Genomic DNA, 55,856 nt, shown 5'->3' with positions numbered 1-55,856 from the left:
CTTCGCTTCGGCGGCGGTGGTGCCTACCAGCTCGATGCCGACGAAGGCGAACACGGCGATCTGGAAGCCGGCGAAGAAGCCCATCAGGCCATTGGGGAACATGCCACCGTCATTCCACAGGTTGGCCAGTTGCGCGGTGCGCCCGCTGGGCGAGGTGAAGCCGGTGATGACCATGTACAGGCCGGTGACGACCAGGCCGATGATGGCGACGATCTTGATCAGGGCGAACCAGAACTCCATTTCACCGAACATCTTCACCGTCACCAGGTTCAGCGACAGCAGCAGCCCTACGCAGGTCAGCGCCGGTATCCACTGCGGCAGTTCGGGGAACCAGAACTGCGTATAGGCCGCGATCGCGACCACGTCGGCGATGCCGGTGACTACCCAGCAGAACCAGTAGGTCCAGCCGGTGAAGTAGCCCGCCCAGGGGCCGAGCAGGTCGGCGGAGAAATCGATGAACGACTTGTAGTTGAGGTTCGACAGCAGCAGTTCGCCCATGGCGCGCATGACGAAGAACAGCATGAAGCCGATGATCATGTAGACGAAGATGATCGACGGCCCGGCCAGGCTGATGGTCTTGCCCGAGCCCATGAACAGGCCGGTACCGATCGCGCCACCGATGGCGATCAGCTGGATGTGGCGGTTGGTCAGGTTGCGCTGCAGATGCTGTTCATCTGGCGCTGTGGGTGAGGTTTGCGTCATAGGCTGCATTCCGTTGGACAGTCGGTCGTCTTGTCAGAGGTAGCCGGCTAGGCTAACACGCGCGTTCCAGTTCGGGGCGCGACAGATCGACTCGACTTTTGGGGAGCAGTGTTGTGCCTGTGCCGGCCTCTTCGCGGGTGAACCCGCTCCCACAGGGACCGCGCTGCCCTCAGGCTTGGCGCAGAAACTGTGGGAGCGGGTTTACCCGCGAAAGGGCCGGCACAGACGAAGCAAGGCTCAGGCGCTGGCCAGCACCCGGCCGCGCCTGACTACCAGACTATCCACCAGCCACATCACCACCATCGACACCCCCACCAGCGGGAACATCAACCCCAGCACCAGCATCACCCCCACCGCTACTTTCCAGCGCGGCAGGTCATGGCGCAGCGGCGGCACACCCAACCCGCCGGCCGGCCTGCGCTTCCACCACATCACCAGCCCGCTCACCGAGCCCAGCAAGATCATCAGGCACACCAGCAGGATGATGATCTGGTTGAATGCCCCGAACATCTTGCCTTCATGCAGCATCACACCCAGCTCGGTGGCACGGGCGACCGGGCTGTAGTCCTGCCAGCGCACATCGGCCAGCACCTTGCCGGTGTACTGGTCGACATGCAGGGTGGCGTCGTTGCGCGGGTCGTCGGCGAATACGGCGATGGTGAACACGCCATCGGCCGTGGTCGGCGCGGTGATGCTGTAACCCGGTTCGACCTGGCGCGCGGTAGCGATATCTTCGACCTGCTGCAGGCTTATCTGTGGCGCTGCCGGCGCGCTCGACATCATGTGATGCCCGGCATGTTCGGCGTGTGCACCGGACTGCGGCATCGGCGTGTTTTCCATCGCCCAAGGCACGGTCTGGCGGTGCGCGCTGTTGAGTTCACCCGCCTGCTGGTCCGACTTGGGCACGTCGTTCCACATGGCCGCCGGAAAGCGGTTCCACAAGTCGGCGTACTGCTTGCCCCACAGGCCGGTCCAGGTCATGCCGCTGACCAGCATCAGCAGCAACAAGGCCGAGCCCCAGAAGCCGGTCACCGCATGCAGGTCGCGCCAGAACAGTCGGCCGCGTGCCGACAGCCGTGGCCACAGCACCCCAGCGCCATTGCGCCCGCGTGGCCACCACAAGTACAGGCCCGATACCACCAGCACGATGCCCCAGCCCGCGGCCAGCTCTACCAGGCGGTCACCGACCGTGCCGACCATCAGTTCGCCATGCAGGGCGCGGGCGATGGCCTGCAGGTTCTGCTTGCCATCCTGTTCGCCGAGGACTTTGCCGCTATAGGGGTCGACGAACACGTTCAGTTCGCGCCCGGCGTCATGTACCACGAATTGTGCGCTGCGTTCGGCGTCCAGCGGCGGCAGGTACTGGCCAACGTGGCCCTCGGGGTAGGCCTTGCGCACCTCGGCCAGCATCGTGTCCGCGCCCTGTCGGTGGTGGCCGGCTTCGACCACCATCAGCTCGCGGTACAGCAGCGGGTCGAGCTGCGGCTTGAACAGGTAGATTATCCCGGTGATTGCCAGCAGGATCATGAACGGGGCCACGAACAGCCCCGCATAGAAGTGCCAACGCCAGGCCAGGTTGTAGAAGTTGATGCGTGTTCCTCTCATGGGAACCTCCTGTTTGACCAGCAGATGGGCGCGACCTGCGCCGCGCCCGTTGTTGTTGTCAGAAGCTGAAGTCGACCTTGGTCCAGAAGGTCCTGCCTGGCTCGTTGACCGGCTGTGGATCGGTAGCCGGGTAGCCGAACCCGGCGTTCCCGGCCAGGTTCAAGTGCTCGGCGTAGGTCTTGTCGAATAGGTTGTCGACCCCCGCGCTGAGCTTGAGGTGGTTGCTTACCTTGTAGGCGCCATTGAGCGAGAACACGCCGAAGCCGGCGCTCTTGTCGTAGTCCTTGCCGACCACGTTGCTCTGGTTCTCAGCGATGCGGTTCTGCGCCGCCACCAGCCGCCACAGTGCGCCGACGCTCCAGGCATCGCGGCTGTAGGTCAGGCCCAGGCGGCTTTCCAGGGGCGGCATTTGCGGTAGTGCCGTGCCGTCACTGCTGTTCTTGCCCCAGGCGTAGGCCAGCGTGGCATCGGCCTTCCAGTTTTCCGTCAGCTGGTAGGCCGCGCCCAGTTCGCCGCCCATGATGCGGGCGTCGATGTTGCGAGCCTGGGAGCTCATTCCCTGGTAGTCGAACAGGATGTAATCGCGGATCTGCCCGATGTAGCCAGACGCCCAGGCTTCCATGCGCTCGTCACGGTACTGGACACCGAAGTCGAGCTGGGTGGTCTTCTCTGGTTTGATACCGTCGAAAGCATTGGCCGCACCGGGTGGTGCCAGCTTGGGCGAGAACAGCTCCCAGTAGTCGGGGAAACGCTGGGCATGACCAAGGCCGATGTACGTGGTGGCCGGGATGGCTGCCAGGTCGTGCTCGTAGCGGACAAAGCCGCTGGGCAGGGTATCGGCGCGGGTGTCGCCGTTGGTGGCGCTGGTTGCGCGGAAGTCGCGGGCCGAGGCGCGGTCCAGGCGGGCACCGGTAATCATGCGGTCCTCACCGCTGACGTACCAGGTCAGCTCGCCGAATGCACCGTAGTTGTGGAAGTCGGCGTCCTTGGTCCAGGCCTGGCCCTTGTGCGCGTCCACACCCATGCCGCCGCGTTTGCGATGTTCGTTGGTCTGCGCGTCGATGCCGCCGATCAGTTGCACATCGGCCCAGCGCCAGGTGGCCTTCATGCGTGCGCCCATGGTGCGGCGGTCGACGTTGCTGACCATCGGCATGCCCATCATGCCGCTGCCCGAAGGCGTGCGCAGGCTGTAGTTGTCCATCACGTGGTCGGCGTAGTTGTAGTAGACCTGCGCCTCGACCTTGTCGAGCACCTCGCCGAGGTTGGACTTTTCGAAACGCAGGCCCAGGCTTTCGCGTTTGAACTGCGAACCGTCCATGCCACGCCCGGCATAGCGGGCCTCACCATCGCCCTTGCCGGCGGTGAGTTCCAGCAGGGTGTCCTGGTCGGGGGTCCAGCCGAGAGCGACATCGCCGTTCCACTTGTCCCAGCGTGACGGCACGGTGTTGTCATCGCCGTCGTGGTAGTCGTCCGAGCGCGACTGGTTGCCGACGAAGCGGGCGTAGGCCTGGTCGTTGCCGGCGGCAGTGTCCAGTACCTTGTCGAAGCGGCCGTTGGAGCCGGCCAGCAGGCTGGCATTGACCCGGCTGCCGAGGGTGCCGAACTTTTCCGGCTCGCGCTCGAAGAGGATGGTGCCCGCCGAGCCGCCCGGACCCCAGATCACGCTTTGCGGGCCTTTGATCACGGTCAGGCGGTCGTAGGTTTCCGGCGAAATGTACGACGTGGGGGCGTCCATGCGGTTGGGGCAGGCGCCCAGCATCAGGCCGCCATTGGTGAGGATGTTCAGGCGCGAGCCGAACATGCCGCGCAGTACCGGGTCACCGTTGGTGCCGCCGGCGCGGATGGCCGAGAAGCCGGGGATGGTCTTCAGGTAGTCGGCGCCATCGCTGGCCGGCACCGGCTGGCGCGGGTCTTTCGGGTTGGTGACCACGGTCAGCGGCGAGCTCGGGGCCACCGCGGTGATCACCGTCGGGCTCAGCTCGGGGGCGTCGTGTGCATGGCCTTCATGGCCTGGGTCGGCGGCCAGGGCCACGGGTGCGAGCAGCGAGCCGCACACGGCGGCGATGGTCCCACGCAGGGACAAGGCAAAAACAGGGGTGCAGCCGGACATAATGATTCCAGTCGATCAGTCATGAGTCAGCGCGAAGCCTCCTGGCTCCGTGCGCAAAAAATGTGGGTTCAGACGTTGATCGAGGAAGGTGGGGCGCGGCTGCGCGCGCCGGGGAATACAGCCTGCCGGGCATGGCCCTGGCGCGTAGGTGCGAACAGGTGGGTGGTGGGTACGACGCTGCCGGCACTGAGCGGGCTGAGGGCCTGGGGCAGGGCCGGGCAGTTGAACAACAGGCTGCAGTAACCGCACTTTTCCCACATCACATGCAGCTGGCCATCTCCAGCCTGGCCGTGATGGGTGTCGCCGCCATGCTGATGGGCGGTGGCCATCGGCATGTCCATCGGCATGCTCATGCCGGCGTGGTGGTCCATCGGCATCGACTGGGAAATCAGCGGGCCGATGAAGATCATCCACATGGCGAACAGGCTCAGCCATCCGCCACCGGCGCGCCTGCGGTCAGGGCGGGTGGTACGGCTGATGCTGTTGCGCGGCAGGCTCATGGCGAGTGCCTTTCAGCGGGTGATCAGTGCGCGTGTTCGTGGGCTTGCGGCTGGTCCGTCGGCGCCTGCTTCTGCACGGCCACATCGACGGTGATATCGCCGGCCTTTTCGAAGTGCAGGGTCAACGGGAAGCGCTTGCCGTCGCTGAGCAGGCTGCGGTCCTTGGGCTGCATCAGCATCACATGGTAGGCGCTGGGGGCGAAGGTCAGGTCCTTGCCTGCGGGCACCACCACGCTGGGCACCTGCTGCATCTTCATGGCACCGCTGGCGCTCATGGCATGCTCGTGCAGTTGTGCGTCATCGCTGATGGGGCTGTCGACACCGAGCAGGCGGTCGTCGGCCTGGCCATTGTTGTGCACCACGAAATACGCCGCGACGTTGGGGGCGTTGGGGGGTAGCTGCAGTGACCAGGGGTGGGCGATGTGCAGGTCACCCACGCTGTATTCGTGGGCATTGGCAAAGGCGCCGGGCAGCAGCAGGGCGGCCATGACGAGGGCGTGCTTGAGCATGGTGAATCTCCGTTTCTGTTCAGGTTCAGGCAGACAGCGTGAAGAACTCAGGCCAGCGGAGAGGCACGGGGGTTGAGCGCCGGCCAGAGTTGGCGCGGCGTGGCGTGGTAGTCGGCGGGTGATGGCAGCAGGCCGGCGAGCAGTATCGGCGGGTTGTGCAGCTGCGGCGGGTAGCCGGGCAGGGCCAGCAGTGGCGCGGCACCGGAGCAGCACCAGCAATTCATCATGCTGGCGCTGTCGTCGCTTTGCGGGCCGAGGTCGATCTTGGCCAGGGCCTGGACGTCGACCTTGGCCTTGTTGGCCATGCTGGAACAGAAGGCCCCCCACAGCAGCTGCTCGGCCGGGCCCTTGGGCGCGGCGGAAGACAGCGGCATGGCCAGCAGGTTGAACAGCACTGCAAGGCAGGCTATCCAGGCGATGTGCCGACGTGGGGGCATGGAGAGATCCGGTCAGGAATCGTGGTGGGTATTGTAAGGCGGAGTATAGGTAAAAATGGCGGGGTGCGGTGAAGTGACGCAGGCATGCTGTTGAAGCGGTGTCGCCTGCTTCGCGGGCACGCCCGCTCCCACAGGATTATCACCGGCCCAGGGGCAGCGGGTAACCTGTAGGAGCGGCCTTGTGTCGCGATGGGGCGCAAAGCGCCCCCAGCATTATCAAGCCTTGTTGCGGCCCATCAGCCCACGCACGGTCTCCTGCAGGTCCGCCGGCAGCACCACCACCTTGGCATTGCTGCTGCCCGCCAGGTTCTCCATCGCCCCCACATAGCGCTCGCCCAGCAGGTACATCGCCGGCACGGTCTCGTTGCCGACCGCGTCCTTGACCAGCGTAATCGCCCGCGCCGAGGCCTCGGCCAGGCTGATCTGCGCTTCGGCATCCAGCCTGGCAGCCTGCAAGCGTGCTTCTGCTTCCAGGATCGCCGCCTGCTTGGCCCCTTCGGCACGGGTCACGTCGGCCTTGCGCTCACGCTCTGCTGCCGCCTGGCGCTCCATGGCCAGTTGCATGTTCTCCGAGGGCTTGATGTCCTGGATTTCCACCGAGCGTACGGTCACGCCCCAGTCTTCGGTCTGCTCGGACATCGCCTCGCGCAGGCGTGCCTTGATCTGCTCGCGGCTGGACAGCGCTTCGTCCAGGTCCATGGCGCCGACGATGGCGCGCAGCGAGGTCATGGTCAGGCTGGTGACGGCGAACGAGAAGTCCTGCACGCCATAGGAGGCCTTCTGCGGGTCGACCACCTTGGCGAAGCACAGGGCGTTGGCGACGATCACCGCGTTGTCCCGGGTGATGATTTCCTGCTGCTGCACATCGAGGATGATGTCCTTGGTCGGCAGGCGGTAGGCGACCACATCCATGTACGGGATGACGATGTTCAGGCCGGGCTTGAGCGTGCTTTGGTAGCGGCCCAGGCGCTCGACGACCCATTCCTCGCCCTGGGGCACGATGCGCACCCCCTTGAACACGGTGATCAGGACGAACAGGGCAATGGCGACGACGACGATGAGGCTGGTCATGATGCGAAATTCCTTTTAGTGCGGATTCAGGCCCGGATGACCCGGGCGGTGTTCCCTTCGATGGCGGTCAGTCGTACCCGCTCGCCGGCCGCGATCTCGCTGTTGGCGACGCAGGTCCATTCCTCGTTGCCGAGGATAGGCTTCTGGAAGCGCACACGGCCTTTCTGGAACTCCGATACACCAGCAGTCAGCAGCCCCACTTCACCGATCACGCTTTCGGCGGTCCAGCGCACGTCTGGTTGCTTGCGCCGGAACAGCTTGAACCACAGTGCCGTGGTGACTGACGACATCAGCACCCACAGCAGCACCTGCATGTCCAGTTGCAGGCTGGGGGCGGCCAGCGAAATGAGCGACACCAGCACGGCGCCGATGCCGAACCAGAGGATGAAGAACGTCGGCAGGACCAGTTCGAGCAGGATCAGCGCGATGCCGAAGACCAGCCAGATCCACCATTGCATTTCCATATGGGTAGCGCCTTCCGGGAGGGAGTGCCGAGTTTAAGGTAGCAGTGCGGCACATGGCCACTTCATGGTTTGCAAGAAAAGTCCGAAATGGCTGTAGGAGCAACTGTCTTGTGCAAATACATGAAAGTTGCCGCGTCCCCTGTGGGAGCGGGTTCACCCGCGAACACCGGCGAAGCCGGTGCCATGCACCGCGTTGATTTCTTCGCGGGTAAACCCGCTCCCGTAGGGATCTGCGGTGCGCTTACGGTATTTGTTATCCGCGCAGGTCGAGTGCCGCAGCCAGGTCGGCTGGCGAGTCGAATGCCCGGTCCACATCCGGCAAAGCCGGTCGCTTCAGGATCAGCACAGGTATCCCCAGCTCCCGCGCCACTTCCAGCTTCGGTTCGGTCGCCACGCTGCCGCTGTTCTTGCTGATCAGTACATCGATCTTGCGGCGCTGGAACAACGCCCGCTCATCCTCGATATGGAACGGCCCGCGCGCGCCAATCACTTCACAGCGATCGTTGCCAGGGCACGCCTCCAGCGCACGCAAGGTCCAGAACTGCTCCAGCGGTATCTCGTCCAGATGTTGCAGCGGCTCACGCCCCAGCGTGAACAATGGCCTGCGAAACGGCTTGAGTGCCTCGATCAACCCCGCCCAGTCCTCGACCTCGCGCCAGTCGTCCCCCGTTTGCGCCTGCCAGGCCGGGCGGCGCAAGGCCCAGCACGGGATACCGGCCATGCGTGCGGCGTTGGCCGCATTGCGGCTGATCTGTGCGGCATAGGGATGGGTAGCATCGATCAGCAACGTGATGCCTGCCTCGTGCAGGTAGTTGGCCAGCCCTTCGGCACCGCCAAAGCCGCCGACCCGAACCTGGCATTGCAGGTCCTGCGGCACCCGGCCGATGCCTGCCAGGCTGTAGACGTGCTGCGGGCCCAGGCGGCGAGCGATGGCCAGGGCTTCAGTGACGCCGCCCAGCAGCAGGATGCGCCCGTTCATTGCACACCCGCCCGGCCGACGATGCCACCCTGGCGGTCGATGGCGAACACCTCCACCTGCACCTGCGCTGGCACCACGCTGCGGGCGAAGGCCAGGGCGTGGGCGCAAACCGCGTCACCCAAGGGGATGCCGGCTGCATGGGCCAGTGCCAGGGCTTGCTGGCTGGTGTTGGCAGTAATGATCGATGCCTGCAGCGCCTCGTCGGCGCCGATGTCCGCTGCCCAGCCGGCCAGTTGCGGCAGGTCGATGCTGGAGTGGCGGCTGTGCAGGTCCATATGCCCGGCAGCCAGTTTGCTGATCTTGCCGAAACCGCCGCACAGAGTCAGGCGTGGCACCGGCACCTTGCGCAGGTGCTTGAGCACCGCACCGACGAAGTCGCCCATTTCGATCAGGGCTATTTCCGGCAGGCCATAGACGCGGCGCATGGTGTCTTCGCTGGCGTTGCCGGTGCATGCGGCGATATGCGTGTAGCCGTTGGTGTGGGCGACGTCGATGCCCTGGTGGATCGAGGCGATGTAGGCCGCGCAGGAAAACGGCCGCACGATGCCGCTGGTGCCGAGGATCGACAGCCCGCCGAGAATGCCCAGGCGCGGATTCATGGTCTTCAGGGCCAGTTGCTCGCCGCCCTGCACATTGACCGTGACCTCGAAGCCACCTGAGTAGCTGCATTCGTCCGCCAGGCGTTGCAGGTGTTCGCTGATCATGCGCCGTGGCACCGGGTTGATGGCCGGCTCACCCACCGCCAGCACCAGCCCCGGGCGGGTCACGGTGCCGACGCCGGTGCCGGCGACAAAACGGATGCCCGGTTCGGCCAGCAGGCGCACCTGGCTATAGAGCAGGGCGCCGTGGGTCACGTCCGGGTCGTCACCGGCGTCCTTGAGCGTGCCGGCTTCGGCACCTTGGCCGGTGAGGCGGCAGAACTCCAGGCGCATCTGCACCACCTTGCCCTTGGGCAGGGTGATGCTGACGGCGTCGCTGCTCTCGCCACCAAGCAGCAAGCGTGCTGCCGCCAGGCTGGTGGCGGTGGCGCAGCTGCCGGTGGTCAGGCCGCTGCGCAGGGGAGCGGGCTGTTCGCGGGTTTCTTCACGCATCGGCGGGTTTCACCACGTCCAGCAAGGTGATCGGCAGCGCCTGGCGCCAAGTGTCGAACGCGCCCAATGGCTGGGCATGGGCGACATGGATGCGGGTCAGCTCGCCGCCATGGCGTTCACGGAAATGCGCCAGGGCCAGTTCGCTTTGCAGGGTCACCGCATTGGCTACCAGCCGGCCGCCGGGGCGCAGGCTTGCCCAGCACAGGTCGAGCACACCTTCGCGGGTGACGCCGCCACCGATGAAGATCGCATCCGGTTGCTCCAGGCCTTCAAGCGCCGCCGGTGCCTTGCCGCGGACCAGTTGCAGGCCGGGTACACCCAGCGCATCACGGTTGTGTTCGATGAAGCCCTGGCGGCCTTCGTCGGCCTCGATGGCCAAGGCGCGGCAGGCCGGGTGGGCGCGCATCCATTCGATGCCGATCGAGCCGCAGCCGGCACCCACGTCCCACAGCAACTCGCCGGGCTGTGGTGCCAGGCGGGCCAGGGTGATGGCGCGGACATCGCGTTTGGTCAGCTGGCCGTCATGCCGGAAGGCGCTGTCCGGCAACCCGGCCAGCCGGTGCAGGCGCGGCGCCTCGGGCGTGGCCAGGCACTCGATGGCTACCAGGTTGAGCGCGGCGACGTCGCTGTGCGGCCAGCCCTGGGCGGTGCCGGCCAACTCACGTTCGTCCACGCCACCCAAGTGTTCGAAGACCCGCAGGCGGCTTGGCCCGAAGCCCCGCTCGCGCAGCTGCGTGGCAATTGTTGCCGGGCTGTCGCCGTCGTTGCTCAGCACCAGCAGGCGCACGCCGCTGTGCAGGTGGGCATTGAGCGCTGCCAGGGGCCGAGCGACCAGCGATACCACTTGTACGTCCTGCAGTGGCCAGCCCAGGCGGGCGGCGGCCAGGGCGCAGGAGGAGGGCATCGACAGCACGCGAATTTCAGCGGCGGGCAGTTGGCGCGCCAGGCTGGCGCCGACGCCGTAGAACATCGGGTCGCCGCTGGCCAGCACGCATACCGGCTCGCCGCGCAGGGCCAGTACCGGGGCCAGCGAGAACGGGCTTGGCCAGCCCAGCCGTTCGCCGACCACGCAGCGTGGCAGCAAAGCCAGCTGGCGCGGGCTGCCGAAGATCCGCGCAGCGCCCAGCAGCGCGCGCCGGGCCTGCTTGCCCAGGCCGCTGAAGCCGTCTTCGCCGATACCTACCACTGTCAGCCAGGGTGCCATGGATACCTCTTCAAGATCCTGGGGCTGCTGTGCAGCCCATCGCGACACAAGGCCGCTCCCACAGGGAGTGGTGATCCCTGTAGGAGCGGCCTTGTGTCGCGATGGGGTGCGTAGCGCCCCCAAAATTTCTGCTCAAACTCGAATGATGCTCGACCACCGGCTTTTCATGCCGCCGGACAAAGCAGGCATAATACCGCGCCTTCTACACTCAAGCGCATTTTCACAGATTGCCGGACGCCCCTTTGACACAGGCCCATGCCTCCCATGTATCGCCCCGTCCCTCGGCCTGCCCGGGGTTGTGGCGCATCGTCAGTGCCCGTGATGGCGGCATCTGCCGCATCAAGCTGCCGGGCGGCCTGCTGCTGGCCGACCAGGCCGATGCAGTGGCGGCGGCTGCCGAGCGTTTCGCCGGTGGCGTGATCGAGGCCACCAACCGCGGCAACCTGCAGATTCGCGGCATCGGCAGCGAGCATCGCGGCCTGGTCGAGACACTGCTCGCTGCCGGCCTGGGCCCACGTGATGCCGCCGGTGACGATGTGCGCAACCTGATGCTCAGCCCGCTGGCCGGGCATGACCCGGCGATGCTGCTGGACGCTCGGCCGCTGGCCGGGCAGATCCTCGATCTGCTGGAAGGCACCCCGCGTTTTCACCAGTTGTCGGCCAAGTTCGCCGTGCAGCTGGATGCCGGCGAAAACCTGGCCATGCTCGAACACCCCCATGACCTGTGGCTGTCGGCCCTGCGCCTGGGGCAGCAGACCTGGCTGGCGTTTGGCCTGGCGGGTTGCCCGGCAGACGGCCAGGTGCTCGGCGCGGTGCCGGCGGAACAAGGCCTGGCACTGGTGCGTGCGGTGCTGGAGCGCTTCCTCGACCTGGCCACCCCGGCACAGTCGCGCATGCGGCAGTTGCTCGAGGTGTGTTCGGCAACCGATTTCATCGACGGGCTCGGCCTGGCCCTCCGCCGCGATGCCGCTGTGCTCGCATGGCGGCGTGCACCCCGCAACGTCTCGTGGCTGGGCGTTCTGCCGCAGGCGCAGGGCGTCGCCTTGGGCGTTGCCCCGCCGCAGGGGCGCCTGACCCCGGCCATGCTGCGTGGCGCTGCGCGCGTTGCCCGTGAACATGGCGATGGCAGCCTGCGCCTGAGCCCCTGGCAAAGCCTGGTGCTGACCAACCTGCAAGCCCAACACATCGATCACGCCCAGGCCGGGTTGTCCGCACTGGGCCTGCTATGCCACGACCATGAGCCACTGGCACGCATAAGCGCCTGTACCGGCACCAGTGGCTGTGCCAAGGCCCTGGGCGAGACCAAGGCCGACGCCGTCACCCTGGCTGCACTGCTCGGCCCTGGCGTGCCCGGCAGCGTGCACTTGTCCGGTTGCCCCCGATCCTGCGCCGTGGCCCATGTTGCCCCGGCCACCCTGCTGGCCCGCGCGCCGGGCCGTTACGACCTGTACCTGCGTGATGCGCGCCTGCCGGGCTTCGGCGCCCTGCGCGCCACCGACCTTACCTTGAATGAAGCAGGCGCCATGCTCGACCTGCCGACGGAGCACCTTGATGATTGACTACATCCGCGATGGTCAGGAGATCTATCGCAATTCCTTCCGGATCATCCGCGAGGAAGCCCGACTCGAGCGGATCCCCGCAGACCTCGAAAAGCTCGCCGTGCGCGTGATCCACGCCTGTGGCATGGTCGACGCCATCGATGGCCTGCAGTTCTCCGAAGGCGCCGGCCGGGCCGGGCGCGAGGCGTTGCTGAATGGCGCGCCGATCCTGTGTGATGCGCACATGGTCGCCGAAGGCATTACCCGCGCCCGCCTGCCCGCCGACAACAAGGTCATCTGCACCCTGCGCGACCCGAGCGTACCGGGCCTGGCGAAAGACGCCGGCAACACCCGTTCCGCCGTGGCCCTGGAGTTGTGGCGACCGTACCTGGAAGGCAGTGTGGTGGTGATCGGCAACGCGCCTACCGCGCTGTTCTACCTGCTGGAAATGCTCGACGCCGGCGCCCCGAAACCAGCACTGATCCTCGGCTTCCCGGTCGGCTTCGTCGGTGCCGCCGAGTCCAAGGCGATGCTCGCCGCCAACAGCCGTGGCGTGCCGTTCGTGATCATGCAGGGCCGCCTGGGCGGCAGCGCGATGGCCGCCGCTGCGGTCAACGCCCTCGCCACGGAGGTGGAATGATGGCGCCGCGTGGACGTCTGCTGGGCCTGGGCGTGGGCCCTGGCGACCCTGAACTGATTACCCTCAAGGCCCTGCGCCTGCTGCGTGAAGCGCCCGTGGTCGGCTACTTCGTGGCCAAGGGCAAGCGCGGCAACGCCTTCGGCATCATCGAGGCGCACCTGCAGCCCGAGCAGACCTTGCTGCCGCTGGTCTACCCGGTAACCACCGAAGCGCTGCCAGCGCCGCTGTCCTATGAACAGGTGATCAGCGACTTCTACGACGAGGCCAGCGTGCAGGTAGCCGAGCACCTGGATGCCGGCCGCGACGTGGCGGTGATCTGTGAAGGCGACCCGTTCTTCTATGGTTCCTACATGTACCTGCACGACCGCCTGGCGCAGCGCTACGAGGCCGAAGTGATCCCCGGCGTCTGCTCGATGCTCGGTGGCGCCTCGGTACTGGGCGCGCCGCTGGTGTACCGCAACCAGAGCCTGTCGGTGCTGTCTGGCGTGTTGCCGGCCGAAGAGCTCAAGCGTCGCCTGGCCGACGCCGACGCGGCGGTGATCATGAAGCTTGGCCGCAACTTCCCCAAGGTGCGCGAAGTGCTGGCCGAACTGGGCCTGGACGGGCGCGCGCTGTATGTGGAGCGGGCGACCATGGCCAACCAGAAGATCGTGCCGCTGGACCAGGTCGACCCACAGTCGTCGCCGTACTTCTCGCTGATCATCGTGCCGGGTGAAAAATGGCAGGGCTGAGCATGCATCAGGCACCGGCGATCGTCATCCTTGGCCAGGGCAGCCTGGCCACGGCGCAGCGTATCCAGCAGTGTTATCCACAAGCATCGATCCATGGCCTGGAAGGCCGAGTCGAGGGTGCCGACCTTTGCTACACCGCGTTCGGCGATACCCTGCGTGGGCTGTACCAGCAGAACACACCGATCATCGCCCTGTGCGCGGCGGGTATCGTCATCCGCAGCCTGGCCAGCCTGCTCAGCGAGAAAGGTGTCGAACCAGCGGTACTGGCCGTGGCCGAAGACGGCAGTGCCGTAGTGCCGTTGCTCGGGGGCCTTGGCGGGGTGAACGTGATGGCGCGCGAAATCGCTGAAGCACTGGGCGTTGCTGCGGCCATCACCACCAGCGGCGAGCTGCGTTTCGGCACCTGTCTGCTGAACCCGCCACAGGGCTATGCGCTGGCGGATATCGAGCAAGGCAAGCGCTTTGTCTCCGACCTGCTGGCTGGCGAGGCGGTGCGCATCGAAGGTGACGCGCCGTGGCTGCAACAGGCGCAGTTGCCTGCCAGCGAGGCGGCTCGGCGTACCATCCATGTGGGGCACCAGGCGCGCCCGGCCAGCCGCGACGAGCTGCTGATCCACCCGCGTTCGGTGGTAGTGGGTGTTGCTGGCGGCAGCCTGGCCAGTATCCGTGCGGCATTGCAGCAGGCCGGCATCGCCGAGCCTGCAGTGGCCTGCCTGCTGGCCGACGAGCAAGCCATGGCCGACAGCGCCCTGCACGAGGCCGCACAGGCCCTGGGGGTTGCCTTGCGCTTTGCTGCCAGGACGCATGATCTGGCCGGGATGGTTGCTGCGGCATTGCCTGCTGCGCAGCTGATCGAGGTGGCAGACGTGGTCATCGCGGTGGCGCCTGCCCCGGTCGAGGTGGCGCAGATCGGTCGTCGTCGGGGTCGCCTGGCGGTCATCGGCCTGGGGCCAGGTGCAGCCGAGCTGATGGTGCCGGCGGTCAAGGCCGAGCTGGAGCGGGCCGAGGATGTGCTCGGTTACGAAACCTACGTGCGCATGGCCGGCCCGTTCCGTGACGACCAGGTGCTGCACTGCACCGACAACCGTGAAGAGATGCAGCGTGCCCGGCATGCCTTCGAACTGGCAGCCCAGGGCCGTTCGGTGGTGGTGGTGTCGTCGGGTGACCCGGGTGTGTTCGCCATGGCAGCTGCGGTACTTGAAGCGCTGCACGAGTCTACGGACCCGGCCTGGCACCGGGTGGATCTCGAGATCCTGCCGGGGGTGTCGGCCTCGCTCGCGACCGCCGCCCAGGCGGGTGCGCCGCTGGGGCATGACTTCTGCGTGATGTCGCTGTCGGACAACCTCAAGCCGTGGTCGATCATTGAAAAGCGCCTGGACCTGGCGGCGCAGGCCGACCTGGTGCTGGCGTTCTACAACCCGATTTCCAAGGCAAGGCCGCACCAGCTCGGGGTAGCGCTGGAGGTCGTGCGTCGGCATCGCGAGGGGAACACGCCTGTAGTCCTTGGCCGTGACATCGGTAGGCCGGGGCAGACGCTGAAGGTCGTCACATTGGCCGAGCTGCTGCCGGAAATGGTCGACATGCGCACCATGGTGCTGGTGGGATCATCTACAACCTGCGTGTTTCCTCGCCTCTCGGGTGGGGTGTGGGCCTACACGCCGCGTTGGTACCCGTCGGCCAACTAGTTGCACCGGAAACCCTTCAGCGCGCTGCATCGTGGGCGCGCTGGCTAAGGTGGTTGCCCCTGACTCAAGGGGCAACCATCTAGGAGTTTCCACATGTCCGAAGAAACACAAGTCACTACCACTGACGCGGCCATTCTAGTCGAAGGCAACCTGCTGGCCTGCGGCGCAGGCATGTCTTCGCAAAGCCGTCATGACGTAAAGAATGCCTTCCACTTTGCCACCTTGGTGGCTGACAAATCCTTCGATGCCGAAAAGCAGAGCAGGGAGTGGTACGAGCGGTTCATCGATGTCATGCGTGATCTTGGCTTTACCATCCCCAAGCGTAGTTTCGAACTGGAAACCTCGGCGGAACTGTCTGTCACCGTAGGCGCTGTAGCTGTACGGGCGATCGGTGTGGTGGGGAATGCAATGCTGGGGGGTACCAAGTTGGGTGAGCTGGCCAAGATGGCCTTCGACAAACTGACTACCGTCGAAAATGACGCCAAGGTGCTCGACCACAAACGCAAGAACAAGGCCAGGGGCATGGTCGGCATGGCGGCCTGCATCGAAACCGATAACAACGATGTGGTCATGGTGGTGAGTTGCATCCAGGCGTCTGCCCCGCAGCTGGATGATGACATCCTGGGTATCCAGTGGAAGCTGGACAAGACCCACTACTACGCCGGCACGGCTGTGCTTACTCTCAACACCTTCGTCTACGACAAAATCCGCGAAACCGTGGAAAACAAACTCGGCGTGCGCAGTGTCGAGAACATTCTCCAGTACGACATCTGATCGCAGGGCGGCGTTGCAACGCCGCCTTGTTCGGGTCTTTGTGACGAGGCAACACAATGGATAGAGCAGCTGAACAACTCATGTTGATTGGCGGAACGGCATTACTGTATCGCGCAGACACTGGCCAGATTCAGCGTCAGGCTGCCTTCGACTCCATCCTTTACGCCCAGTTGGTGGCCAACAGGAATGCGGGGTCACGCTTTGACAACTATGAAGCCTGGTATGACGCCTATCGCGAGGCATATCGGCAACTGGGCTGGATCAAGCTGGCCAGTACGCATGACCTGAAACAGTTGGGGCAACCCGCGCGCAGCGCGCAGATACAGCCGCTCGAGGCGTGGCTGAAGATGCGCTCGATCCGTCATGAGGCCGTGCTGGCTGCAGTAAGAAGCGGCCTGGGCCGATCGATCGAAGGTTTTCGCCACCAGCTGAAGTTCAGCACGCAGGGTTCGCAGCTGGTGATCGAGCTTGGGCTGCTCAAGCCGGGGCCGGCGCTTGACCTTTGCAGTATCACCCTGCAATTCGACAAGCCGATCGCCGGCATCTCTCAGGACATGCTGCTGGTCGAAAAGGCGCTGGAGGGCGAAGCCAGGTTCAATGGCGTTTCCTTGCTGCTGGATAACGGGCGTTTCCAACGTCAGCGAGATGAACTGCAGGCATTGATGAAAACCAAGGATGCACTGGGGGAGTATCGGTTCGACCCTCATGCACCAGTAACAGGAGCACAACATGAGTGAAGCCATATCTGCTGTGATCGGCGCAGGGATTGTTTCGTTTCTGCCGGGTATTTCCACTGCGCAGAAAAACAAAGTGCGGCTTGCCCTGGCGATGGCTGAGCGGGCCACCGAAACGGCTTACAAGGAAGGGCTGATCCAGGACTGGTTGGCCTACTACCGCAACCAGCTGAAATTCATGGGCTGGGACGCAGTTACTGCCGAGCAGGTGCACTGGCCTGAGGAGGGCCGGGTCAGGCAAACCGACAAGGTGCTTGAAACCATTGCCGCAACCGCCGGCGATCATTTTGCCTCGGCAAGTGGTCAGTCCATGCGCAAGCTGTTGACCAAGCCGCCGGTTCTGCAATCGCTTGAGCGCTGTGCCTATGAGCGGCAGCATTTTCAATTGCTGCCCTGCGCGCCTGCAGGGGCGAATCGTGTCGACATGGTGCTGTATCACGAAACGGATAATCGTTCGGCGTTCCGGGCAGGCTTCATCAGCCACAAGCGCAGCCTCAAGAATGTGCGAGCGGAGTTGATACGCTTCAACATCCTGGCTTTCGAGCAGAGTTTCTTGCCCAAGGTGCAGGACCGCGTCGTGCAGGTTTCCTTGAAGCGCATACTGGATTTCGACATCTAGGGCGCGAGGTAGCCTTTGATGCCTGTGAAGATGATTTGTGCAGCCAGGGCGCAGACGAACAGCCCCATCAGGCGGCTGACGATCTGCAGGCCCTGGTCGCCGAGGATGCGCTCGATACGGTGCGACAGGTACAGCACCAGGCCCACGGTGAAGCAGGCCAGGGCGATGCTGATGATGGCCAGCAGCTTGTCGTCCCAGTGCGGGTGGCCGACGCCCATTACCAGCAGTGCACCGATGGTGCCGGGGCCGACGGTCAGCGGGATGGTCAGCGGCACGATGGTGACATCCTGCTGCACGTTGTCGGCCTGTACCGCGGACTTGCCTTGGGCCATGCCCAGGGCCGAGATGAACAGCACGCTGCCGGCGCCGATGCGGAAGGCGTCGGCGGTGATGCCGAAAATGCCGAAGATCGCCCGCCCGAACAGGTACAGCAGGACACTGGAGATCAGCGCGGCGATGGCCACCTTCCATGCCAGCTGCTTGCGCTCCTTGCTGGAGTGGCCGCGGGTCAGGCTGATGAAGCACGACAGCACGAAGAACGGGCTGTAGAGCACGAGCATTTTCAGGTAGACGCTGAACAACTCATGGAGCATGGGGGCTAGTCCAGGCAGTTATGGCTGGGCAGAGTTTATCAGCAGATTCTATTGATAGCCTGTGCCGGCCTCTTCGCGGGTGAACCCGCTCCCACAGGGATAGCATTGCCTTCAGGCCTTATGCAGTACCTGTGGGAGCGGGTTCACCCGCGAAGAGGCCGGCACAGGCGCCTCAGATCAGGAACTATGCACCGGATCCACCTTGGCTTCCCGGTGATTGGCCCAGTACTGGATCAGCTCTCGCAACTGCGACAGTTCCACCGGTTTGGCCATGTGCCCGTCCATGCCCGCCAGGCGGGCGCGTTCCTTGTGTTCGGCAAGTATGTGCGCGGTCAGTGCCACCACCGGGGTGCGCTGGCGCTGGTTGGCGGCTTCCCAGGCGCGCAGCTGCTGGGTGGCCGAGAAGCCGTCCAGTATCGGCATTTCGCAGTCCATCAGCACCAGGTCATAGCGCTGCGCCTTCATCGCCTGCAAGGCCTCTTCGCCATTGCTGGCGGTGTCGGGCTCGAGGTTGAGCTTGCCGAGCATGCCGCGGATCACCTTGGTCGAGATGCTGTTGTCCTCGGCGACCAGCACGCGGAAGTCGCCGGGCAGGTCCAGTGCCTGCGGGATGCCGGGCAAACTGGCTGGTATGGCTTGCTCGCGGCCGCGCTGGGCCAGTTCTTCGGCCAGGGTGGTTTTCAGCGTATAGCCCGCCACCGGCTTGGCGAGGATCCGCTTGACTCCGGCGTTACGCGCAATGACCTTGCTCGGCGCGTTGCTGATGCCGGTGAGCATCACCACCAGGATGTCGTGGTTCAGGCTCGGGTCTTCCTTGATCTTGGCGGCCAGCTGCATGCCGGTCATGCCTGGCATGTTCTGGTCCAGCAGCACGGCATCGAAGTAATCGCGCAGGTGGGCCTTGGTGCGCAGCAGGGCCAGGGCTTCCTTGCCCGACGGGACCGCGCTGACGTTCATGCCCCAGGCACTGCACTGCTGTACCAGCACCTTGCGGCAGGTGTCGTTGTCGTCCACCACCAGTACACGAGCATCGCGCAGCGGGCTGTCCAGGTCGGCCGGTGGCTGTTCCAGGCGCGAAGGGTCCAGCGGCAGCGTCAGCCACAGGGTGTTGCCCATGCCGGTGCTGCTCTTGATGCCGAACTCGCCCTGCATCAGGCCGATCAGCTGCTTGGCGATGACCAGCCCCAGGTGGCCGCCCAGCTTGTTGCTGGACAGGAAGTGGTGGCTGTGCAACTCGGCCTGCAACAGAGCTTCGCGGTCAGCGGCGGGCAACGGTTCGCCGCTGTCCTGCACGGCGATGCGCAGGCGCGGTACCTCGCCGCGCTGGTCCAGTGCCACTACCAGCAGGATCTCGCCCTGGTCGGTGTTTTTCAGGGCATTCTCCAGCAGGCTCGACAAGGCCTGGCGCAGGCGCGTCGGGTCGCCGCTGATCACCCGTGGTACCTGCGGCTGGGTGAAGCTGATCAGTTCGATGTTCTGCTGTTCGGCCTTGGCGCGGAAGATGTTCAGGCAATCTTCGATCAGGGCGTTGAGGTCGAACTGCACGTCATCGAGTTCGATCTGCCGGGATTCCAGCTTGGAAATGTCGAGAATCTCGTTGATCAGCGTGAGCAGTTCGTTGCCGGCGCTGTGAATGGTCTGCACGTAGTCGCGCTGCTTGACCGACAGCGGCGTGCCCAGCAGCAGCTCGGTCATGCCCAGCACGCCGTTCATGGGGGTGCGGATTTCGTGGCTGATCTTGGCCAGGAACTCGGCCTTGGCGTTGATTTCGGCATCGCTGGCGGCCAGGGCGCGGCTGGCGCTGAAGCGCTCTTCGCTCATGCGCCGCAGGCGTTCGCTGACTGCCAGGTTGAGCAGCAGGCCGCTGGCCACGGTCAGCCCCAGCAGGATGCACAGCAGCCAGGGCGTCGAGGTACGGGTCAGGCCCAGCAACGCTGGCAGCAGCACCAGCCCACCGAGGTTGAACACCACCATGGCCAGGCTGAACAGGCGTGCGGGGGCATAGCCCTTGTACCAGTGGTAGCTGCTGACCAGCAGCATGCTCACGCTGCCCAGGGCCATCAGGGCGTAGGTCATCAGGTTGAGGGGCAGGGTGTCGACGAACAGCAGCACCAACCCGCTCAACCCGACCACCAGCATCTCGCCCTGCAGCAGGCGGTTGAGCCGTGGCGAGTTGCATGGCGAGAAGAAATGCTGGGTGAAACACAGCCCGGCCAGCCCGGCCAGGACCAGCGTCAGGTATGCGGCGGGCGTCTGCGCGCTGTGCCACACGTGCCACCAGGGGCCGCTGAGGTTCAGCAGGATCAGGCCGCTGAGCAGCATCAGGCCGTGGTACAGCGCCAGGATCAGGGTGGTGCTGGAGCGGCTGTAGAGGAAGCGGATCAGGTTGTGCATGATCAGCATCACCAGGCCGCCGAACAGCATGCCGAACAGCAGTGGCTGGCGCTGGTCGGAGGCTGCCACGGCCGCAGGCTCCAGGCTGATGGCCGGGCGCAGCTGGTGCTCGGAAACCAGGCGCAGGTAGATATCCAGGGGTTGCTTGCTGTTGGGCAGGGGCAGTACATGGTCGCTGCCACGCAGGGTCGGGCTGGCATTGCCGGCCTGGCGCCCGTGGTGCAGCTGACGCAGAAGCTGGTCGCCCTCGAGGGCGTAGAGGTCCAGGCCAGAAAGGTCTGGGGCGAAAACCCGCAGCAGTTGTTCCTGCTCGCCGGGCTCCAGGCGGTAGTGCAGCCACAGGGCCTGTTCCGCAGGGGCGGCATCCAGGTCGGCGAGTACCAGCGGGCTGAACTGGTTGCGGTAACGCTCGGAGCGCACGTCGCTCAGTTGCAGGTTGGCCTGTTCGTCGAGCAGAACGGCCCAGCCTCCGTCATGTTCGGCCGCAGCCGGGAACATGCAGAGCAAGGTCAGCAAGCTGACGATCAGAGCTGAGGCAATCCGAAGCCGACGCACTACGAAATCCCTTCTTAGCCAAGGTGCCGGGTATTAACTATGCGCGGCGCGCCAAGTCGAAGGCAAGGCCCCTCGGGGCCCTGTCGACGAGCCGGATGCCGCAGGCGCAAGGTGCTGGAGCGCGCTGCGGCAGCCCGGTACAACTTACTGCTGGTGCTCACCGCGCTCGCGGGCGATGGCCCGGTAGCCGATGTCGGTGCGGTAGAAGCTGCCGTTCCAGCTTACTTCCTTGGCCAGGCGGTAAGCCTGCTGCTGCGCGTCGGCAACGGTGCTGCCCATGGCGGTGGCACACAGCACGCGGCCGCCGTTGGTGGTCACCTGGCCATCCTTGAGCGCAGTACCGGCGTGGAACACCTTGCCTTCGATCTTCGCGGCAGCGTCCAGGCCGTTGATCACGTCACCCTTGGCGTAGTCGCCCGGGTAGCCGCCGGCAGCCAGTACCACGCCCAGGCTCGGGCGCGGGTCCCACTGTGCTTCGACCTTGTCCAGCGCCTTGGCGAATGCGGCCTCGACCAGCAGCACCAGGCTCGACTCCAGGCGCAGCATGACTGGCTGGGTCTCAGGGTCGCCGAAGCGGCAGTTGAACTCGATGACCTTGGGGTTGCCCGCCTTGTCGATCATCAGGCCGGCGTAGAGGAAGCCGGTGTAGACGTTGCCTTCCTCGGCCATGCCGCGCACGGTCGGCCAGATCACCTGGTCCATCACGCGCTGGTGCACTTCGGCGGTGACCACCGGGGCAGGGGAGTAGGCACCCATGCCGCCGGTGTTCGGGCCGGTGTCCTGGTCGCCGACGCGCTTGTGGTCCTGGCTGGTGGCCATGGGCAGCACGTTCTGGCCGTCGACCATGACGATGAAGCTGGCTTCCTCGCCGTCGAGGAACTCCTCGATCACCACGCGGGAGCCCGCATCGCCGAAGGCGTTGCCGGCCAGCATGTCACGCACGGCGGCTTCGGCTTCTTCCAGGGTCATGGCGACGATCACGCCCTTGCCCGCGGCCAGGCCGTCGGCCTTGATCACGATCGGCGCGCCTTTTTCCTGCAGGTAGGCCAGCGCCGGTTCGATTTCGGTGAAGTTCTGGTAGTCGGCGGTCGGGATCTTGTGACGCGCCAGGAAGTCCTTGGTGAAGGCCTTGGAGCCTTCCAGCTGGGCCGCGCCCTTGGTCGGACCGAAGCAGTCCAGGCCGCGGCTGCGGAACAGGTCGACCACGCCGATGACCAGCGGTGCTTCCGGGCCGACGATGGTCAGGTCGACGTTCTTCTCGGCGAAGTCAGCCAGTTGCTCCAGGGCGCACACGTCGATGGCGACGTTCTCGCACTTGGCTTCAATGGCGGTGCCGGCGTTGCCCGGGGCAACGAAGACTTTCTCCACGCGTGGGTCCTGGGCGACTTTCCAGGCCAGGGCGTGCTCACGGCCGCCGCTGCCGATGATCAAAACTTTCATGTCAAAACCTCGAATTCTGTCTGGCCGATCCCGCTTCCTGTAGGAGCGGCCTTGTGTCGCGAAAGGGGCGCGTAGCGGCCCCAGGTTTTCAGCTTCGCAGCAGAAATTGCCGGGGCCGCCTTGCGGCCCTATCGCGACACAAGGCCGCTCCTACAAGGGCCGGCGATCGGCCCTGCATCTGTTTAGTGGCGGAAGTGGCGCATACCGGTGAAGACCATGGCGATGCCGGCTTCGTCAGCAGCAGCAATCACCTCGGCATCACGCATCGAACCACCCGGCTGGATCACGGCGCTGATACCCACTTTAGCCGCATTGTCGATGCCGTCACGGAACGGGAAGAACGCGTCCGACGCCATGACTGCGCCCTGCACCTGCAGGCCGGCATGCTCGGCCTTGATTGCAGCAATGCGCGCGGAGTTGACGCGGCTCATCTGGCCGGCGCCGACGCCGATGGTCTGGCGCTGCTTGGCGTAGACAATGGCGTTGGACTTGACGAACTTGGCCACTTTCCAGGCGAACACCAGGTCGTGGATCTCTTGCTCGGTCGGCGCGCGCTTGGTGACGATCTTCAGGTCATCGGCGGTGATCATGCCGATATCGCGGCTCTGCACCAGCAGGCCACCGTTGACACGCTTGAAGTCCCAACCGGCAGCGCGCTCGGCTGGCCACTCGCCGCATTCCAGCAGGCGTACGTTCTGCTTGGCTGCAACCACGTCGCGGGCAGCCTGGGAGATTTTCGGGGCGATGATCACTTCGACGAACTGGCGGTCGACGATGGCCTTGGCGGTTTCGCCGTCCAGCTCGCGGTTGAAGGCGATGATGCCGCCGAACGCCGACTCGGTGTCGGTGGCATAGGCCAGGTCGTAGGCCTTGCGGATGCCGCCTTCGTCTTCAGGTACCACGGCCACGCCGCATGGGTTGGCGTGCTTGACGATGACGCAGGCCGGCTTGACGAAGCTCTTCACGCACTCCAGTGCGGCGTCGGTGTCGGCCACGTTGTTGAACGACAGTTCCTTGCCCTGCAGCTGGATGGCGGTGGAAACGCTGGCTTCGCCTTTTTTCGCTTCCACGTAGAACGCCGCGCTCTGGTGCGGGTTCTCGCCGTAGCGCATTTCCTGGGCCTTGACGAACTGGCTGTTGAAGGTGCGCGGGAATTCGCTGCGGTCTTCAGTGCTCAGGGTCTCTTTGGCCTGATCGATGGTGCCCATGTAGTTGGCGATCATGCCGTCGTAGGCGGCGGTGTGCTCGAACGCCTTGAGCATCAGGTCGAAGCGCTGGGCGTAGGTCAGGCCACCGGCCTTGAGGCCTTCGACGATGCCGGCGTAGTCGCTGGCGTTGACCACGATGGCCACGTCCTTGTGGTTCTTGGCAGCCGAACGGACCATGGTCGGGCCGCCGATGTCGATGTTCTCGATGGCGGTCGGCAGATCACAGCCAGGCTTGGAAATGGTGGCTTCGAACGGGTAAAGGTTGACTGCTACCAGGTCGATCGGCTTGATGCCGTGCTCGTTCATGATGGCGTCGTCGGTGCCGCGACGGCCCAGGATGCCACCGTGGATTTTCGGGTGCAGGGTCTTGACCCGGCCATCCATCATTTCGGCGAAGCCGGTGTAGTCGGCCACTTCCACCGCGTTGACGCCGTTGTCCTTGAGCAGCTTGTAGGTGCCGCCGGTGGACAGGATCTCGACACCGAGCTGCTGCAGCTCACGGGCGAATTCGAGGATACCGGTCTTGTCGGAGACGCTGATCAGGGCGCGGCGGACTGGCAGGCGGGTAGTCTGGTCGGTCATTTCGGGTTCCAATAACGCGGTGGAGTCAGCAAAAAAGGCGCCTCTGTTCAGGGAGCCGCCTTTTCTGGTTGGGATTCTGGCTTACAACAAGTCGTACTGCTTGAGCTTCTTGCGCAGGGTGCCTCGGTTCAGCCCGAGCATCTCGCTGGCCTTGGTCTGGTTGCCCTTCACGTAGTTCATCACGCTTTCGAGCAGGGGCGCCTCGACTTCGGAGAGCACCAGGTTGTACACGTCCGTCACGGTCGCGCCTTCCAGGTGGGCGAAGTAGTTGTGCAGCGCCTTCTCGACGCTGTCGCGAAGGGTCTGGCCCTCTTCGCTCGGCGTGTTGAGGTGCTGTTTCAGGTTGGCGTTGTCGCTCACGGGCGTTGTTCCACTCACAAATGTCTCGGTCATCATCGTCATGCGGCCACCCCTTGTCCGTCCTCTGTCTCAAGGCTCTGTCGACGTTCGCTGAAAAACGCGCGAACGTTGGCGCACTGCGCTTGTGTGTCTTCCAAAGCGTTGAACCGGGAGCGAAACTCCTTGCCGCCGGGTCGTGTTGCCAGGTACCAGCCAACGTGCTTGCGGGCGATACGTACGCCCATCACATCGCCATAGAAGGCATGCAGCGCGGCCAGGTGCTCCAGCAGGATGCGTTCCACTTCGTCCAGCTGCGGCGCTGGCAGGTGTTCGCCAGTGCGCAGGTAATGCTCGATCTCGCGAAAGATCCATGGCCGCCCCTGGGCGGCCCGGCCGATCAACAGGCCGTCTACCCCGGTGGCGTCCAGCACCGCCCGGGCCTTTTCTGGCGAGGTGATATCGCCGTTGGCAAAAACCGGGATCGACACCGCCTGCTTGATGGCAGCGATGGTGTCGTATTCGGCTTCGCCGGTGTACAGGTCGGCGCGTGTGCGGCCATGCACCGCCAGCGCCTGGATGCCGGCCTGCTCGGCGATCCTCGCCACGTTCAGGCCGTTCTTGTTCGCCCGGTCCCAGCCGGTGCGGATCTTCAGGGTCACCGGGACGTCCACGGCGCCGACCACGGCGTGGAGAATCTCGCTGACCAAGGCTTCATCTCTCAATAAAGCAGAGCCTGCGGCTTTGTTGCAGACTTTTTTTGCCGGGCAGCCCATGTTGATATCAATGATCTGGGCGCCTGCTTCGACGTTGGCCTTTGCCGCCGCTGCCATCATCTGCGCATCACCACCGGCGATCTGTACCGAGCGTGGCTCGGGATCACCTTCATGGATGCGGCGCAGGCTCGACTTGCGGCTGTTCCACAGGCTCATGTCGCTGGAGACCATTTCCGACACCACCATGCCGGCGCCCAGGCGCTGGCAAAGTGTACGGAAAGGCTGGTCCGTGACCCCGGCCATGGGTGCGAGGATCAGGTTGTTACGTAGTGTGTATGGGCCGATGCGTACCGCCGACATAGGTGATCCCTGTTGTGGGGCCGAATCTTGGAGTTCGAAAAAGGGTTGGCATGATACCCGCTCTCGGTGACCGGATAAAGATGGATTTGGATAAAATCTGAACAGTTGTCGGCTTATGACATTTGGTATGGGGGACGGATCCAGGACCTTGCGCGGCCCCTGTGGGAGCGGGCGTGCCCGCGAAGCAGGCGGCGCAATGGCTGGCACGGGCTTCGCCCGTGTTCGCGGGCACGCCCGCTTCCACAGGGTTGGTGGTTATTCCGGCGAGCGGAAGCTCAGGCTGTAATTGACGGCCTTCGGCCCCGGGTCGAGGATGTCCAGGGCGATGTGGATCGGAGTCTGGCTGGGCATTTCACCGCGCCCGGCCAGTTCGCCGGACAGGTACTCGCTGGGCTTGAAGCGCCGGCTGGCGATCAGCTGGCCATTGAGGTCTGCGAAGCGCAGTTCCAGCAGCGGGAACGGCTGGGCGAACGGCGCGCGGTTGTAGATGATCGCATCGACGATCAGTGCGCCCTTGAAGTCCGGGTGGCTGCGTACTACCAGGTTGCTGCTCTTGATTCGGGCGATATCGACGCGGGTCGGCACTTCGCAGCCGACCAACGGGCAGACTTGCTGGAAGAGCGGCCGGTACTGGTCCTGGCGGGCCATTTCATCGAAGTGGAACCACACGTACTGGAACGCCAGCAAGCCAGCGGCCAGCAGGGTCAGGAAGCCCCACAGCAGGCGCTTGCCCCAGTTGGGTGCGGGCTTTTCCCAGCCCAGTTGCAGCGGGTCGTCGACCACGTCGACCAGCGGCTCCTTGCGCGCCGGGCGCTCGGCTTTGCCGGCAAGGCCTGGTTCCAGGCGTTCGCCGGGCAGCGGCTCGACAGGCTCGTCATCGCGCGCCGACAGGTGCAGCTCCAGCGGCTCGTCGTCGCGGGCGCTCAGGCCCTGTTCCGGGGCTTCATCATCGCTGGCACGCAGCGGTTCGTTGAATTCGGGGTGGTCATCGATTTCGACGGCACGGTGTACCGGTGGCTCGTCGTCGATGTCCAGGTCCAGATTGCCGCCTAACGTCGGCTCGGTACGCTCGCCAGGGGCGGGCTCCGGGTCCAGCTCCAAGGGCTCCGGCTCCCGCAGCACGGGCGCGGTTTCTATCGCCGGTTGCGGTTCGAACGGTTCATCGGTAGCCGTACCGAACAGGTCGTCGGCATGTTCGTCCGGGTGCAGTTCGTCACGCCGCGCCTGCAGGCCGTCATCCTGGCTGGCCGGGCGAGCCGTGGCCGGTTGGCCGCGGCGCTCCAGGCGCTCCAGTTCCATGTCGAGGTCGAGCGCGTCCAGCGCCTGGTTGGTGAGCGCCCAGTCCTCGTCCGGAGTGGTGCCGGGTTCGCTGGCGAGAGGCTCGGGTGCGATCACCGGTTCGGCCAGCGGCTCGGCAGGGGCGGCAGGCATCGGTGCCGGCACCACAGGTGCGCTGGCTCCGCCGGTGCGGTTCTGCTCCAGCAGCTGCTTGGCGGCGTTGAACACCTGCAGGCAGTGGCCGCAGCGCACTACACCGCGGGCCACGCTCAACTGGTGGTGGGTGACGCGAAAGCTGGTCTGGCAATGCGGGCACTGGGTGACGAAACTGTCGGTCATGCGGCAATCCGGGAGCTGTGCAGAAAAGTATTCTAGGCCCGCTTAACGGCGGCGACCACTGATGCGCACCCAGCCGTCGCGCACGACGATCGGGTCCAGCTCGAAGTCGGCGGCATAGGCCGCGGCCACTTCCTCACCCTGCTCGGCGAGGATGCCCGACAGCGCCAGCAGGCCACCTGGGCGGACCAGGCCGGACAGTTGCGGTGCCAGCGACACCAGCGGGCCGGCGAGGATGTTGGCGACCAGCACGTCGGCCTGCATGGCCGGCATGTGCTCGGGCAGGTACAGCGCCAGCTTCTCATCGGCGATGCCGTTGCGCTGGGCGTTGTCGCGCGAAGCCTCGATGGCCTGCACGTCGATGTCGGTACCGACCGCTTCACGGGCGCCCAGCAGCAGCGCGGCGATGGCCAGAATGCCCGAGCCGCAGCCGAAGTCCAGCACCTGGGTGCCTTCGAGTTGCTGGCCGTCGAGCCATTCCAGGCACAGGGCGGTGGTCGGGTGGGTGCCGGTGCCGAACGCCAGGCCCGGGTCGAGCAGCAGGTTCACCGCGTCCTGTTCCGGGGCCTCGTGCCAGCTGGGTACGATCCACAGGCGGCGGCCGAAGCGCATTGGCTGGAAGTTGTCCATCCAGCTGCGTTCCCAGTCCTGGTCCTCGATCACCTCGGCCTGGTGCTCGGGCAGCTCGGCACCGGTCAGCAGGCGCAGGTGGGCGAATACCTGCTCAGGGTCGGCATCGGCCTCGAACAGGGCCAGCAGGTGGGTGTGCGACCACAGCGGGGTGGTGTTGAGGTCTGGCTCGAAGATCGGTTGATCCTCGGCGTCCATGAACGTGACCGAGACGGCACCCACTTCGAGTAGGGCATCTTCGTAGGTTTCGGCTTGTTCCGGGCTGATGGCCAGGCGTACTTGCAGCCAGGGCATGGCGGGCACCTTTGGTAAATCGACAGGGGCAGCCCTAGGCTGCGCGAAGGCTGGCAGTTTACGCGAGTGCGGGGGATTTGTGGATCTGAGCTGCTGTACAGCCCATTCGCAGCACAAGGCTGCTCCTACAAGAGAACGCATACCCCTGTAGGAGCAGCCTTGTGCTGCGAATAGGGCGCGAAGCGCCCCAGAATGCATCAGACAAAACAGAGAGAAAGCGACTCAGCTATATAAGCAGGTTTCTCGTCTCCCTCGATTTCCAGCGTGGCAATCGCCTTGAGCAACCATTGCCCCGGCCTTTTCTCCGTCACCTCGGCCAAATCCACCTTCAGCCGCACCTGGCTGTCGACCTTGACCGGCTGGATGAATCGCACGCTGTCCAGTCCGTAGTTCACCACCATCTTCAGTCCTTCCGGCAGGACGAGGATGTCCTCGATCAGCTTGGGAATCAGCGACAACGTCAGGAAACCGTGGGCGATAGTGCCGCCAAACGGGGTTTTCGCCGCCTTTTCCGGGTCGACATGGATGAACTGGAAATCGCCAGTGGCTTCGGCGAACAGGTTGATGCGCTGCTGGTCGATCTTCAGCCAGGCCGAGCGGCCCAGTTCCTTACCAACGTACTGCGAAAGCTCTGTAACCGGTACATGGGGCATCGCGGACTCTCCAGGTTGTCAGTTGGTACGAAAGTGCAAGATCAGCACGGCGAACCGTTTCAGTCAAGTTGCGCGCTTTTCGACGAATATCGGTATATGGCGGCACATGCTTATAATGGCGGCCATGCCCGAGGGAGATGCTTATGCTGTTGCGTGGTTTGACCTGGCTGGTGCTGTTCCAGCTGCTGGGGACGGCAATCAACCACCTGTTGGTGCCGTTTTTGCCGGGGCCGATCATCGGCCTGTTGCTGCTGTTGTTCTTCCTCATGGCCCGTGGTGAGGTGGGCAAGCCGCTGAACGAGGCCGCCAGCAGCCTGCTGCGCTACCTGCCGCTGTTGCTGGTGCCGCCAGCGGTGGGGGTGATGGTGTATGCCAAGGATATCGCCGCGGACTTCTGGGCTATTGCCGGTGCCTTGCTGATCTCCTGCCTGGTGACCCTGGTGTTCGTTGGCGTGTTGATGCAAAAGCTCATCCACCGCCAGGGCCGGCGCGAGGAGCAGCCATGATGCTCGACTGGCAAGGCGCACTGGATGCGGTCGTTCATCATCCCTTGTTCGGTATCGGCATCACGCTTGGGGCCTACCAGGTGGTGCTGGCGGCCTACGAGAAGACCCGCTGGATCTTCCTGCAGCCGGTACTGGTGTCGATGCTGCTGGTGATCGGCGTGTTGCTGGTGTGTGGCATCGACTACAGCGAATACCGCAAGAGCACCGAAATCATGAACATCCTGCTGGGGCCTGCCACCGTGGCCCTGGCGGTGCCGCTCTACCTCAACCTGCGGCGTATCCGGCAGCTGTTCTGGCCCACATTTACTACGCTGGTAGTCGGAGGCCTGTTCGCCACGCTGTGCTGCCTGTTGCTGGGCTGGTGGTTCGGTGCCGAGCACATGATCCTGATGACCATGGCGCCGAAATCGGTGACCTCGCCGATCGCCATGCTGGTGGCCGAGCAGATTGGCGGCGTGGCGGCCCTGGCGGCGGTGTTCGTGTTGATTACCGGGGTGATCGGGGCAATCTTCGGCCCGGCGCTGCTGAGCCGTTTTGGCGTGCATAGCCCCGAGGCGCGCGGCATGTCTCTGGGCGTGACCGCGCACGCGGTGGGCACTTCGGTGGCCCTGCAGGAAAGTGACGAATGCGGCGCCTTTGCCGCGCTGGCGATGAGCCTGATGGGGGTGGCCACGGCGGTGTTCCTGCCGCTGGCGGTCAGCCTGGTGGCTTGAGGACTTGTGATGACGCTACCGCTGTTTCCCCTCAATACCGTGCTGTTTCCTGGTTGTTTCCTCGATTTGCAGATTTTCGAGGCACGCTACCTGGACATGATCGGGCGCTGCATGAAACGGGGCGAAGGTTTTGGTGTGGTGTGCATCCTGGAAGGCGAGCAGGTCGGCAAGGCGCCGCCGGTGGTTGCCTCGATCGGCTGCGAGGCGGTGATCCGTGACTTCGTGCAGCAGGATAACGGCTTGCTGGGTATCCGCGTCGAAGGTGTGCGGCGCTTCAACCTGGACAGTACCGAGGTGCAGAAGGACCAGTTACTGGTGGGGCAGGTGCAATGGCTGCCGGAGCAGGCGGACAGCCCGTTGCTCGAGGCGGACGAAGACCTGCTGGCACTGCTGGTGGCGCTGGGTGAACACCCGATGGTCGAAGCCTTGGACATGCCGCGCCCGGTTGACGGGCGCCAGGCGTTGGCCAACCAGCTGGCGTACCTGCTGCCGTTCATGGAAGAGGACAAGCTGGATTTGCTGACCCTCGACTCGCCACAGGAGCGGTTGGGGGAAATCCAGAAGCTGCTGGAGCGGATTCAGGGTGAATTGTTTGCCTGATAGTGATGTATTGCCAGTGCCGGCCTTTTCGCGGGTAAACCCGCTCCCACAGAGATAGCGCCGTTCTCAGGCTTGATGCAGTACCTGTGGGAGCGGGTTTACCCGCGAAGAGGCCGGTACTGGCGACATCAATATTGATACCGCAGCAAAGCCTGCGGCAGCGCATGCATGGCAAAGAACGCCAGCAACGCGACACACGCCGGCAACACCAGCCACCACACCCGCAGCGGCAAGGCTGGCAGGGTCTGGTGACGCTGCACCAGTGCCAGACTGAGCGCGCACACACAGCACGCCAGCAAGGCCCCGGCGAGGATGTCGGTCGGCCAGTGCGCCCCCAGATACACCCGAGACAGGGCAATCGCCAGCGCTGGAATACAGCCCAGCATCACCCAGGTCAGGCGCATCCGCGGCGGCTGACCGCGCCCGGCCAGCACCGCCATCACCAGAAAGAACGCAAACGACGCCGAACTGTGCCCGCTGGGCATGCTGTAGCTGGTCAGCGGGTCACTCAGCACTTCCGGGCGGGCCCGGGCGAACAGCCACTTCAGCGTGCCGTTGGCAAGCGCAGTACCCATCAGCGCGCCCGCAGCGAACATGGCATGCCGCCACTGCCGGGCAAGCAGCAGCAGGCCCGTCAGCAGGCCGCCGAGGAACAACTGGGTGCGGAAATCGCCCAGCCGGGTCACCAGCACCACGGCGCCATCGATGGCCTGGCTGCGGTGCTCCTGCACCAGTGTCATCACGCCCTGGTCGAATTCGTGCAGGTAGGGCCAGCCGAGGAAGACCCCGGCCAATGCCAGGAAACTCATGCCGGCGATCAGCCGGGTGCCGTGGCGTTGATCGCGAATGCTGGTGTTCAGGCTCAGCCCGATGATCACTGCCAGGGTGCCGGCGATGATCCCGGCATCCAGCCAGAAGCCTTCCGGCAGGGGCAGGCGCATGGCCGCGCCGGTAGCCCAGCCGGGCAGCAGGTAGGCCACCGCCCAGCCGGCACCGGCCACCAGGCTGACGGCGATGAAGCGCGGCAGTGGCATGTCGAACATGCCGGCGACCATCGGCAGCATCGGCCGCAGCGGCCCGATGAAGCGCCCTACCAGCAGGCTGGCGATGCCGTAGCGCTGGAAGTAGGCTTCGGCACTGCCGATCCATTCCGGATGGTGGCGCAGTAGGGGCAGGCGGCGGATGTTCTGGTGGAAGTACTTGCCCACCGTGTACGACAAGGCATCGCCCACCAGGCCGCCAAGAAAGCCCAGCAGCAGCGTTTCGCCCAGGCTGAAGGCGCCGCTGCCGGCCAGTACCGCGACCGCGAACAGCAGCACGGTGCCAGGCACGATGATGCCGGCAATGGCCAGGCACTCGATGCAGGCCACCAGGAAAATTGCCAGGCCAAGCCACTGCGGGTTGGCGCTGAGCCAGCCGGTCAGGCTGTCGAGCCATTGGCCCATGGTTCAGCTTCCTTGTTCGAGAATGAAGAAGTCGCGGCCTTCGACTTGGCCACGACGTAACGGGTTCCGCGTGCAGAAACGGGCGTATTCGGCATCGACGAAACGGTAGGGCAGGTGCTCGTCGCGGCCATGCGGGATGCCCAGGCGGGCGGCCTGGATCACCCGTGGCACGGCGTTGCCGCAATCCTCCACGTACAGGCGCTCGGCGTCGAAACGCTGGGCGTCCCAGTGCGGCACCTTCAGGCCCAGGGCCCGGCACAGCAAGGTCTGGCCGGCGCACAGGCGCTCGGCCGGGCGGAGGTTGCCGCTGGCATCGGGGTTGTTCAGTTGCATCTGCGCCAGGCTGTTCGGTCCCGAGCGGGCGTCCTGCCAAGGATAGGCCGACTTGATCAGCACCGCGTTGCCCGGCCCGTGGGCGCTGAAGTTCAGCGAGTCGCCGCCGCGCGCGTAGTACATATAGATGTGCCCGCCATCGAGGAACAACGCCTTGCGTTTTTCGGTGTAGCCGAGCGAGGCGTGGCTGCCCTTGTCGGTGAGGTAGTAGGCCTCGGTCTCGATGATGCGCGCGGCCAGCCACAGGTCGCTGTGGCGATGGCGGATGACCTTGCCCAGCAGGGCCTTGGCCAGGGTCTGGGCGTCGCGGTCGAAAAAGCTGTCGGGCAAGGCTGGCATGCGGGCGGTTCGCGGTTGGGAAGGCGGGGATGATAGCAATGAATGGCTTAATCGAGGCTGAATCGAGTGGGATGTTGGCAGTGCCGGCCCTTTCGCGGGCTCGCCCGCTCCCACAGGTACCTCGGAGGTCCCAGGCCTTGTGCAATCCCTGTGGGAGCGGGTTTACCCGCGAAAGGGCCCTGACAGGAGATAGAAATTTCGATAACCCCGGTTACATCTTTCCTACACAATGCCCCCAGCCATTTTCTACCATCCGCCACCCGCCGCTGGGCGTACACCTGCGCGGCAGTTATAATCAGCCGATTTCCCCTTCGCCAAGACACCGAACCCATGACTGAGTCCGTTCTTGACTATATGACCCGCCTGGGTCGCGCTGCCCGTGAGGCCTCCCGGGTGATCGGCCGTGCCAGCACCGCGCAGAAGAACCGCGCCCTGCAAGCTGCCGCCGATGCACTGGACGCCGCTCGTGCCGAGCTGACCGCTGCCAACGAGCTGGACCTGGCCGCCGGCCGTGCCAACGGCCTGGAGCCGGCGCTGCTCGACCGCCTGGCGCTGACCCCGGCGCGTATCGACGGCATGATCACCGGCCTGCGCCAAGTGGCCAGCCTGCCGGACCCGGTCGGTGCCATCCGCGACATGAGCTACCGCCCATCCGGTATCCAGGTTGGCAAGATGCGCACGCCGCTGGGGGTGATCGGGATCATCTACGAGTCGCGCCCGAACGTGACCATCGATGCCGCCAGCCTGTGCCTGAAGTCGGGTAACGCGACCATCCTGCGTGGCGGCTCCGAAGCCATCCACTCCAACCGCGCCATCGCCACCTGCATCCAGCGTGGCCTGGCCGCCGCCGGCCTGCCGGCAGCCGTGGTGCAGGTGGTCGAGACTACCGACCGCGAAGCCGTGGGCGCGCTGATCAGCATGCCGGAATTCGTCGACGTCATCGTGCCGCGCGGTGGCCGTGGCCTGATCGAACGCATCAGCCGCGATGCTCGCGTGCCGGTGATCAAGCACCTGGACGGTATCTGCCACGTCTACGTCAGCCAGCACGCCGACCTGGACAAGGCCTGGCGCGTGGCGTTCAACGCCAAGACCTACCGCTACGGCATCTGTGGCGCCATGGAAACGCTGCTGGTCGACCAGCAGGTGGCCGAGCGCTTCCTGCCGGAAATGGCCCGCCGCTTCCAGGAGAAGGGCGTCGAATTGCGTGGCTGCGAGCGTACCCGGGCGATCATCGACGCCAAACCGGCCACCGAGGCCGACTGGCACACCGAGTACCTGGACGCGATCCTGTCGATCCGTGTGGTCGACGGCCTGGACCAGGCCATCGAGCACATCAACCACTATGGCTCGCACCACACCGATTCGATCATCAGCGAACACCAGGGTGAAGCCCGCCAGTTCATGGCCGAGGTCGACTCGGCGTCGGTCATGCTCAATACCCCGACCTGCTTCGCCGACGGCTTCGAGTATGGCCTGGGTGCGGAAATCGGCATTTCCACCGACAAGCTGCATGCCCGGGGCCCGGTCGGCCTGGAAGGCCTGACCTGCGAGAAGTACGTAGTGATCGGCGACGGCCAGCTGCGCGGCCAGGAGTCCTGCTGAGTTGAGCAAGGCCCAGGCAGTCCGGCGCATCGGCATTCTTGGCGGCACCTTCGACCCCGTGCACATCGGCCACCTGCGCAGCGCGCTGGAAGTGGCCGAGTTCATGGGGCTGGACGAGCTGCGCCTGCTGCCCAACGCCCGGCCGCCGCACCGCGATACCCCGCAGGTGGCCGCGCAGGACCGCCTGGCCATGGTGCAAGGCGCCGTGCAGGGCGTGCCCTGCCTGAGCGTGGATGCCCGCGAACTGGCGCGCGACAAGCCGTCGTACACCATCGACACGCTGGAATCGATCCGCACCGAACTGGGCGCCAACGACCAGCTGTTCCTGGTGCTGGGCTGGGATGCCTTCTGTGGCTTGCCCGGCTGGCACCGCTGGGAAGAATTGCTGCAACACTGTCACATCCTGGTGCTGCAACGCCCGGATGCCGACGTAGAACCCCCTGACGAGCTGCGCAACCTGCTGGCTGCGCGCTCGGAGAGCGATCCCACCGCCATGTCCGGCCCGGCGGGAAACATTTCGTTCGTCTGGCAGACGCCGCTTGCGGTGTCGGCTACACAGATCCGACAGCTGCTGGCCAGCGGCAAATCGGTGAGGTTCCTGGTGCCGGACGCCGTACTGGCCTACATCGAGGCGCACGAACTGTATCGTGCACCTAACTGACGGTGCCTCTGGCGCCTCATCCAACGAGTTGAACGAGTTTTATATGACCAAGCAGAAAATCCACGGCGAAGAACTGGTCGCCCTGACCAAGGCAGCGCTGGAAGACGTCAAGGCCCAGGACATCCAGGTCATCGACGTGCGCGAAAAGCACAGCCTGACCGACTACATGATCATTGCCACCGGTACTTCCAACCGCCAGATCAATGCGATGCTGGAAAAGGTCCGCGAAGCGGTCAAGGCCAAGGGTGCCCAGCCATTGGGTGAAGAAGGCAAGGGCGACAGCGACTGGGTGTTGCTGGACCTGAACGACGTCATCGTGCACATGATGACCGCCGCTGCCCGCCAGTTCTACGACCTGGAGCGCCTGTGGCAGGGTGCCGAGCAAAGCCGTGCCGCCGATGGCAAGCACCACAGCCCGGACCATGCCCACGAGTACTCCGACAAGCTCAAGGACCGGGAATAAGGAAGCACTGTGCGTCTGCGCCTGATCGCGGTCGGCTCGCGCATGCCGAAGTGGGTCGAGGAAGGCTGGCATGAATATGCCAAGCGCCTGCCTGCCGAGCTGTCGCTGGAGCTGGTGGAAATCCCGCTGAACACCCGTGGCAAGAATGCCGACGTCGCCCGCCTGATCCGTCAGGAGGGCGAAGCCATGCTGAGCAAGGTTCAGCCCGGGGAACGCATCGTCACCCTCGAGGTCCATGGCAAGCCGTGGAGTACCGAGCAACTGGCGACCGAGCTGGACCGCTGGCGCCTGGATGCGCGCACGGTGAATTTGATGGTGGGCGGCCCGGAAGGCCTGGCGCCCGAGGTCTGTGCGCGCGCCGAGCAACGCTGGTCGCTGTCGCCGCTGACCTTGCCGCACCCATTGGTAAGGATACTCATCGGCGAGCAGATCTACCGCGCCTGGACCGTGTTGTCCGGGCATCCTTACCATAAATGAGCCTGTAAGCAGTCCGATGTCGCAGCCGATCCGTCTCAAGGACCACGAGAAAGACGCCCGCCTGGTGCGCAACCGCGTCGTGGTCGGCGCAGTGGCGATCATGCTGCTCATTTGCGTGCTGATCGCGCGGCTGTACTACCTGCAGGTCATCCAGCACGACTATCACTCGACGCTGTCGGAGAACAACCGGGTGCATGTGCAGCCGATACCGCCGACCCGCGGGCTGATCTTCGACCGCAACGGGGTGATCGTCGCCGACAACCGGCCCAGCTTCAGCCTGTCGATGACCCGCGAACGTGCGGGTAACTGGCAGGAAGTGCTGGATACCATCGTCGAAGTGCTGGAACTGACGCCCGACGACCGCGCCCTGTTCGAGAAGCGCATGCGCCAGGGCCGCCGGCCGTTCGAGCCGGTGCCGATCCTGTTCGAACTCAACGAAGAGCAGATCGCCCGCGTGGCGGTGAACCAGTTCCGCCTGCCGGGCGTGGAAGTGGTGGCCCAGTTGGTGCGCCATTACCCGCAGGGCGCGCACTTCGCCCATTCGGTGGGGTATGTGGGACGGATCAACGAGAAAGAGCTGAAAACCCTCGACCCGGTGAACTACAGCGGCACCCACCACATCGGCAAGACCGGCATCGAACGCTTCTACGAAGCCGACCTGCATGGCCAGGTGGGCTACGAGGAAGTCGAGACCAACGCCCGCGGCCGTGTGCTGCGGGTGCTCAAGCGTACTGACCCGAAACCGGGCAAGGACATCGTGCTGAGCCTGGACATCAAGCTGCAGGAGGCCGCCGAGGCCGCCCTGGGTGGCCGGCGTGGTGCGGTGGTGGCGCTCGACCCGCGTACCGGCGAGGTGCTGGCGATGGTCAGCCAGCCCAGTTTCGACCCCAACCTGTTCGTCACCGGCATCGGCTTCAAGGCCTATGCCGAACTGCGCGACTCGATCGACCGACCGCTGTTCAACCGCGTGCTGCGCGGCCTGTACCCGCCAGGTTCGACCATCAAGCCGGCGGTGGCCATCGCCGGCCTGGACAGCGGCGTGGTCAATGCCGGCAGCCGGGTGTTCGACCCGGGCTACTACCAGCTGCCCAACTACGACCACAAATACCGTAACTGGAACCGCTCGGGCGATGGCTGGGTCGATCTGGACACCGCGATCATGCGCTCCAACGACACCTACTTCTACGACCTTGCCCACAAGATGGGCATCGATCGGCTGTCCAGCTACATGAACAAGTTCGGCATCGGCCAGCGGGTTTCCCTCGACATGTTCGAGGAATCCGCCGGGCTGATGCCGTCGCGCGAATGGAAGCGCGCCACCCGCCGCCAGGCCTGGTTCCCCGGCGAAACCCTGATCCTCGGCATCGGCCAGGGCTACATGCAGACCACGCCGCTGCAACTGGCCCAAGCCACTGCGCTGATCGCCAACAAGGGCGTGTGGAACCGCCCGCACCTGGCCAAGACCATCGAAGGCCAGCCTCCGGTGGACGACAACCCCATGGAAAACATTGTGCTGCGTGACAAGTCCGACTGGGCCAAGGTCACCCATGGCATGGAGCAGGTGATGCACAACGCCCGCGGTACCGCACGCAAGGCGGCCATCGGCTCGCAGTACCGCATTGCCGGCAAGAGCGGTACCGCCCAGGTGGTGGCGATCAAGCAGGGTGAGAAGTACGACCGCAACAAGCTCCAGGAGCGCCACCGCGACCACGCCCTGTTCGTCGCCTTCGCCCCGGCCGAGGACCCGAAGATCGTGGTTTCGGTGATGGTCGAGAACGGCGAGTCCGGCTCGGGCGTCGCCGCCCCGGTGGTGCGCCAGGTGATGGACGCCTGGCTGCTTGACGAAAACGGCCGGCTCAAGCCCGAGTTCGCGCCTGCCACCGTTACCCAGGAATCAGCCCTGTGATGAACAATTTCGATCGCATGCTCTCCAGCGAGGATGTGATGCGTCGGCGCGCCAGCTTTCTGCAGCGCATCCACGTCGACGGCCCTTTGCTGATCATTCTGCTGACCCTCGCGGCCGGCAGCCTGTTTGTCCTGTACTCGGCCAGTGGCAAGAACTGGGACCTGCTGCTCAAGCAGGCCACCTCGTTCGGCATCGGCCTGGTGTCGATGTTCATCATCGCCCAGCTGGAGCCGCGCTTCATGGCCCGTTGGGTGCCGCTGGCCTACCTGGCCGGGGTGCTGTTGCTGGTGGTGGTGGACGTGATGGGCCACAACGCCATGGGCGCCACGCGCTGGATCAACATCCCCGGGGTGATCCGCTTCCAGCCCTCGGAGTTCATGAAGATCATCATGCCAGCGACCATCGCCTGGTACCTGTCCAAGCGCACGTTGCCGCCGCATCTGAAGCATGTGGCGATCAGCCTGGTGCTGATCGGTGTGCCGTTCATCCTGATCGTGCGCCAGCCCGACCTGGGCACGGCGCTGCTGATCCTCGCCTCCGGGGCTTTCGTGCTGTTCATGGGCGGCCTGCGCTGGCGCTGGATCCTCAGCGTGCTGGCGGCTGCGGTGCCAGTGGCGGTGGCGATGTGGTTCTTCGTCATGCACGACTACCAGAAGCAGCGGGTACTGACCTTCCTCGACCCGGAAAGCGACCCGTTGGGCACTGGCTGGAACATCATCCAGTCGAAGGCGGCAATTGGCTCGGGCGGTGTGTTCGGCAAGGGCTGGCTGCTCGGCACCCAGTCGCACCTGGACTTCCTGCCGGAAAGCCACACCGACTTCATCATCGCCGTGCTCGGCGAGGAATTCGGCCTGGTCGGCATCTGCCTGCTGCTGATCGTCTACCTGCTGCTGATCGGCCGTGGCCTGATGATCACCGCCCAGGCGCAGACCCTGTTCGGCAAGCTGCTGGCGGGCAGCCTGACCATGACCTTCTTTGTATACGTGTTCGTCAATATCGGTATGGTCAGCGGCCTTCTGCCCGTGGTGGGCGTGCCGCTGCCCTTCATCAGCTATGGCGGAACTTCGTTGGTGACGCTGCTGTCAGCGTTTGGCGTTCTGATGTCGATCCACACGCACCGCAAATGGATCGCTCAGGTTTGAATAAGGTGAAGAATTTCATGCAAGCAGTGCGTAACTGGGCTGCCCGTTGTGCGCCGTGGATCGGCGCGGTGGGCCTGTTCGGCGCTGTACAGCTGGCCCATGCCGGCGATTACCAAGGCTCGCCCCAGGTGGCTCAGTTCGTTGGCGAAATGAGCCGCGACCATGGCTTTGCCCCTGAGCAGCTGATGGGTGTGTTCAGTGAGGTGCAGCGCAAACAGTCGATCCTCGACGCCATTTCGCGCCCGGCCGAACGGGTAAAGCCGTGGAAGGACTACCGGCCGATGTTCATCACCGACGCGCGCATCGCCCGCGGTGTGGACTTCTGGCGCCAGCACGAGGCGGTGCTGGCCCGTGCCGAGCAGGAATACGGCGTACCGGCGCAGTACATCGTCGCCATCATCGGCGTGGAAACCTTCTTTGGCCGCAACACCGGCAACTACCGGGTGATCGATGCCTTGTCGACCCTGGGCTTCGACTACCCGCCACGGGCCGAATTCTTCCGCAAGGAGCTGCGCGAGTTCCTGCTGCTGGCCCGTGAGGAGCAGCTCGACCCGCTGACGCTCAAGGGCTCCTACGCCGGCGCCATGGGCCTGCCGCAGTTCATGCCGAGCAGCTTCCGCAACTTCGCGGTGGACTTCGACGGCGACGGCCACATCAATATCTGGAACAACCCGGACGATGCCATCGGTAGCGTGGCCAGCTACTTCAAGCGCCACGGCTGGGTGGCCGGCGAAGGTGTGGTCAGCCGCGCCTGGGTGGACGGTGGGCGCGCCGACGAAGGCCTGACTACCGGCATCGAGCCGGTAAAAACCGTTGGGGAGTTGCGCACGCTTGGCTGGTCGGTCCATGATTCGCTGCGCGATGATCTGCCGGTTACCGCCTTTCGTCTCGAGGGCGACAATGGCCCCGAGTACTGGATGGGCCTGAAGAACTTCTACGCGATCACTCGCTACAACCGCAGCGTGATGTATGCCATGGCGGTGCATCAGCTATCGGAACAGCTGGTTCAAGCACGGGGCGTCAAGTAATGCGCGCAATCTTCTCTGGCAACTCTTTCAAGCTGCTCACCTGCCTCGCCGTCGGCGTGGTGCTGGCCAGCTGTTCGTCCAACCGCCCGTCCCAGCAAAGCAGTGGCAACGTGGTACGCACCCAGCCGGGCCTGGACATCAACCGGGCGCACAAGGACGGCGCGCCGTGGTGGGACGTGGATGTGAACAAGATCCCCGACGCCACGCCAACCGTGCACACCGGCAACTACAAGGCCAACCCGTACACGGTGCTGGGCAAGACCTACTACCCGATGCAGGACTCGCGCAACTATCGCGCGGAGGGCACCGCGTCGTGGTACGGCACCAAGTTCCACGGTCAGAACACCGCCAACGGCGAGCTGTACGACCTGTACGGCATGAGCGCGGCGCACAAGACCCTGCCGCTGCCGGCCTACGTGCGGGTGACCAACCTGGCCAACGGCCGCAGCGTGATCCTGCGGGTGAACGACCGTGGGCCGTTCTATTCGGACCGCATCATCGACCTGTCCTATGCCGCGGCGAAAAAGCTCGGTTATGCCGAGATCGGTACCGCGCACGTGCGCGTCGAAGGCATCGACCCGCAGCAATGGTGGGCCCAGCGTGGCCAGACGCCACCGATGGTGCTGAAAGAGCCGCAGGTGGCCCAGACCCAGGCAATCCCGGCCAGTACCGGGCGCGTCGAGCAATGGACCCCGCCGCCCCAGCAGCATGCGGCGCCGGTGGTGCCGGTGCAGGTGGCTGGCAACAACGTGCCGGCCGGCAGTGGCGGCAGCTTCCTGCAGGTGGGTGCCTTCGCCAACCCGGACGCCGCCGAACTGCTGCGCTCCAAGCTCAGCAGCATGGTCAGCGCGCCAGTGTTCATCAGCTCGATCGTGCGCAACCAGCAGACCCTGCACCGCGTGCGCCTGGGGCCGATCAACAGCCAGGGCGAGATCCAGCAAGCGCAGGACAGCATCCGCCTGGCGAACCTTGGGCAGGCCAAGCTGGTCACAGCTGACTGACCGCGTTGCCTTCTTCGCGGGCAAGCCCGCTCCCACAGATGCATGCGAAACCCTGTGGGAGCGGGCGCGCCCGCGAAGAAGGCAACACCAAACTGTCGGTTTTGTCATGAATTGCCGGGCGCAGGCATGTACAATGTCGGCTTTTGCCCGCAGCGACATAAAGCCGCACTTTGCGAGCCTGGCCTACGGCCACAAAAACTAGACTGACTGGCGCTGGGCACATGATCTTGCCCAGGGAACATCAGACCATTAGCGATTTTCGAGAGACGGATGAACATCACCAACCTTGCCAAACGACTTTGCCTGCCCGTACTGCTGATGATCACGCCTGCCGCCTTCGCGGCTGAGCAGATGACGCCGGCGCCACCGCAACTGGCAGCCAAGTCCTACGTACTCATGGATGCGTCCAGCGGCAACGTGCTGGTCGAGAACAACGGTGACGAGCGCCTGCCGCCAGCCAGCCTGACCAAGCTGATGACGGCCTACATCGCCACCCTGGACATCCGTCGCGGCCAGATCGGTGAAAACGACCCGGTTACCGTCAGCGAAAACGCCTGGCGTACCGGCGGTTCGCGCATGTTCATCAAGGTGGGCAGCCAGGTGACCGTCAGCGACCTGCTGCACGGCATCATCATCCAGTCCGGCAACGACGCCTCGGTCGCCCTGGCCGAGCACATCGCCGGCAGCGAAGACGCCTTCGCCGACATGATGAACAAGACCGCTGCCGACCTGGGCATGGGCAACAGCCACTTCATGAACCCGACCGGCCTGCCGCACCCGGAGCACTACTCGTCGGCCCACGACATGGCGACCCTGGCCCGTGCGATCATCAACGTCGACCCGGCCCACTACGCCATCTACTCGCAGAAAGAGTTCTTCTGGAACAACATCAAGCAGCCAAACCGCAACCTGCTGCTGTGGCGTGACAAGACCGTCGACGGCCTGAAGACCGGCCACACCGACGAAGCCGGCTACTGCATGGTGGCTTCGGCCGTTCGCGATGGCCAGCGCCTGATCGCCGTGGTGTTCGGCACCAACAGCGAGCAGTCGCGTGCTGCCGAGACCCAGAAGCTGCTGACCTACGGCTTCCGCTTCTTCGAAACCCAGACCTTCTACCAGAAGGGCACCGAGCTGACCAAGTCGCCGGTCTGGAAGGGCGCGACTGGCGAAGTGAAAGCCGGCCTGGCCAACGACCTGACCCTGACTATGCCTAAAGGCCAATTGAAGCGCCTTCAGGCTTCGATGACCATGAACCCGCAGCTCACCGCGCCAATCGCCAAAGGTGACGTGATCGGCAAAGTGGAAGTCAAACTGGACGAGAAAGTGGTTCACAGCGCCGACCTGATCGCCCTCGATGGCGTCGAGGAAGGTGGTTTCTTCCGCCGTATGTGGGATAGCATCCGTCTATTCTTCTACGGGTTGTTCAACTGATACGTGACCTGCATGCCCCCGCGTATCCTGCGGGGGCGTTGTTGTTGCCACGGCTTACGAGGCCGTTTCCGCCATGAGCGAACCAGACGTCAAGTCGCACAAGATCGAATTCCCCTGCGACGATTACCCGATCAAGGTCATCGGTGACACCGTTGTCGGCTTCAAGGACACGGTGATCGAGATCCTGAGCAAGCACGCCAAGGTCGACCTTTCCACCCTGGCCGAGCGCCAGAGCAAGGAAGGCAAGTACACCACCGTGCAATTGCACATCGTTGCCGAAAGCGAGAACCAGCTCCACGATATCAACAGCGCCCTGCGCGCTACCGGCATCGTGAAAATGGTGCTCTGATGTCCGCCTGCCTCGGTTTTCGCGAGCTTGGCCTGCAGCCCTACGAACCGGTGCTGGAGGCCATGCGTCGCTTCACCGAGCAGCGCAGCCCGGACAGCCAGGATGAAGTCTGGCTGGTCGAGCACCCCGCGGTCTTCACCCAGGGCCAGGCCGGCAAGGCCGAGCACCTGCTGGTGCCGGGCGACATCCCGGTGGTGCAGACCGATCGCGGTGGCCAGGTGACCTACCATGGCCCCGGTCAGCTGGTGGCCTACCTGCTGCTGGATGTGCGCCGGCTGGGCTTTGGCGTGCGTGAGCTGGTCAGCCGTATCGAGCAGACCCTCATCGACCTGCTCGCCAGTTACGATGTCCAGGCCGCGGCCAAGCCCGATGCCCCGGGCGTCTATGTCGACGGAGCGAAAATCGCCTCCCTCGGCCTGCGAATCCGCAACGGCCGTTCGTTCCACGGCCTTGCCCTGAACGTGGACATGGACCTCGCGCCATTCCGCCGAATCAACCCCTGCGGCTATGCGGGGCTGGCGATGACCCAGCTGCGCGACCTGGCAGGTCCGATCGAACTCGACGAGGTCAGGACAAGGCTGCGCGGACAGCTGGTCAAGCACCTCGACTACGCTGAGCAGACGACCCTCACGGGCGGAATCGACTGAATATGACAACTGTGCAAGAAGCCGTGCCGAACCTGATACCTACCCAGGATGCCACCCCGCGCCCAGCGCCGAAGAAGGTGGAAGCCGGGGTCAAGCTGCGTGGTGCCGAAAAGGTGGCGCGCATCCCGGTGAAGATCATCCCCACCGAAGAGCTGCCGAAGAAGCCCGACTGGATCCGCGTGCGTATCCCGGTGTCGCCCGAGGTAGACCGCATCAAGCAGTTGCTGCGCAAGCACAAGCTGCACAGCGTATGCGAAGAGGCATCCTGCCCGAACCTGGGCGAGTGCTTCTCCGGTGGTACCGCCACCTTCATGATCATGGGTGACATCTGCACCCGTCGTTGCCCGTTCTGCGACGTTGGCCACGGCCGGCCGAAACCGCTGGACCTGGATGAGCCGAAGAACCTGGCCATCGCCATCGCCGACCTGCGCCTGAAGTACGTGGTGATCACCTCGGTGGACCGCGACGACCTGCGTGACGGTGGTGCCCAGCACTTTGCCGACTGCATCCGCGAAATCCGTGCGCTGTCGCCGGGCGTACAGCTGGAAACCCTGGTGCCTGACTACCGTGGGCGCATGGATATTGCCTTGGAAATCACCGCGCAAGAGCCGCCGGATGTGTTCAACCACAACCTCGAGACCGTACCGCGCCTGTACAAGGCCGCACGCCCGGGTTCGGACTACGACTGGTCGCTGGACCTGCTGCAGAAGTTCAAGCAGCTGGTGCCGCACGTACCGACCAAGTCGGGCCTGATGCTCGGCCTGGGCGAGACCGACGAGGAAGTGATCGAAGTGATGCACCGCATGCGCGAGCATGACATCGACATGCTCACCCTCGGCCAGTACCTTCAGCCGTCGCGCAGCCACCTGCCGGTGCAGCGTTTCGTCCACCCGGACACCTTCGCCTGGTTTGCCGAGGAAGGTTACAAGATGGGCTTCAAGAACGTCGCTTCCGGCCCGCTGGTGCGTTCTTCGTACCACGCTGACCAGCAGGCTCACGAAGCCAAGATCAAGCTCTGAGCCAAGCACAGAGCCACGCATGCCGATGCGCGCCGAAGGGCGGCATCGGCATTTTTGTTTGTGCCACACGCGCTGCAAGGAGCCGCGATGAATTGCGCCGAAACCTTCCAACCCAGCCTGCCCGCCGCGCTGCCGCGTGATGCCTGTTTTGCCATTGTCGCCCCGGCGGGCGCGGCGCGGCTGGATACGCACAAGGTCAACCAGTGGTTCGTTGATCGAGGCTACAGTTGCCGCATCTACCCGGGTGCCCTTCAGGCCCAGGGCTATCTGGCGGGGCCGGACCGGCAGCGGTTGCAGGACCTGCATGATGCCTTTGCCGACCCGGCCATCGACGCCATTCTGTGCATGCGTGGGGGGTACGGCAGCATGCGCCTGCTCGACCAGCTCGATTTCGAACTGATCCGGCGCAACCCCAAGCCGCTGATCGGCTACAGCGACATCACCGCGCTGCACACGGCGATCTACCGGCATACCGGGCTGCTCACCTTCCATGGCGGGATGCTCAATGCCGACCTGCTGGGGGCAAAGTTGCCGCCAACCGAGACTTCGTTGCTGGCGCAGCTGGGTGGGCATGTGCGGGCAGGGGAACAGATCGTGCACCCAGCTGACTTCGCCTTGAGCAGCGTGCTGCATGGGGTGGCCAGCGGGCCGCTGCTGGGCGGCAACCTGTCGATGCTGGGCGCTACCCTGGGGACGATTGCCGAGCTGGATACGCAGGGCTGCATCCTGTTCATCGAGGACGTCAACGAGCCGCTGTACCGGGTGGATCGCTTGCTGACCCAACTGCGCCTGGCGGGCAAGCTGGAGGGGGTGAAGGGTGTGCTGGTGGGGGACTTTGCCGGGATTACCACTGCGGCGTTGACGCCCCTGCTGGAGGACATCTTCGCGCCGCTGGGTGTGCCGGTGCTGGCCGGGTGGCGCAGTGGGCATTGTGACCCGAATGTGTGCTTGCCGCTGGGGGCTCGGGTAATGCTGGACAGCTCTCGGCAGAGCTTGCTGCTGGAGCAGGATCTTTTCCAGGCTTGAGATTGCCGGGGCTGCTTTGCAGCCCATCGCGACACAAGGCCGCTCCTACAGGAGACCGCGTTACCCCGATGGTTCGCGATCGCTTGTAGGAGCGGCCTTGTGTCGCGATGGGCCGCGCAGCGGCCCCAAAATGCTCACTGCTGACGCAGGCTCTCGAGCAGCTTGTGCGTCGGATACCCATCCGCCGGCCACCCCAACCCCTGCTGGGCATTGCGGATCGCCTTGCGGGTATTGGCGCCAATGATGCCATCGGCATTGCCGGCTTCGTGCCCATTGCTGTTCAGCAGGTTCTGCAGCTCCATGCGCTCGCTGCGGCTGAGCGGCAGGTCTTCTTTCGGCCAGCTGCCGGCAATGAAGCCCCAGCCCGTGAAGCGATCACCCAGCAGGCTTACCGCCAGCGCGTAGGACGACGAATTGTTGTACTTGAGGATGGCGCGGAAGTTGTCCAGCACCAGGAACGCCGGGCCGCGCGCGCCCGCTGGCAGCACCAGGGCGGCAGACAGCTGGTTGCTGCCCACTGGCAGCTGGGTACCGGCAGGCAGTTTCACGCCCATCGCCAGCCACTCGCTCACCGGCTTGCGCAGGGCGCCATCGGCCTGCCAGTAATCGAAGCCAGGCGGCACCTGTACCTCGAAGCCCCACGGCTGGCCACGTTTCCAGCCCGAGCTCTGCAGATAGTGCGCGGTCGAGGCCAGGGCGTCTGGCGTGCTGTTCCAGATGTCGCGGCGGCCATCGCCGTCGAAGTCCACGGCATGGGTGTTGTAGGTGGTCGGGATGAACTGGGTCTGGCCCATGGCGCCGGCCCACGAGCCACGCATGGCCTCAGGCTGGATGTCGCCATGCTGGATGATCTGCAGCGCAGCGATCAGCTGGTCCTGGGCGAACTGCGGGCGGCGGCCCTCATAGGCCAGGGTAGCCAGCGAGCGGATCACCGACTTGTTGCCCTGGAACTGACCGAAGTTGCTCTCCATGCCCCATACCGCGACCAGCACCTGGCGATCGACGCCATAGCGTTGCTCGATGCGGGTCAGCAGTTCGGCGTTCTGCTCCAGCAGCTTTTTGCCGTTGCGCACACGCAGGGGCGACAGGGCGCCTTCGAGGTATTCCCATACCGGGCGGGTGAACTCCGGCTGGCTGCGATCGGCCTTGATCACATCCATGTCGGGGGTGATGCCGAGGAAGGCGCGGTCGAAGGTGTCCTGCGAAATGCCGGCTTGCAGGGCTTGCTGGCGAAAGCCTGCTTGCCATTGTGCGAAGGTTTGCAGAGGCTGGATTTCAGTGCTGGTGTCGGGCGTCGTGCCGGGCAGGGTCACCACCGGGGCGGGCTGGGCGGGGGCCAGCGGCAGGGCATCGGCGGCAGTGGGCTTTTCTGCGCAGGCCACAAGCAGGATGAAACTGGAGGCCGCGATCAGCTGACGGGTTTTCCAGCGGGGGAGAAGACTGAGGAGCATTCACAGATCCAGAATTGCAGGTCAGGTGACGACCATACCATGCCTGCGCTTTCGATGCTTTCATGCTGCCAAAAAGTAGGAAGCCTCCCAATCTCTCGATTGGAAGGCTTCGCGGCGGTAGCTGCCTTTGCCCTTGTTCGGCCGTTCCTGGCGGCAGCGGAACAGCGGTTGGGCGATGATCGACTTGGCCTTGTTGGGGCCGTGCTTTTTCGGCTTTTTGCTCATGGCGGGGTTCCCGGGTTGGGTGGGTTCGGGCGCACTGTAGGGCGCTGGGCGGGTGGGGGCCAATTGATTGTGTATATGGTCGAGATCTTGGGGGCATTGCAGCCCTGTGGGAGCGGGCGTGCCGAGGCGTCGAACCGCCGCGAACACCGGCGAAGCCGGTGCCATCCACCGCGTCGCCTGATTCGCGGGCATGCCCGCTCCCACAGCGGCCCCAGTTACTCGGGAGGCAGTGTCAGGCGCTGGCCGGCCATCAGCAGCGACAAGCGCGCCAGGCCTGTCCAGGGCGAGCCCTCGGCCTGGCCTTTGATCTGTGCATCGATACGCTGGGCATCTTGCAGCAACTGCGCCCAGCGCTGCGCCGACAGGCGCTGCAGGGCCTTGCTGACCAGTGGCCGGCGTTTGTCCCAGATCGGCGGGCGGGCCTGGCTGAAGGCCTTGTCCAGCGGTACACCCTGGCTGAACTGCTGGGCCAGCCCGGCCAGCTGGCGCAGCTCACGGGCCAGGGCCCAGAGAATCACTGGTGGCTCCACGCCTTCACCGCGCAAGCCTTCGAGCATGCGCAAGGCATGCGCGGCTTCGCCGTTGAGAATGGCATCGACCAGGCCGAAGACATCGAAGCGGGCGCTGTCGGCGACGGCGGCCTGCACGGTCTCCACGGTGATCTGGTTACCTTCGGCAAGCAGCTTGAGCTTTTCGATTTCCTGCGCTGCAGCCAGCAGGTTGCCTTCCACGCGTGCGGCGATCAGGTCGACGGCGTCACGTTGTGCCGACAGGCCGGCCTGCTGCAGGCGCTGGTTGATCCACTGCGGCAGCTGGTGCACATCCACCGGCCAGATCTGGATGAACTGGCAGTGGGCGCCTTCGATCAGCGCCTTGCCCCACTTGGTCTTCTGTGCGCTGCCGTCGAGCTTGGGCAGGCTGACCAGCAGCAGGGTGTCTTCGGCGGGGTTGGCGCAGTATTCCATCAGCGCAGCAGCGCCCTTGTCACCGGGCTTGCCCGAGGGCAGGCGCAATTCCAGCAGGCGGCGCTGGGCGAACAGGGACAGGCTGGCGCCAGCCTGGAGCAGGGTGCCCCAGTCGAAGTTGGCGTCGGCACTGAATACCTGGCGTTCGTCGAAGCCCTGCTGGCGCGCGGCGTTGCGGATGGCGTCGGCGGCTTCCTGGCACAGCAGCGGGTCGTCGCCGCTGACCACGTAGACCGGTGCCAGGGCGCCTTGCAGGTGCTTGTTGAGTTGGGCGGGGGCGAGCTTCATGGGAAACAGGCGGGGCACCCGAAGGCACCCCGCTCGGGCTTAGTTGCCCGGTACTTCCAGTGGCGACTGCTGAGGCGTCTCGGCCTGCTGGCGGCGAGCAGCCTCCAGTGCTGCGGCTTCGGCCTTGGCGCGCTCGTCGGCTTGACGCTGCAGCTCGTCCAGCTGGGACGGGGTCAGCATCTGCAGGCGAACGACCATGGCGTTGACCAGGTCTCGACGCATTTCTTCGCGGGCGCGGCTGGCTTCCTGCTCGGAGCCGGTGATGTTCGAGCCGTCACGCAAGTAGATCTTGCGCACTTCCAGCTTGTCGCTCATCAGCTCCAGGTTGTTCAGGCCCTGGATGCTGTAGTTCAGCACGGTGGTCAGCTCGTACTCGGCGGTACGGTTGCCGCTGTTGTAGGTCGCCGAGCGCTCGCGCTCCTGCTCGTTGGTCAGCACCAGGCGGTACGGTGCGCCAGCGTGCACGTTGACACCGCTACGCTGCAGTACTTCACGCAGCTGGACCACGGTCGGGCCGTAGGCGTTGCGTGCGCTGACGTCCATTTCCTTCACGCTCAGTTCGGTAGAGCCGGTGCCGCGCAGCTGGAAACCGCAGGCGCTGAGCATGACCGCCAGGCCAATTACCAGCAAATTGCGTTTGATCATGTTGTTGCTCCCTTGTGGGCCTGTTCGCCCGCCCGCAGTGGCTGCGGGCGGGCGTTGCCATCAGTTGGCGACGATGTTGACCAGCTTGCCCGGTACCACGATGACCTTGCGGATGGTCAGGCCATCGATGAAGCGCAGGACGTTCTCGTTGCTGCGCGCGGCGGCTTCGATTTCTTCGCGGCTGGCGGCGGCCGGCATTTCGACCTGGCCACGCAGCTTGCCGTTGACCTGCACCACCAGGGTGACGGTGTCCTGTACCAGGGCTGCCTCGTCGACGGCTGGCCAGCTGGCGTCGATGACGGCCTGCTGGTGGCCCAGCTGTTGCCACAGCTCGTGGGAGATGTGCGGGGTGATCGGTGCCAGCAGCAGGGTGACGGCCTCCAGGCCTTCCTGCAGCAGGGCGCGGTCCTGTTCAGTGGCCTGCGGGGCCTTTTCCAGCACGTTCATCACGGTCATCACCTGGGCGATGGCGGTGTTGAACTTGTGGAACTGGCCTACGTCGGTGCTGGCCTGCTTGATGGCGGCGTGGATGGCGCGGCGGATGACCTTCTGCGCGTCGTCCAGGGCGGCGACATCCAGCTTGCCCGGCAGGCCTTGGGCCACGTGGGCCTGGGCCAGGCGCCAGACGCGGCGCAGGAAGCGGCTGGCGCCTTCGACGCCGGAGTCGGACCATTCCAGGCTCATGTCGGGCGGCGAGGCGAACATCATGAACAGGCGGCAGGTGTCGGCGCCGTACTGGTCGATCATCGATTGCGGGTCGACGCCGTTGTTCTTCGACTTCGACATCTTCTCGGTGCCACCGATTTCCACCGGCAGGCCGTCGGTCTTCAGGCGGGCGCCAATGATCTTGGCCTTGGCATCGCGCTCGACTTCAACATCGGCCGGGTTGAACCAGTCCTTGCCGCCGTTGCTGGCCACACGGTAGTAGGTTTCGGCGACCACCATGCCCTGGGTCAGCAGGTTCTTGAACGGCTCGTTCGAGGTGACCAGGCCTTCGTCACGCATCAGCTTGTGGAAGAAGCGCGCGTACAGCAGGTGCAGGATGGCGTGCTCGATACCGCCGATGTACTGGTCGACCGGCAGCCAGTGGTTGGCCGCTTTCGGGTCGACCATGCCACCTTCGTAGTTCGGCGAGGCGTAGCGGGCGAAGTACCAGGACGACTCGACGAAGGTGTCCATGGTGTCGGTTTCGCGCTTGGCCGCGGTGCCGCATTTCGGGCAGCTGCACTCGTAGAATTCAGGCATGCGCGCCAGTGGCGAACCGGCACCGTCCGGCACCACGTTCTCCGGCAGGGTGACCGGCAGCTGGTCTTCCGGCACCGGTACGTCGCCGCAGGATGGGCAGTGGATGATCGGGATCGGGCAGCCCCAGTAGCGCTGGCGGCTGATACCCCAGTCGCGCAAGCGGAACTGGGTACGCGATTTGCCCAGCTCCTTGCGGATCAGGGCGGCTTCGATGGCGTCGAAGGCACCGGCGAAGTCCAGGCCGTCGAACTCGCCGGAGTTGATCAGCTGGCCGTGCTCGCCATAGGCGGCCAGCCACTCGTTGCCGACTTCGTCGCCAGCGCTGGTGCGCACCACGGCCTTGACCGGCAGGTTGTACTTGTGGGCGAACTCGAAGTCGCGCTCATCGTGTGCCGGCACGGCCATGACGGCGCCATCGCCGTAGTGCATCAGCACGTAGTTGGCGACCCATACCGGCAGCTTCTCGCCGGTCAGCGGGTGCTCGACCAGCAGGGAAGTGGCCATGCCCTTCTTCTCCTGGGTGGCCATGTCGGCTTCGGCAACGCTGCCGCTCTTGCACTCGTCGATGAACGCCTGCAGCGCCGGGTTGCCCTGGGCGGCCTGGGTGGCCAGCGGGTGTTCGGCGGCGACGGCGACGTAGGTGGCGCCCATCAGCGTGTCGGGACGGGTGGTGAAGACCTTGAGGGTGCCTTCGTGGCCGATGCTGGCCAGGTCGAACGGGAACTGCACTTCCATGCCGCGCGACTTGCCGATCCAGTTGCGCTGCATGGTCTTGACCTGCTCAGGCCAGCCCGGCAGCTCGTCGAGGCTTTCCAGCAACTCGTCGGCGTAGTCGGTGATGCGGAAGTAGTACATCGGGATTTCGCGCTTCTCGATCAGCGCGCCCGAACGCCAGCCACGGCCGTCGATGACCTGCTCGTTGGCCAGTACGGTCTGGTCCGCCGGGTCCCAATTCACGGTACCGTTCTTGCGGTAGATGATGCCTTTCTCGAACAGGCGGGTGAACAGCCACTGCTCCCAACGGTAGTAGTCGGGCTTGCAGGTGGTGACTTCACGTGCCCAGTCGATGGCCAGGCCCAGGCTCTTGAGCTGGGTCTTCATGTAGTCGATGTTTTCGTACGTCCACTTGGCCGGGGCGACGTTGTTCTTCATCGCCGCGTTTTCCGCGGGCATGCCGAATGCGTCCCAGCCCATCGGCTGCAGGACGTTCTTGCCCAGCATGCGCTGGTAGCGGGCAATCACGTCACCGATGGTGTAGTTGCGCACGTGGCCCATGTGTAGCTTGCCGCTCGGGTACGGGAACATCGACAGGCAGTAGTAGGTGTCCTTGCCTGGCTGTTCGGTAACAGCGAACGATTGTTGCTCGTCCCAGAACTTCTGGGCGGCGGCTTCGATATCACGGGGCGTGTATTGTTCGTGCATGGCTACTTTTTGCTGAGAGAGAAGAGACCTTGTTCCAGGCAGCGGAACCTCGCTGCGTCCGGCACTCCGGTGTCGTTTAGAGTGAACGCCGTAGCATACAGCAGCGCCGCGCATCGTGGGAAACCTTCGTTGCGAATGCCCGCTGGTCGCGGCACACGGCTGCTTTTTGCAGCGACGCTAAGCTCAGGTGTGGGGGGAGATATTCTTATCTTCAATGAGGTGAACGGATGGGAGAGACGCAGCTACCCGCAATCAGACCGGAGCTATACGAACGCCTGATCGACCGGCTTGGCCTGGCGCTGGAAGTGGCCAGGACCTCGGTGCGATTGCGCGACGAAATGCCAGCCGAGCTGGAGTTGCGTGGCTTGAGCCACGCAGAGTTCGAACTGATCAAGGCCTACCTGGATTCCCTCCCGGAGCGCCACAATGCCTGTGTCGGCAGTTACCCACAAGCGGAGCCGACATCGGCCAAGATCATCTGGCTCAAGGACAAGAAACGCCCCGCCAGCACGGCGAGATCCAGGACGCTGCCACATCGCTAGCCGTTCAGGACGCCAGGCGCAGGCTATCGCGCGCCGGTTCTTCAAAATTTGCACAGCTCACGATCGGCGCCGGCCGCACCCTTGTTGACCGGCGTCGATCCTTCTAGGCTGCACGCCTGCCAAGGAGGTGTGGCCAATGCCGATCCGATACTTCGTCAAACAATGGCTGATGCCGCCAGGCGTCCTGTTCCTGCTGCTGCTTGTGGCGTGGTGGCTGCGCCGTCGCCGGCCCAGGCTGGCAGCGCTGTGTTTTGCCGTGGGCCTTGGTGGCCTGTGGCTGATGAGCCTGCCGCTGGTGGTGCAGGAAACCGCCCGTGCGCTGGAGACGGAAGCGCCGCTGGCGGTAAGCGATTGGGCCGGCCTGGCAAGCCGGGCGGATGCCATCGTGGTGCTGGGCGCGGGGCGTGAGCGGGGTGATCCGGCCTGGGGTGGTAGCGACCAGCCCACGGCCACGGCGCTGGAGCGCATGCGCTTCGCCGCGCGGCTGTCCAAGGCTTCGGGCTTGCCGGTGCTGACCAGTGGCGGGTTGCACTATGGCTCGCCGCCGAGCGAGGCGCAGTTGATGGCTGATCGCCTGCGTGAAGATTTCGGTGTCGAGGTGAAATGGCGGGAGGAGGGCAGCCGCACGACCTGGGAGAATGCCCGGCTGACGGCCAAGGTACTGCAGCCGTTGGGGATTCGCCGGGTGGTCGTGGTGACCCAGGCGTGGCACATGCAGCGCTCGCGCTGGAGCTTCGAGCAGGCGGGGTTCGAGGTGGTGCCGGCGCCGGTCGGGTTCCTCGGGCGCGATCATGCGCGGCCGTTCGGCGGGTTGCTGCCGGAGAGCCGGGCGATGTGGCAGAGCGGGCAGTTGCTCAATGAAGTGGCCGGGCTGGTGGGGTATCGGCTGTTCTACTGAGCCTTGTGTTGCCTGTGCCGGCCTCTTCGCGGGTGAACCCGCTCCCACAGGTATACCGCAGGCCATGGGCTTGTGCGGTCCCTGTGGGAGCGGGTTTACCCGCGAAGAGGCCGGTACAGGAAAACTCAAACGGTCTTGGCAATGCGCCCGGCCAGCAACGCCCAACCCAGCAGCAATGCGCAGACTATCGCCAGCGGCCACGACCGCCATTGCAGGTACGGCGTCAGTTTCTGCATCGGCACCACCTCGCCATACAGCACCGCCTGCTGGAACTGCGGTACCTGCGTGGTAATGCGGCCAAACGGGTCGATCAGCGCGGTCACGCCGTTGTTGGTGGCGCGGATCATCCAGCGGCCGGCTTCCAGCGCGCGCATCTGCGCCATCTGCAGGTGCTGCAACGGGCCGATCGAGGTGCCGAACCAGGTGTCGTTGCTGATGGTCAGCAGCAGGTCGCTGCGGGCCGCCAGGCCAGCGGCGAATTCGGGGTAGACCACCTCGTAACAGATGTAAGGCGCAATCTGGTAGCCCTTGGCCTGCAGCAGCGGCTGGTCTTCCGGCCCGCGGGCGAAGTCCGACATGGGCAGGTTGAAGAACTCGATCAGGCCGCGCAGCATGTCCTGCAGCGGCACATACTCGCCAAACGGCACCAGCTTCTGCTTGAGGTAGGTGCCATCGCCTTCACCGGTGACGGTGATGCCGTTGTAGTAGCGGCGCTGGTGGTGCACCACTTCACGCACCGGCACGCCGGTGATCAGCGCCGAATGCCGTTCGGCGGCGAACCGGCCCATCACATCGATGTAGCCCTGGGCCTGGTCCTTGAGCACCGGGACCGCGGTTTCCGGCCACACCAGCAGGTCCACCGGCCTGGAGCTGAAGCTCAGGTCACGGTACAGCGCCAGTTGCGCGTCGATGTGTGCCGGGTCCCATTTCAGGTCCTGCTCGACATTGCCCTGGATGGCCGCCACTTTCAGCGGGTCGCCCGCCGGCTTGGTCCAGGCATGGCCCTTGAGCGCCAGGCCCAGCACCCACGGGGCCAGCAACAGCAGGCAACCCACCGCCAGGAACGAGGGGCGGGCGCGCAGGCGGTGCAGGTTGCACAGCAGGGCAGCGGTCAGGGCCAGGGTGAAGGAAATCAGCCACACGCCGCCCAGCGGTGCCAGGCCGGCCAGCGGGCCGTCCAGCTGGCTGTAGCCGGCGTAGAGCCAGGGGAAACCGGTCAGGAACCAGCCGCGGAAGGCCTCTTGCAGCAGCCACAGGGCGGCGAAGCACAAGGCGTCGGCCAGTGGCGCCTCGGTACGCCGCAACCAGCGTGCCCAAAGCCAGGTGGGCAGGGCGAAGAACCAGGCCAGGGCGGCGAAGAACGCCAGCAGCAGCAGGATCGCCAGCAGCGGCGAGGCGCCGCCGTAGGTGTTCATGCTGACGTAGATCCACCAGGTGCCGGCACCGTACAGGCCGAAGCCGAACCACCAGCCACGCCACATGGCCTGGCGCGGGCTGAGCTCGCGCAGGCCAAGGTAGAGCAGGGCGATGGACAACACGGCGAGGGGCCAGATGTCGAACGGCGCCAGGGCCAGGAGGGTGGAGGCACCGGCCGCCAGGGCCAGCAGGTTACCGGGCCAGCCGGGGCGGGTGATCCAACGCATGTTTGTCCTTAACGGGTGATCGGTGTCAGGCGCAGCAAGTGTATCCGCCGGCTGTCGGCATTGAGAATACGGAACTTGTAAGGGCCGATCTCGGTGGTTTCGTTGCGCTTGGGCAGGTGACCGAAGGCGCTCATCACCAGGCCGCCGACCGTGTCGAACTCGTCATCGGAGAATTCGCTGTCGAAGAACTCGTTGAAGTTCTCGATCGGGGTAAGCGCCTTGACCAGGAAGTCACCGCTGGGCAGCGGCTTGATGTAGCTGTCTTCCTCGACATCGTGCTCGTCCTCGATGTCGCCGACGATCTGCTCCAGCACGTCCTCGATGGTGACCAGGCCGGCCACGCCGCCGTACTCGTCGATGACGATGGCCATGTGGTTATGGTTGGCGCGGAACTCGCGCAGCAGCACGTTCAGGCGCTTGGACTCGGGCACGAAAGTGGCCGGGCGCAGCAGGTCCTTGATGTTGAAGCTGTCGCCGTTCTCCTTGAGGATCAGCGGCAGCAGGTCCTTGGCGAGCAGGATCCCGAGCACATCGTCGTGGCTTTCGCCGATCACCGGGTAGCGCGAATGCGCGGCGTCGATCACTGCCGGCAGGAACTCGCGCGGCGACTGGCTGGCCTTGATGCTGATCATCTGCGAACGCGGCACCATGATGTCGCGAACCTGCAGGTCGGCCACCTGGATGGCGCCTTCGACGATGGTCAGCGCTTCGCTGTCCAGCAGTTTGTTCTGATGGGCTTCGCGCAGCAGTTCAAGGAGTTGCTGGCGGTTTTTCGGCTCATGGGCAAAAGCCTGGGTCAGTTTACCCAGCCAGGACTTCTGCCCGTTGCTCGATCGATCTTCGCTCATGGCGGTTCTCGTGATCCTTCGTGTATCAGTGTGTGATGGTGTCGGTTTCATCGTCGGCGTACGGGTCGGGATGACCCAGTTCTGCCAGCAATTCCCGTTCCAGGCCTTCCATTTCCTCGGCTTCCTCATCCTCGATGTGGTCGTAGCCGAGCAGATGCAGGCAACCGTGGATGACCAGGTGTGCCCAGTGCGCTTCCAGCGACTTGCCCTGTTCGGCGGCTTCGCGCT

55 protein-coding genes (2 of these 55 cut by a window edge) are annotated in these 55,856 nt (G+C 64.8%); 25 read left to right on the top strand and 30 right to left on the bottom strand.

Going from position 1 to position 55,856, the window contains the following annotated elements:
- From cycA to cbiE, 11 genes are all read right to left on the bottom strand, one after another.
- Positions 1 to 702, bottom strand: partial view of a D-serine/D-alanine/glycine transporter gene (gene cycA / locus ABIB24_RS21045; RefSeq protein ID WP_354317128.1) — the beginning only. 705 nt of this gene lie to the left of the window's left edge; the window shows 702 of its 1,407 coding nt (coding positions 1-702); its start codon is at positions 700 to 702; the stop codon falls past the left edge of the window.
- Positions 703 to 939: 237 nt separating this feature from the next.
- Positions 940 to 2,307 (bottom strand): PepSY-associated TM helix domain-containing protein, encoded by a 1,368-nt coding sequence (locus ABIB24_RS21040; protein WP_286918078.1) that lies wholly within the window; start codon positions 2,305 to 2,307, stop codon positions 940 to 942.
- 58 nt (positions 2,308 to 2,365) lie between these two features.
- Positions 2,366 to 4,417 (bottom strand): TonB-dependent copper receptor, encoded by a 2,052-nt coding sequence (locus tag ABIB24_RS21035; RefSeq protein WP_354317127.1) that lies wholly within the window; start codon positions 4,415 to 4,417, stop codon positions 2,366 to 2,368.
- Between the two features lie 68 nt (positions 4,418 to 4,485).
- A complete protein-coding gene (locus ABIB24_RS21030) occupies positions 4,486 to 4,917 on the bottom strand; it encodes a DUF2946 domain-containing protein (protein ID WP_025340795.1) in 432 nt (143 codons plus the stop codon).
- Between the two features lie 23 nt (positions 4,918 to 4,940).
- Positions 4,941 to 5,426 (bottom strand): copper chaperone PCu(A)C, encoded by a 486-nt coding sequence (locus tag ABIB24_RS21025; RefSeq protein WP_003257539.1) that lies wholly within the window; start codon positions 5,424 to 5,426, stop codon positions 4,941 to 4,943.
- Between the two features lie 47 nt (positions 5,427 to 5,473).
- Positions 5,474 to 5,863 (bottom strand): DUF2946 domain-containing protein, encoded by a 390-nt coding sequence (locus ABIB24_RS21020; RefSeq protein ID WP_286918075.1) that lies wholly within the window; start codon positions 5,861 to 5,863, stop codon positions 5,474 to 5,476.
- A gap of 216 nt (positions 5,864 to 6,079) precedes the next feature.
- Positions 6,080 to 6,934 (bottom strand): SPFH domain-containing protein, encoded by an 855-nt coding sequence (locus ABIB24_RS21015; protein WP_061550630.1) that lies wholly within the window; start codon positions 6,932 to 6,934, stop codon positions 6,080 to 6,082.
- A gap of 26 nt (positions 6,935 to 6,960) precedes the next feature.
- Positions 6,961 to 7,398 carry an NfeD family protein gene (locus tag ABIB24_RS21010; protein ID WP_025340792.1) on the bottom strand — a complete coding sequence of 146 codons (438 nt, stop codon included), beginning with the start codon at positions 7,396 to 7,398 and terminating at the stop codon, positions 6,961 to 6,963.
- 253 nt (positions 7,399 to 7,651) lie between these two features.
- On the bottom strand, positions 7,652 to 8,377 hold the full coding sequence (locus ABIB24_RS21005) for a cobalt-precorrin-6A reductase (RefSeq protein WP_354317126.1): 726 nt from the start codon (positions 8,375 to 8,377) through the stop codon (positions 7,652 to 7,654).
- Positions 8,374 to 9,468 carry a cobalt-precorrin-5B (C(1))-methyltransferase gene (locus ABIB24_RS21000; RefSeq protein WP_274078588.1) on the bottom strand — a complete coding sequence of 365 codons (1,095 nt, stop codon included), beginning with the start codon at positions 9,466 to 9,468 and terminating at the stop codon, positions 8,374 to 8,376. Before ABIB24_RS21000 ends, ABIB24_RS21005 begins: the two co-directional genes overlap by 4 nt.
- Positions 9,461 to 10,672, bottom strand: a complete 1,212-nt coding sequence (gene cbiE / locus ABIB24_RS20995; RefSeq protein WP_354317125.1) for a precorrin-6y C5,15-methyltransferase (decarboxylating) subunit CbiE — start codon at positions 10,670 to 10,672, stop codon at positions 9,461 to 9,463. Before cbiE ends, ABIB24_RS21000 begins: the two co-directional genes overlap by 8 nt.
- Before the next feature lie 227 nt (positions 10,673 to 10,899).
- Between cbiE and cobG the strand changes: the two genes are divergently transcribed.
- The 7 genes from cobG to ABIB24_RS20960 all read left to right on the top strand — a co-directional run bounded on the left by cobG (position 10,900) and on the right by ABIB24_RS20960 (position 17,393).
- Positions 10,900 to 12,231, top strand: a complete 1,332-nt coding sequence (gene cobG / locus ABIB24_RS20990; RefSeq protein WP_274078590.1) for a precorrin-3B synthase — start codon at positions 10,900 to 10,902, stop codon at positions 12,229 to 12,231.
- A complete protein-coding gene (locus ABIB24_RS20985) occupies positions 12,224 to 12,850 on the top strand; it encodes a precorrin-8X methylmutase (protein ID WP_233689463.1) in 627 nt (208 codons plus the stop codon). Before cobG ends, ABIB24_RS20985 begins: the two co-directional genes overlap by 8 nt.
- Positions 12,847 to 13,581, top strand: coding sequence for a precorrin-2 C(20)-methyltransferase (locus tag ABIB24_RS20980; RefSeq protein WP_016712210.1), 735 nt, complete (start codon positions 12,847 to 12,849; stop codon positions 13,579 to 13,581). The genes ABIB24_RS20985 and ABIB24_RS20980 overlap by 4 nt, the downstream gene beginning before the upstream one ends.
- Positions 13,569 to 15,266 carry a precorrin-3B C(17)-methyltransferase gene (gene cobJ, locus ABIB24_RS20975; protein ID WP_354317124.1) on the top strand — a complete coding sequence of 566 codons (1,698 nt, stop codon included), beginning with the start codon at positions 13,569 to 13,571 and terminating at the stop codon, positions 15,264 to 15,266. Before ABIB24_RS20980 ends, cobJ begins: the two co-directional genes overlap by 13 nt.
- 93 nt (positions 15,267 to 15,359) lie before the next feature.
- The gene (locus ABIB24_RS20970) at positions 15,360 to 16,040 is read left to right on the top strand and encodes a hypothetical protein (protein WP_025340786.1); all 681 of its coding nucleotides are present in this window, start codon (positions 15,360 to 15,362) and stop codon (positions 16,038 to 16,040) included.
- Positions 16,041 to 16,096: 56 nt separating this feature from the next.
- Positions 16,097 to 16,777 (top strand): hypothetical protein, encoded by a 681-nt coding sequence (locus ABIB24_RS20965; RefSeq protein WP_274078592.1) that lies wholly within the window; start codon positions 16,097 to 16,099, stop codon positions 16,775 to 16,777.
- Entirely contained in the window at positions 16,770 to 17,393 is a 624-nt protein-coding gene (locus tag ABIB24_RS20960; RefSeq protein ID WP_274078594.1) for a hypothetical protein, read from the top strand. Before ABIB24_RS20965 ends, ABIB24_RS20960 begins: the two co-directional genes overlap by 8 nt.
- On the opposite strand, the gene tspR is transcribed toward ABIB24_RS20960, so the two are convergent.
- The 9 genes from tspR to ABIB24_RS20915 form a co-directional block, all read right to left on the bottom strand.
- Positions 17,390 to 17,986 (bottom strand): type III secretion system genes modulator TspR, encoded by a 597-nt coding sequence (gene tspR, locus ABIB24_RS20955; protein WP_025340783.1) that lies wholly within the window; start codon positions 17,984 to 17,986, stop codon positions 17,390 to 17,392. The genes ABIB24_RS20960 and tspR overlap by 4 nt on opposite strands.
- Before the next feature lie 177 nt (positions 17,987 to 18,163).
- Entirely contained in the window at positions 18,164 to 20,935 is a 2,772-nt protein-coding gene (locus ABIB24_RS20950) for a hybrid sensor histidine kinase/response regulator (RefSeq protein ID WP_025340782.1), read from the bottom strand.
- 144 nt (positions 20,936 to 21,079) lie between these two features.
- Entirely contained in the window at positions 21,080 to 22,375 is a 1,296-nt protein-coding gene (purD, locus tag ABIB24_RS20945; protein WP_137162487.1) for a phosphoribosylamine--glycine ligase, read from the bottom strand.
- Positions 22,376 to 22,557: 182 nt separating this feature from the next.
- Positions 22,558 to 24,165, bottom strand: coding sequence for a bifunctional phosphoribosylaminoimidazolecarboxamide formyltransferase/IMP cyclohydrolase (gene purH / locus ABIB24_RS20940; RefSeq protein WP_075046491.1), 1,608 nt, complete (start codon positions 24,163 to 24,165; stop codon positions 22,558 to 22,560).
- Between the two features lie 81 nt (positions 24,166 to 24,246).
- A complete protein-coding gene (gene fis / locus ABIB24_RS20935) occupies positions 24,247 to 24,567 on the bottom strand; it encodes a DNA-binding transcriptional regulator Fis (protein WP_012274390.1) in 321 nt (106 codons plus the stop codon).
- The gene (dusB, locus tag ABIB24_RS20930) at positions 24,564 to 25,577 is read right to left on the bottom strand and encodes a tRNA dihydrouridine synthase DusB (RefSeq protein ID WP_046613238.1); all 1,014 of its coding nucleotides are present in this window, start codon (positions 25,575 to 25,577) and stop codon (positions 24,564 to 24,566) included. The genes fis and dusB overlap by 4 nt, the downstream gene beginning before the upstream one ends.
- Before the next feature lie 255 nt (positions 25,578 to 25,832).
- Positions 25,833 to 27,194: a DUF3426 domain-containing protein gene (locus ABIB24_RS20925; protein ID WP_274078595.1), complete on the bottom strand. Its 1,362-nt coding sequence runs from the start codon at positions 27,192 to 27,194 to the stop codon at positions 25,833 to 25,835.
- Positions 27,195 to 27,236: 42 nt separating this feature from the next.
- Complete coding sequence (gene prmA, locus ABIB24_RS20920) at positions 27,237 to 28,115, bottom strand: 50S ribosomal protein L11 methyltransferase (RefSeq protein WP_025340777.1); 879 nt, start codon at positions 28,113 to 28,115, stop codon at positions 27,237 to 27,239.
- Between the two features lie 197 nt (positions 28,116 to 28,312).
- A complete protein-coding gene (locus ABIB24_RS20915; RefSeq protein WP_274078596.1) occupies positions 28,313 to 28,768 on the bottom strand; it encodes a MaoC family dehydratase in 456 nt (151 codons plus the stop codon).
- A 143-nt stretch (positions 28,769 to 28,911) separates the two neighbouring features.
- Here ABIB24_RS20915 and ABIB24_RS20910 point away from each other — a divergent pair, with 143 nt between their 5' ends.
- Genes ABIB24_RS20910 through ABIB24_RS20900 form a run of 3 tightly spaced genes read left to right on the top strand, consistent with a single transcriptional unit; the run spans position 28,912 to position 30,587 of the window.
- Positions 28,912 to 29,274, top strand: a complete 363-nt coding sequence (locus ABIB24_RS20910; RefSeq protein WP_046613232.1) for a CidA/LrgA family protein — start codon at positions 28,912 to 28,914, stop codon at positions 29,272 to 29,274.
- Positions 29,271 to 29,987: an LrgB family protein gene (locus ABIB24_RS20905; protein ID WP_013974365.1), complete on the top strand. Its 717-nt coding sequence runs from the start codon at positions 29,271 to 29,273 to the stop codon at positions 29,985 to 29,987. Before ABIB24_RS20910 ends, ABIB24_RS20905 begins: the two co-directional genes overlap by 4 nt.
- 9 nt (positions 29,988 to 29,996) lie before the next feature.
- Entirely contained in the window at positions 29,997 to 30,587 is a 591-nt protein-coding gene (locus ABIB24_RS20900; protein WP_075046485.1) for an LON peptidase substrate-binding domain-containing protein, read from the top strand.
- Between the two features lie 128 nt (positions 30,588 to 30,715).
- Here the strand turns inward: ABIB24_RS20900 and ABIB24_RS20895 are convergent, their stop codons facing one another.
- A complete protein-coding gene (locus ABIB24_RS20895) occupies positions 30,716 to 32,032 on the bottom strand; it encodes a bifunctional DedA family/phosphatase PAP2 family protein (protein WP_025340772.1) in 1,317 nt (438 codons plus the stop codon).
- Between the two features lie 3 nt (positions 32,033 to 32,035).
- Positions 32,036 to 32,704, bottom strand: a complete 669-nt coding sequence (locus ABIB24_RS20890; protein WP_274078598.1) for a DNA-3-methyladenine glycosylase — start codon at positions 32,702 to 32,704, stop codon at positions 32,036 to 32,038.
- Between the two features lie 330 nt (positions 32,705 to 33,034).
- Between ABIB24_RS20890 and ABIB24_RS20885 the strand changes: the two genes are divergently transcribed.
- The 13 genes from ABIB24_RS20885 to ABIB24_RS20825 all read left to right on the top strand — a co-directional run bounded on the left by ABIB24_RS20885 (position 33,035) and on the right by ABIB24_RS20825 (position 45,456).
- Positions 33,035 to 34,306 carry a glutamate-5-semialdehyde dehydrogenase gene (locus ABIB24_RS20885; RefSeq protein WP_025340770.1) on the top strand — a complete coding sequence of 424 codons (1,272 nt, stop codon included), beginning with the start codon at positions 33,035 to 33,037 and terminating at the stop codon, positions 34,304 to 34,306.
- A 1-nt stretch (position 34,307) separates the two neighbouring features.
- Positions 34,308 to 34,967: a nicotinate-nucleotide adenylyltransferase gene (nadD, locus tag ABIB24_RS20880; protein ID WP_085614813.1), complete on the top strand. Its 660-nt coding sequence runs from the start codon at positions 34,308 to 34,310 to the stop codon at positions 34,965 to 34,967.
- Positions 34,968 to 35,010: 43 nt separating this feature from the next.
- The gene (rsfS, locus tag ABIB24_RS20875) at positions 35,011 to 35,430 is read left to right on the top strand and encodes a ribosome silencing factor (RefSeq protein WP_013974359.1); all 420 of its coding nucleotides are present in this window, start codon (positions 35,011 to 35,013) and stop codon (positions 35,428 to 35,430) included.
- Positions 35,431 to 35,439: 9 nt separating this feature from the next.
- Positions 35,440 to 35,907, top strand: coding sequence for a 23S rRNA (pseudouridine(1915)-N(3))-methyltransferase RlmH (rlmH, locus tag ABIB24_RS20870; RefSeq protein WP_003249722.1), 468 nt, complete (start codon positions 35,440 to 35,442; stop codon positions 35,905 to 35,907).
- Positions 35,908 to 35,923: 16 nt separating this feature from the next.
- Positions 35,924 to 37,813, top strand: a complete 1,890-nt coding sequence (gene mrdA, locus ABIB24_RS20865) for a penicillin-binding protein 2 (RefSeq protein ID WP_025340768.1) — start codon at positions 35,924 to 35,926, stop codon at positions 37,811 to 37,813.
- Positions 37,814 to 37,851: 38 nt separating this feature from the next.
- A complete protein-coding gene (gene rodA / locus ABIB24_RS20860; protein ID WP_015271941.1) occupies positions 37,852 to 38,955 on the top strand; it encodes a rod shape-determining protein RodA in 1,104 nt (367 codons plus the stop codon).
- A gap of 17 nt (positions 38,956 to 38,972) precedes the next feature.
- A complete protein-coding gene (mltB, locus tag ABIB24_RS20855) occupies positions 38,973 to 39,983 on the top strand; it encodes a lytic murein transglycosylase B (RefSeq protein ID WP_025340767.1) in 1,011 nt (336 codons plus the stop codon).
- Entirely contained in the window at positions 39,983 to 40,984 is a 1,002-nt protein-coding gene (locus tag ABIB24_RS20850; protein ID WP_046613225.1) for a septal ring lytic transglycosylase RlpA family protein, read from the top strand. The genes mltB and ABIB24_RS20850 overlap by 1 nt, the downstream gene beginning before the upstream one ends.
- A gap of 270 nt (positions 40,985 to 41,254) precedes the next feature.
- Positions 41,255 to 42,415 (top strand): D-alanyl-D-alanine carboxypeptidase family protein, encoded by a 1,161-nt coding sequence (locus ABIB24_RS20845; protein WP_025340765.1) that lies wholly within the window; start codon positions 41,255 to 41,257, stop codon positions 42,413 to 42,415.
- A 73-nt stretch (positions 42,416 to 42,488) separates the two neighbouring features.
- Positions 42,489 to 42,764, top strand: coding sequence for a DUF493 domain-containing protein (locus tag ABIB24_RS20840; RefSeq protein WP_003249736.1), 276 nt, complete (start codon positions 42,489 to 42,491; stop codon positions 42,762 to 42,764).
- Positions 42,764 to 43,411, top strand: coding sequence for a lipoyl(octanoyl) transferase LipB (gene lipB / locus ABIB24_RS20835; protein WP_013974352.1), 648 nt, complete (start codon positions 42,764 to 42,766; stop codon positions 43,409 to 43,411). The genes ABIB24_RS20840 and lipB overlap by 1 nt, the downstream gene beginning before the upstream one ends.
- A 2-nt stretch (positions 43,412 to 43,413) precedes the next feature.
- Positions 43,414 to 44,430 (top strand): lipoyl synthase, encoded by a 1,017-nt coding sequence (gene lipA / locus ABIB24_RS20830; protein WP_003257574.1) that lies wholly within the window; start codon positions 43,414 to 43,416, stop codon positions 44,428 to 44,430.
- Between the two features lie 87 nt (positions 44,431 to 44,517).
- Positions 44,518 to 45,456: a S66 peptidase family protein gene (locus tag ABIB24_RS20825; RefSeq protein ID WP_274078599.1), complete on the top strand. Its 939-nt coding sequence runs from the start codon at positions 44,518 to 44,520 to the stop codon at positions 45,454 to 45,456.
- A gap of 134 nt (positions 45,457 to 45,590) precedes the next feature.
- Here ABIB24_RS20825 and ABIB24_RS20820 read toward each other — a convergent pair whose 3' ends face one another.
- The 5 genes from ABIB24_RS20820 to leuS form a co-directional block, all read right to left on the bottom strand.
- Complete coding sequence (locus ABIB24_RS20820) at positions 45,591 to 46,907, bottom strand: lytic murein transglycosylase (RefSeq protein WP_274078600.1); 1,317 nt, start codon at positions 46,905 to 46,907, stop codon at positions 45,591 to 45,593.
- A 60-nt stretch (positions 46,908 to 46,967) separates the two neighbouring features.
- Positions 46,968 to 47,132, bottom strand: coding sequence for an alternative ribosome rescue factor ArfA (gene arfA / locus ABIB24_RS20815; protein ID WP_025340762.1), 165 nt, complete (start codon positions 47,130 to 47,132; stop codon positions 46,968 to 46,970).
- Positions 47,133 to 47,347: 215 nt separating this feature from the next.
- Positions 47,348 to 48,385, bottom strand: coding sequence for a DNA polymerase III subunit delta (gene holA, locus ABIB24_RS20810; RefSeq protein ID WP_025340761.1), 1,038 nt, complete (start codon positions 48,383 to 48,385; stop codon positions 47,348 to 47,350).
- Between the two features lie 39 nt (positions 48,386 to 48,424).
- Positions 48,425 to 49,030 (bottom strand): LPS-assembly lipoprotein LptE, encoded by a 606-nt coding sequence (locus ABIB24_RS20805; RefSeq protein WP_137162479.1) that lies wholly within the window; start codon positions 49,028 to 49,030, stop codon positions 48,425 to 48,427.
- A 60-nt stretch (positions 49,031 to 49,090) separates the two neighbouring features.
- Complete coding sequence (gene leuS, locus ABIB24_RS20800) at positions 49,091 to 51,697, bottom strand: leucine--tRNA ligase (protein WP_274078601.1); 2,607 nt, start codon at positions 51,695 to 51,697, stop codon at positions 49,091 to 49,093.
- 227 nt (positions 51,698 to 51,924) lie between these two features.
- Here leuS and ABIB24_RS20795 point away from each other — a divergent pair, with 227 nt between their 5' ends.
- Together ABIB24_RS20795 and ABIB24_RS20790 are read left to right on the top strand one after the other, a co-directional pair.
- Positions 51,925 to 52,239, top strand: a complete 315-nt coding sequence (locus ABIB24_RS20795) for a hypothetical protein (RefSeq protein ID WP_003257582.1) — start codon at positions 51,925 to 51,927, stop codon at positions 52,237 to 52,239.
- Between the two features lie 136 nt (positions 52,240 to 52,375).
- Positions 52,376 to 53,137, top strand: a complete 762-nt coding sequence (locus ABIB24_RS20790; protein ID WP_274078602.1) for a YdcF family protein — start codon at positions 52,376 to 52,378, stop codon at positions 53,135 to 53,137.
- 125 nt (positions 53,138 to 53,262) lie between these two features.
- Here the strand turns inward: ABIB24_RS20790 and lnt are convergent, their stop codons facing one another.
- The 3 genes in view from lnt to ybeY are tightly spaced (at most 25 nt apart) and all read right to left on the bottom strand, a layout consistent with a single transcriptional unit that may run on beyond the window.
- Positions 53,263 to 54,780: an apolipoprotein N-acyltransferase gene (lnt, locus tag ABIB24_RS20785; RefSeq protein ID WP_025340757.1), complete on the bottom strand. Its 1,518-nt coding sequence runs from the start codon at positions 54,778 to 54,780 to the stop codon at positions 53,263 to 53,265.
- 8 nt (positions 54,781 to 54,788) lie between these two features.
- Entirely contained in the window at positions 54,789 to 55,628 is an 840-nt protein-coding gene (locus tag ABIB24_RS20780) for a CorC family transporter (RefSeq protein ID WP_003257584.1), read from the bottom strand.
- Between the two features lie 25 nt (positions 55,629 to 55,653).
- A protein-coding gene (ybeY, locus tag ABIB24_RS20775) for an rRNA maturation RNase YbeY (RefSeq protein ID WP_025340756.1) crosses the window boundary here: on the bottom strand, positions 55,654 to 55,856 show its 3' portion. 271 nt of this gene lie beyond the right edge of the window; 203 of the gene's 474 nt are visible here — the last part of the coding sequence; its start codon lies off the right edge, out of view; its stop codon occupies positions 55,654 to 55,656.

The sequence above is a fragment of the Pseudomonas sp. UYEF17 genome (assembly GCF_040546125.1).
GTDB classification, from domain to species: Bacteria; Pseudomonadota; Gammaproteobacteria; order Pseudomonadales; family Pseudomonadaceae; genus Aquipseudomonas; species Aquipseudomonas putida_Z.
The sequence above is the reverse complement of the archived record's forward strand: the minus strand, read 5'-3'. Positions and strand labels throughout refer to the sequence as shown.

Coding starts and splice junctions, on each gene's coding strand:
- ABIB24_RS21040 (WP_286918078.1), bottom strand. CDS start 2,307: ATGAGAGGAACACGCATCAACTTCTACAACCTGGCCTGGCGTTGGCAC.
- ABIB24_RS21035 (WP_354317127.1), bottom strand. CDS start 4,417: ATGTCCGGCTGCACCCCTGTTTTTGCCTTGTCCCTGCGTGGGACCATC.
- ABIB24_RS21030 (WP_025340795.1), bottom strand. CDS start 4,917: ATGAGCCTGCCGCGCAACAGCATCAGCCGTACCACCCGCCCTGACCGC.
- ABIB24_RS21025 (WP_003257539.1), bottom strand. CDS start 5,426: ATGCTCAAGCACGCCCTCGTCATGGCCGCCCTGCTGCTGCCCGGCGCC.
- ABIB24_RS21020 (WP_286918075.1), bottom strand. CDS start 5,863: ATGCCCCCACGTCGGCACATCGCCTGGATAGCCTGCCTTGCAGTGCTG.
- ABIB24_RS21015 (WP_061550630.1), bottom strand. CDS start 6,934: ATGACCAGCCTCATCGTCGTCGTCGCCATTGCCCTGTTCGTCCTGATC.
- ABIB24_RS21010 (WP_025340792.1), bottom strand. CDS start 7,398: ATGGAAATGCAATGGTGGATCTGGCTGGTCTTCGGCATCGCGCTGATC.
- ABIB24_RS21005 (WP_354317126.1), bottom strand. CDS start 8,377: ATGAACGGGCGCATCCTGCTGCTGGGCGGCGTCACTGAAGCCCTGGCC.
- ABIB24_RS21000 (WP_274078588.1), bottom strand. CDS start 9,468: ATGCGTGAAGAAACCCGCGAACAGCCCGCTCCCCTGCGCAGCGGCCTG.
- cbiE (WP_354317125.1), bottom strand. CDS start 10,672: ATGGCACCCTGGCTGACAGTGGTAGGTATCGGCGAAGACGGCTTCAGC.
- ABIB24_RS20985 (WP_233689463.1), top strand. CDS start 12,224: ATGATTGACTACATCCGCGATGGTCAGGAGATCTATCGCAATTCCTTC.
- ABIB24_RS20980 (WP_016712210.1), top strand. CDS start 12,847: ATGATGGCGCCGCGTGGACGTCTGCTGGGCCTGGGCGTGGGCCCTGGC.
- cobJ (WP_354317124.1), top strand. CDS start 13,569: ATGGCAGGGCTGAGCATGCATCAGGCACCGGCGATCGTCATCCTTGGC.
- ABIB24_RS20970 (WP_025340786.1), top strand. CDS start 15,360: ATGTCCGAAGAAACACAAGTCACTACCACTGACGCGGCCATTCTAGTC.
- ABIB24_RS20965 (WP_274078592.1), top strand. CDS start 16,097: ATGGATAGAGCAGCTGAACAACTCATGTTGATTGGCGGAACGGCATTA.
- ABIB24_RS20960 (WP_274078594.1), top strand. CDS start 16,770: ATGAGTGAAGCCATATCTGCTGTGATCGGCGCAGGGATTGTTTCGTTT.
- tspR (WP_025340783.1), bottom strand. CDS start 17,986: ATGCTCCATGAGTTGTTCAGCGTCTACCTGAAAATGCTCGTGCTCTAC.
- purD (WP_137162487.1), bottom strand. CDS start 22,375: ATGAAAGTTTTGATCATCGGCAGCGGCGGCCGTGAGCACGCCCTGGCC.
- purH (WP_075046491.1), bottom strand. CDS start 24,165: ATGACCGACCAGACTACCCGCCTGCCAGTCCGCCGCGCCCTGATCAGC.
- fis (WP_012274390.1), bottom strand. CDS start 24,567: ATGACGATGATGACCGAGACATTTGTGAGTGGAACAACGCCCGTGAGC.
- dusB (WP_046613238.1), bottom strand. CDS start 25,577: ATGTCGGCGGTACGCATCGGCCCATACACACTACGTAACAACCTGATC.
- ABIB24_RS20925 (WP_274078595.1), bottom strand. CDS start 27,194: ATGACCGACAGTTTCGTCACCCAGTGCCCGCATTGCCAGACCAGCTTT.
- prmA (WP_025340777.1), bottom strand. CDS start 28,115: ATGCCCTGGCTGCAAGTACGCCTGGCCATCAGCCCGGAACAAGCCGAA.
- ABIB24_RS20915 (WP_274078596.1), bottom strand. CDS start 28,768: ATGCCCCATGTACCGGTTACAGAGCTTTCGCAGTACGTTGGTAAGGAA.
- ABIB24_RS20910 (WP_046613232.1), top strand. CDS start 28,912: ATGCTGTTGCGTGGTTTGACCTGGCTGGTGCTGTTCCAGCTGCTGGGG.
- ABIB24_RS20905 (WP_013974365.1), top strand. CDS start 29,271: ATGATGCTCGACTGGCAAGGCGCACTGGATGCGGTCGTTCATCATCCC.
- ABIB24_RS20900 (WP_075046485.1), top strand. CDS start 29,997: ATGACGCTACCGCTGTTTCCCCTCAATACCGTGCTGTTTCCTGGTTGT.
- ABIB24_RS20895 (WP_025340772.1), bottom strand. CDS start 32,032: ATGGGCCAATGGCTCGACAGCCTGACCGGCTGGCTCAGCGCCAACCCG.
- ABIB24_RS20890 (WP_274078598.1), bottom strand. CDS start 32,704: ATGCCAGCCTTGCCCGACAGCTTTTTCGACCGCGACGCCCAGACCCTG.
- ABIB24_RS20885 (WP_025340770.1), top strand. CDS start 33,035: ATGACTGAGTCCGTTCTTGACTATATGACCCGCCTGGGTCGCGCTGCC.
- rsfS (WP_013974359.1), top strand. CDS start 35,011: ATGACCAAGCAGAAAATCCACGGCGAAGAACTGGTCGCCCTGACCAAG.
- mrdA (WP_025340768.1), top strand. CDS start 35,924: ATGTCGCAGCCGATCCGTCTCAAGGACCACGAGAAAGACGCCCGCCTG.
- rodA (WP_015271941.1), top strand. CDS start 37,852: ATGCGTCGGCGCGCCAGCTTTCTGCAGCGCATCCACGTCGACGGCCCT.
- mltB (WP_025340767.1), top strand. CDS start 38,973: ATGCAAGCAGTGCGTAACTGGGCTGCCCGTTGTGCGCCGTGGATCGGC.
- ABIB24_RS20850 (WP_046613225.1), top strand. CDS start 39,983: ATGCGCGCAATCTTCTCTGGCAACTCTTTCAAGCTGCTCACCTGCCTC.
- ABIB24_RS20845 (WP_025340765.1), top strand. CDS start 41,255: ATGAACATCACCAACCTTGCCAAACGACTTTGCCTGCCCGTACTGCTG.
- ABIB24_RS20840 (WP_003249736.1), top strand. CDS start 42,489: ATGAGCGAACCAGACGTCAAGTCGCACAAGATCGAATTCCCCTGCGAC.
- lipB (WP_013974352.1), top strand. CDS start 42,764: ATGTCCGCCTGCCTCGGTTTTCGCGAGCTTGGCCTGCAGCCCTACGAA.
- lipA (WP_003257574.1), top strand. CDS start 43,414: ATGACAACTGTGCAAGAAGCCGTGCCGAACCTGATACCTACCCAGGAT.
- ABIB24_RS20825 (WP_274078599.1), top strand. CDS start 44,518: ATGAATTGCGCCGAAACCTTCCAACCCAGCCTGCCCGCCGCGCTGCCG.
- ABIB24_RS20820 (WP_274078600.1), bottom strand. CDS start 46,907: ATGCTCCTCAGTCTTCTCCCCCGCTGGAAAACCCGTCAGCTGATCGCG.
- arfA (WP_025340762.1), bottom strand. CDS start 47,132: ATGAGCAAAAAGCCGAAAAAGCACGGCCCCAACAAGGCCAAGTCGATC.
- holA (WP_025340761.1), bottom strand. CDS start 48,385: ATGAAGCTCGCCCCCGCCCAACTCAACAAGCACCTGCAAGGCGCCCTG.
- ABIB24_RS20805 (WP_137162479.1), bottom strand. CDS start 49,030: ATGATCAAACGCAATTTGCTGGTAATTGGCCTGGCGGTCATGCTCAGC.
- leuS (WP_274078601.1), bottom strand. CDS start 51,697: ATGCACGAACAATACACGCCCCGTGATATCGAAGCCGCCGCCCAGAAG.
- ABIB24_RS20795 (WP_003257582.1), top strand. CDS start 51,925: ATGGGAGAGACGCAGCTACCCGCAATCAGACCGGAGCTATACGAACGC.
- ABIB24_RS20790 (WP_274078602.1), top strand. CDS start 52,376: ATGCCGATCCGATACTTCGTCAAACAATGGCTGATGCCGCCAGGCGTC.
- lnt (WP_025340757.1), bottom strand. CDS start 54,780: ATGCGTTGGATCACCCGCCCCGGCTGGCCCGGTAACCTGCTGGCCCTG.
- ABIB24_RS20780 (WP_003257584.1), bottom strand. CDS start 55,628: ATGAGCGAAGATCGATCGAGCAACGGGCAGAAGTCCTGGCTGGGTAAA.